Source organism: uncultured Fibrobacter sp., assembly GCF_947305105.1.
Lineage (GTDB): Bacteria > Fibrobacterota > Fibrobacteria > Fibrobacterales > Fibrobacteraceae > Fibrobacter.
Genome location: NZ_CAMZCS010000001.1, coordinates 288,240 through 339,581 on the forward strand (window position 1 = coordinate 288,240; position 51,342 = coordinate 339,581).

Consider the following 51,342-nt stretch of genomic DNA (forward strand, 5'->3'; position numbering starts at 1 on the left):
GCAGCGAGCCGGGTACCTACCGTGTCACCAAGCGTGGCAGCAAGGGCGTCAAGAACCTGAACGTCACCGACAAGATCGGTTCGGCCGTGTTCGTGGACAGCGTTGCCGACGATTACGACTTGATCATCACCACCAAGGAAGGCCAGGTCATCCGCATCAAGGCTGCCGACATCCGCCTCACGGGCCGTAATGCCCAGGGCGTGAAGGCCATCAGCTTGCGCGAAGGCGACGTGGTGCAAGATGCGACCGCCCTCCCGAGCGTGGAAGATATCGAACACGATAGCGCCGAGGCGAAGGAGACCTTCGACAAGGTGGAAGGCGTCGAAGTCGATGACGATTCCGTGGATGCTTCCGCTTCCGAAGGCGAAAATCCGACTCCGGAAGGCGTCTAGTCCGTAAAAAACGAACTCAGAAAGTAAAAAAAGAGGCAATCTTTCCGGGATGGCCTCTTTTTTTATAGTTTATTGAGAAGGTAGGTGCAGGAATATGAGAAAAGAAATCCTAAAAACGGGCTTTGTCGTTGCCTTGGTGCTTGCGGTTTCCGCCTATGCGGCCGATGCCTGCAACGACGAAATGGGCCATGTGGGCGAGGGCAAGAAAGTCATTGGGACCGGTTCCGAGAGCGTCAAGGGGGACGTCGGCAATTCGGGTTTCCAGTACGAACTCTGGCATTCCGAAGGCTCGGGCTCCCTGACTTATTATGACAACGGAACCTTTTCTGCGGAATGGAGTGGCTCGCAAGACTTCATTGCCCGAGTCGGTCTCCGGTATGCCGAAAGCAAAAATTTTGACGAATTTGGCAATTTTTCAGCGGATTTCAAGTTCACCAAGTCGGGAAGTGCCGATTTCTCGTATATTGGCATCTATGGCTGGACGGATAATCCGCGCGCCGATTACTTCATCCTGGAAGACTGGTTCAGCGAACCGAATCCCGAGTATTTGGGCGAAAAGAAGGGCGAGATTACGGTAGACGGGGATACGTACGACATCTATTCCTTTAAGCAAAACAAGCTGTATGTCCAGGGAGACATAAACTATCCGACTTTTTACAGTGTCCGTCGCATACCCCGCCAGTGCGGCCATATAGATATCACGGCCCACTTCAAGAAATGGACGGAGCTCGGCCTCAATCTGGGCAAGATGAACGAGGTCATGATGGTTGCGGAAGCGGGCAATGGTTCTGCTACGATAGATTTCACCTATTTCAACGTGACCGAATCGGAGCCTAGTTCTCCGGCTCCATCCTCCAGTTCCGCAACTCCGGAATCGAGTTTTGCCGTGCCGGCCTCTGATGCCCTCGTTGAATCTTCTAGCTCTGTAACCCAGGAATTGAAACCTGCTGCAAAATCGTCTGAATCGACCACGGCGATGATGCAAAAGGTCCACATTAGTTCGTCCGACCGCAGCCTGGTCGTTTTCGATATGCAGGGCCGTATTTTGGGTAAGCTGACGGTACCGGCGGGAATGGCACTAAATAGTGCTATTTTTGCAAAATTCGGCAGGCCGGGTATCTACATGGTGCAGTCCGACGGGGTTTTCAAGGTGCTTTCCGTGGCAAAATAGCTTGAAAAAATGTAAAAAAAAGTATAAAAAGGTTTTTTCGGCAAGAAAACCCTTTTTTTATTGTGCTATTTACTACAGAAAATTGCAAAAAAACAAAAAAAACAAGAAAAAAATCAGTATTTATCTATATTTGGTACAAACTTTGGAGGTTTTATGAAAACGAGAATTATTGGGGCTTCGGCTCTTTGTGTAGCTTTTGCCGCTTCTAGCGCTTTGGCTCAGGATTTCTGCCAAACTGCTGCTCATAGCGGTTCTAAGGTGGAAGTTTCCACGAATAAAGTGGATAAGTTCAGCAATGGTATTGGTTACGAACTTTGGAACGAAGGCGGCAACGGTGGTTCCGCTACGTTCTACGACGATGGCTCCTTCAGCTGCAAGATGACCGGTGCCAAGGACTATCTGTGCCGTGCCGGTCTTTCTTTCAATAGCGATAAGACCCACGAGGAAATTGGCCACATGAAGGCGGATTTCAAGCTGGTCAAGGGTAATCTTTCCGGAATCGACTATTCCTACATCGGCATTTACGGCTGGACCCGTGAACCTCTGGTAGAATGGTATATCGTGGACAACTCCGGTAGCCAGTACATGCCCGGTGATTGGGTTGCTCAGGGATCTTCTAAAAAGGCTCATGGCGAGTATGAAATTGACGGTGCCAAGTACAAGGTTTATGAAGGTGACCGCACCTCTTATTCCATCGATGGCGACAATACCTATTTCAAGCAGTATTTCAGCGTGCGTACTTCGATGCGCGATTGCGGTACCATCGATATTACCGCCCACTTCAAGAAGTGGGAAGAACTCGGCATGAGAATGGGTAAGTTGCACGAAGCCAAGATCCTTGGTGAAGCCGGTAGCAATTCGGGTCCGAATGCCCGTGGCGAATACGACTTCCCCTATGCCAAAGTCTATATCGAAGGTGCTGCTCCCAGTTCTTCTGAAACCCCGTCTTCTAGCTCCGAAGCTCCGAAGTCCAGCTCCGATGCTAAGTCTTCCAGCTCCGTTGGCCCGGCTTCCAGCTCCGACGCTCAGTCTTCCAGCTCTGTTGGCCCGGCTTCCAGCTCCGATGCCGTATCGTCTTCTAGTGCTCCTGCCAACGTAAGCAGCAGCTCCTCGGGTCTCGCTCTCCCTGCCGAAATGAAGGTCTTCCGTATGTCCGGTACCGCCCAGGTGTTCGACATGCAGGGTAAGTTCCTCGGCACGGTTGAACTGAAGTCCGGCGCTTCTCTGAAGGAAATCGTCGTGAACAAGTTCGGAAAGTCCGGAATGTATCTGCTGAAGCAGGGTGCTGCCGTTAAGGTTGTCTCTGCCGAAAAGCGCTAAATTTTAGAAACATTGCTGAAAATGGCCCGTTTCCTCATGAGGAAACGGGTCTTTTTTTGTCACAAAATGCCGTTTTTTTGCGGAAATCACAAGTCAAGGAATGTTGTTTTATGATACAACATCATTTATTTCTGCTGGGAGAAGCTTTGTGGAAAAGGGTATAGATTACATATGGTATGGTTGATAAATAACCATAAGAGGAGCTCAAAGATGAATAAAAAAATATTGAAATTCGGCCTTGCCCTTGCGATGGGGCTTGTCTCGTCTGCATATGCGGACATCGATGCCTGCAAGGATAATATGGGCCATGAAGGCAAAGAATCGAGGACCCAGGGCCAGAACAACTCCAGCGTGACGGGTAACGTCGGCAGTTCTCCGTACCACTATGAAATCTGGTACCAGGGCGGCAACAATTCCATGACCTATTATGATAATGGTACTTACAAGGCCAGTTGGAGCAATACAGGAGACTTCCTTGCTCGTGTCGGATTCAGATACGACGAAAAGCAGACTTACGAGCAAGTTGGCCCCATCGATGCCTATTTCAACTGGAAAAAGGATGGTAGTGCCGGTGGTTACAACTATATTGGTATCTACGGCTGGACGGTTGATCCGCTGGTAGAATACTACATCGTGGATGACTGGTTCAGCAAGCCGGGTGCAAACCTCCTCGGCCAGAGAAAGGGTGAATTCGAGGTGGATGGCGCCAAGTACGAAATTTGGCAGAATACCCGTGTCCAACAGCCTTCCATTAAAGGTACTTCGACTTTCCCCCAGTATTTCAGCGTGCGTAGTAACTCCCGTTCTTGCGGACATATCGACATCACGGCTCACTTCAAGAAATGGGAAGAACTCGGCATGAGGATGGGTAAGATGTACGAAGCCAAGGTGCTTGTCGAAGCCGGCGGCGGTACTGGTTCCTTCGATGTCTCCTACTTCAAGATGACAGACAAGAAGCATCCTCTCGAATCTGCAGTTCCGTCTTCTAGCTCCGAAGCCCCGAAATCCAGTTCTGATAAGGCTCCGAAGTCCAGTTCTGACAAGGCTCCGGCCTCCAGTTCTGACAAGGCTCCGGCTTCTAGTTCTGACAAGGCCCCGGCCTCCAGCTCTGACGCCGCTGGTCAATCCTCCAGTTCTGAGCTGGCCGTTACTGCCCCCGCCGGTTCCTCCAGCTCCGGCCCCAGTGCCCTTCCGGCCGAAATTGCGAACTTTGGCATGGCTGGTACCTATCAGGTGTTCGACATGCAGGGCAAGTTCCTCGGCAAGGTTGAACTGAAGGATGGCTCCACCCTCAAGGCTGCCGTCGGAAGCAAGTTCCCCCATTCAGCTATCTACATGGTCAAGCGCGGCTCTGTAGCCAAGATTGTCTCTGTAGAACGCTAAATCGCGTTTTAAACGATGTTTGACCCGATTCCCTCCCGGAATTGGGTCTTTTTTTTGTCAAAAAACGCTGTGAAATGACTGTTTGTAAACTGTTTCGTGTTGTTTCCTATAACAACGACTTTTGCGCTTTTTTCGCTATTTATTGTGGTTTCGCACCTATATTAAGAAGGATAACTTTATGAGGAGTAAACTATGAAAAGTGTATCTAAAATTGCCAAAATGAGTCTTGCACTCATTGTTTCTTGCGGCTTAGGCAGTGCTTTCGCTGTTGACGCCTGTAAGGACCAGATGAGCAAGTCTGCAGGTTCTGGACATGGAGTGAGCGGGAACTCGGTCGGTTCCATCAGCGGCACCCCGTGGGGTTTCGAACAGTGGTATCAGGGTGGCAGCGCTTCGATGACCTACTACGATAACGGTACGTTCAAGGCCAACTGGAACAATTCTAACGACTACCTGACCCGCGTGGGTTATCAGTATGGTGGTGGCGGTATTGACCATAAATCCAAGTATTTCACGGTCGATTACAACTACAAAAAGACGGGCTCTGCTCAGTATGGCTATATCGGTATTTATGGCTGGACTGCTAACCCGGAAACCGAATACTACATCGTGGACGACTGGTACAGCAAGCCGAGCGAAAACTACGTCGGTGAAAAATTCGGTGAAATCACTGTGGACGGCGCCAAGTACACCATCCACGCCTTCCTTCGCCAGCAGGAACCTTCCAAGTCGGGTACTTCCACCTTCGTCCAGTTCTTTAGCATCCGTCAGAGTGCGCGTCAGTGCGGCCATATCGACATTTCTGCCCACTTCAAGAAGTGGGACGAACTCTTCACGGGCCAGAACAAGCAACTCAAGGGTTCCAAGGGCGGTGGCTCTGCTTCGCTCAAGTTCGGTAAGGTGACCGAAGTGATGCTCATGACCGAAGCTGGTGGCGGCGCTACGGGTTCCGTGGAATACACCTACTTCGACATGAAGGATAACGGATCTCCTTCCGAGGTCGTTCCGCCGAAGGAAATCGAACGCAAGCCGTTCGGTGGCACGGCAGTCTCCATTCCGGGTTCTGTCGAAGCCGAAAACTTTGACGAAGGTAACGAAGGCGTTACGTACAGCGGTGCGCAGGGTGCATCGGGTGACGATGGCGACCACACCTATCGCGGTGAAGATTATGCCAGTGTCGACATCGTGAGCGGTGGCTCTGGTAAGGCAATCGGTTATACCGCTGCCGACGAATGGCTCGAATACACCATTAACGTTACTCAGGCCGGTGAATACGATATCGAAGCCAACGTTTCGAACGGTTCCGGTGCAGGTACGGTTGAACTGTCCCTGGACGGCACGGCTCTTGCCTCTCTTGCTTTCACGGGAACTGCAGATGACTGGAATGCCTATGAACTTGCCAAGGGCAAGGCCACTCTCACTGCTGGTCAACACAAGCTCCGCATCACCATTGCAAATGCAAATACGAATGTGGACTACGTGAAGTTCAGCCTGCCGGGTGCTACTACCGTTGATCCGGGTACAAATCCGGGGACGGATCCTGGCACGAATCCCGCTACGAATCCGGGAACCAATCCGCAAGAAGATCCCCTGGCTTTGGCCAAGAATGTTCGCTTGAACAAGACCAGCCATGTGGCTCAGGTGTTCGATATGCAGGGCCGTTCTCTTGGCAGCGTTACTTTTGCCAACGGAACTTCTATCAACGATGCCATCTTTGCCAAGTTCGGCAAGGCCGGTGTTTACATGGTGAGGGTTGGCAGCAAGGTCCGTTCCATTTCTGTGACCCGCTAAAAGTTTCAAATCTAAAACACTCCTTATATTGTCAAAGGTGCCTCGTTCGGCGGGGTACCTTTTCTTTTTTTGCGTAAAAAGCCTTTCATTGTCGTTTTTACAACAAAGAATTATTTGAAAAGTGATGTAGAACACAATTTGAAATTATTTTATAAGCAGGTTGGCTGATGGTGGCATTTCCAAAGAGAAAATGTCTCTATCGGCAAAAAATTGGAGTTGGATATGAACAAATTGTTCCTTGGGTTGGCCAGGGCCACGTTTTTTGTGACCCTCGCTTTTGGCTTAAACGCTTATGCAGCCGATGCTTGCAGCGAAAAGGGCGGGCATTCCGGAAACGGCACGACCACTCGTGGTCAAAATAATTCAAGTGTGACGGGGAATATCGGTAGTTCCGGTTACCATTATGAAATATGGTATCAAGGCGGAAATAACTCGATGACCTATTACAATGACGGAACATTCTCGGCGGAATGGAACGGCTCCAACGACTTCCTGGCTCGCGTGGGACTCAAGTACAACAGTACCCAAACGCACGACCAGATTGGTTATTTTACTGCTGATTACAAGTTCACCAAGTCGGGGAGTGCTGCTTATTCCTATATCGGCATTTACGGTTGGACCGAGAATCCGCTGGTGGAATACTATATCGTCGATGACTGGTTTACCAAGCCGAGTCCGCAGTATTTAGGCACAAAGAAGGGCGAAATCACGGTGGACGGCGATACCTATGATATTTACACGTTTACTCGCGTGAACCAGCCTTCGATTAAGGGGACTTCTACTTTCCCGCAGTTCTTCAGTGTACGCCGTAACGCTCGCCAGTGCGGCCATATCGACATTACCGCCCATTTCAAGAAATGGGGGGAGGTTGGCCTGAATCTCGGGAAGATGTACGAGGTGAAGGTGCTGGCCGAAGCCGGTGGCGGTGCTACCGGAAAGATTGACTTCACCTACTTCAACATAACGTCTAAAGGTTCACCGTCTGGCTCGGAAACAGCGGTAACGCCGAAATCCAGTGCATCGACCCATCATTCGTCGACATCCATTCATCCTTCTTCATCCTCTCATCGATCCTCGCATTCTGTTTCCAGTTCTTCGAGAACGAGCAGCCATCACAGGAGCAGTTCCAGTAAGGCGAAGGTTTCGTCTTCGAGCCGGGATTTTTGGGGAAGTGTCGTCGCTTCGTCTTCTAGTATAACCATTCTTTCGCCAATTTCCGGTTCCAGTGTTGCTCCCGTTATCATTCCGATTAGCAGCAGTTCTGGAAACATCATTGGATCCATTGACGCTCTCCCGGATGTGTCGCCGGTGCCGATGGGAACATCGGTATTGCAGGTGTTCGACGTGCAGGGCAAGTATCTCGGCAAGGTTGAATCTAGGGATGGAACTTCTTTGAACGATGCCGTGTTCATGAAGTTTGGCAAGACGGGTGTTTACATGGTTAAACGTGACGGCAAAGTAAAAATGTTGTCTGTGACGCGCTAAAATTTTTATATTGATAACCGATTAATACTCCTCATATTGCCATAAGGCATCTCGGTTCCGCCGAGATGCCTTTCTGCTTTTGAATATGTTGTATGTTGAATGTGCGAAAAAAAACACGCCCCGCTGGGGACGTGTTGAAAAGGTTCGTCTTGCGACGGATTACTTCTTGGAAGCCTTCTTGGGCGGGTGGGCGGCAATCTTCTTGGTGCCCTTGCCCTGCGTTGCCTTGGCGGCGGCTTCTTCGGCCTTGATCATGGACTTCATGCTTTCGAGAGCCCCGTTCGGGTCGAGCTCGATCGCTTCGGATGCTTCATCCACCATTTCGGCGAACTCGTCGTACCAGTCGGCGAAGATTTCCACTTCGAGGTGGTCGACGCCCGGAACCGTGAGGCGCACGCCACAGGCTTCGCCCACGCGGTCGAGGAACTTGGCCATCTGCGGCTTGAGGAGCGTGAGGTCGAGGCCGTCGAGGTCTTCGGGTTCAAACCAGACACCGTCGACATCGCTGTCGTCTTCTTCCTTAGCCTTCTTTTTGGACTTCTTGCCTTCGCACTTGCCGCACTTGCATTCCCCGTCGCATTCGTCGTTGCCGTACAGGGCCATGTATTCTTCGTCGTCCATGCCGCTGTCGTAGTAGAATTCGTCTTCTTCGAGGTAGAGCGTCTCGACAAAGATTCCCTTGGCGCCGAGCGTCTTTGCGGCGGCGATGAATTCCTTGAGTTCGCCACCGAAGTAGCGCGTGGTTTCTGCTTCCTCGTTCAGAGTCTGGACGGGAATGGGGGAGAGTTTCTGCTTGGTGATGTAGTCGCAGACAACATCAGTGATAGATTGGTTGTTCTTGGCCATTGGATTCTCCAGTAAAAAAGTGATTAGTGGTTGGTGATTAGTGGTTAGGATTATAATCGCGTCGAAGCCACCATACTAATCCTGTTTACTAACCACTGCCCACTGTTTACTAAACGTGGTACTTCTTCAGGCTCGGGGCCTTCTCTTCGATCAGCTTCATGATGCGGGCGACTGCGTCGGCGCCGTTGGCCGTATCCTTCACGCTCACGAGCGGCTGGAACAGCGGGCTGTTGAACAGCGTGCCGAGCGGAATCGGGTTCTTGCGGCAGAACGTGATGTCGATAAAGTCGCGGGCGTCCTTTTGCAGATTGTGAGCCTTGTCCTTGTCGCCAGCCTGGAATGCCTTGTACAGTTCGACGAACGTCTTCGTGGCCTCGGGGATGTTGCCCGAAGCGCTGATGAGGCCCGTGCCACCCATTTCGAGGAGGTCGGCAAACAAACCGTCTTCACCGCTCATCACGGCGAAGTCCTTGCCCTTGGTTTCCTTGATCACGCGCATCGTGTCTTCGTGGAACTTCTCGCCAAAGCCGAACTCCACGGCCTGCTTGAGACCGATGATGTTCTTGTCTTCGGCAAGTTCGATGAGGGTGTCGGGATGCACGTAGCTTGAGGTGCGGCCCGGGACGTTGTAAATCACGATTTTGGCACCCGTCTCGCTGCTGAGCGTGCGGTAGTGCTTCAGGAGGCCTTCCTGCGGCGGGTTGTTGTAGTAGCCTGTGACGCAGAGGACTGCCACCGGGGCAATCTTCTGCACGTTCTCGATCATTTCGATGGATTCGCGGGTGCAGTTGGAACCGGCACCGGCAATCACGGGCACGCGGCCGTCCACGTAGTCGAGCGTAAACTTGATGACATCGAGGTGCTGCTGCGGGGAAACCGTCGCACTCTGACCCGTGGTCACGGCAGGGAGCACGCCACTTGCGCCGTTAGCGATCACGTCGTCGATCATTTGGCCCATCTTCTTGTAGTCGATGGAGTTGCGGAGGTTCTTGGGATCGTCGTTCTTGAGCGGGGTGAACAACGCGGGGAAAACACCAGTAAGTTGAGAAGCGTTTGTAATCTGCATAGTGCCCTAAATATAGTATTAGACGAGAACCGGAGGGCGAAATGTACGAAATTTGATGCTTTTTAACGCCTTAGTTGAATTTTCCACTATTTCACAAACCTGCCGCAAGATTTTACGTACAAATTATAGATTGGAACGGGGTGAAAGATTGTGCTTGCTTGGGTTGGATTGCTCAATAAATGTAAAACATTGAAGCGTAATAGAATACGAACTTGATCAAGGGTTGCTTGGACCGCTTTAATGACGTTTTGGTGTGCTACAAATCGAAAAAATGTTCTGTCGCCGCACTCGCCTTTTACTAAATTTGCTGCGTTAAATCTCAAAAGGAACCCCTATGGAAAACATTACCCAGATTTGGAAAAAGATTCAGTCCCCCGAATTCAACCCGGCTACCGACATGGCGCTTGTCGAACAGGTGAAGCAGGTCGCATTGACTTCTCAGGAGCCCGCCAAGGTGAGCTTTGGTACTTCTGGCTGGCGTGGTGAAATCGGTTCCGAATTTACGCTCCGCAACCTCCAGGTGGTGGGTGCCGCCATCGTTCGCCTTTACAGGGAAGCGACTCCCGAACTTTTCGAAGCCCTCGGCGTGAAGGACTTTGCCGAACTCCAGAAGCGTGGCGTGGTCGTCGGTCATGACAACCGCCTGCTCGGTCATGAATTCTGCGAAGCCGTGGCTGACCAGTTCGCGAAGGCTGGCGTGAAGGTCTACTACGGTGGCGAGATGCCGACTCCGGAATTCAGCGCCTGCATCGAAATGCTCGGTGCTGCCTGCTCCATCAACATGACCCCGAGCCACAACCCGAGCCACTACAACGGCATCAAGTTCAACCCGGCCGACGGCGGTCCTGCCGGTCCGGAAATCACGAACGTCATCACGAAGCTTTCTAACGAAATGATGTCCACCTGGAAATTTGAACCGGTGGGCAAGGTTGACTGGGAAATTATCGACTCCCTCAAGATTTACAAGGAATTCCTCGTCAAGCAGGGCACGATCAAGTTCGACCGCATCAAGGAATTCATCAAGAAGGGCCGCCTGACTCTCGTTTGCGACCACGTGCACGGCTCTACCCGCCGCCGTCCGGCTGCTCTCCTCGACAATCCGGAATGCCTCATTACGCTCCGTAACGAAGATGACTCCCTGTTCGGCGGTATCGCACCCGAACCGTCCAGCAAGAACCTCGAAAAGGTCCGCAAGGTGCTGGACGAAAGCAAGTCCTGGTTCCGCCTGGGCGCTATCTTCGACCCGGATGGTGACCGTATCCGCTTCTACGACGGTACACGCGAAATCGACATGAACCAGTTCGGTGCTATCGCTTTCCACTACATGGCTACCTGGCGCAAGGAACAGGGCTGCGTGGCCAAGTCTGTCGCGACTTCCAACTTTGTGAACATCATTGCCGAAAAGCTCGGCGTGCCTGTGATGGAAACTCCGGTGGGCTTCAAGAACTTCCGCCCGTGGCTTTCCCGCAATGCCAAGCAGAAGGCCCTCGTCGCCTTCGAAGAATCCGATGGTATCTCCGGTCTCAACAACACGCTCGAAAAGGATGCCCAGTTCGGCCTCCTCATCGCTCTCGAAATTCTTGCAACGACTGGCAAGAACCTCGGTGAATACCTCGATGCCCTTTATGAAGAATATGGTCGCTTCTACCCGACCCGCTCGGGCTTCGAAGTCGACAAGTCCCTCGTGGGTGCTCCGCTCAAGGCCAAGGTCGACGCCATCGCGACGATCGCCCAGCCGGGTGCGAAGGTCATGGTCGGCAACAACGAAAAGACCGTGAAGCAGCTCCTCACGCTCGACGGCGTGAAGGTCATCTTCGACGACGACTCCTGGATGCTCGTGCGTCCGTCGGGTACGGAACCGAAGGTGCGCATTTATACGGAATGCCGCAACCCGGACGAGAAGGACCCGATGTTCGAAGCGGCGAAGGCTTTGTTCTTCAAAAATTAATGTTGCATACATTGGAATAGGATTGATGGAAAAATGAAAAAGATAATCGCTGTGTTGTTCCTGGCTTGTGCCCTTTTGGGCTATGCGCAGGATAGCTCCATAAAGCCCGAATTTCAGGCTTTTTCTGGTGCTTTGGTCAAATTGAAAAAGGCAAAGAACGGCTACCACAAGTTCATGTTGCAGATTGTCGCTGCTCCGTGGGCTTTTAAGGCCGAAGGCGAAGTGGCCGCCCCCGGTGGCGACCCCGACATGCTCATCAATGCCCTTTTTGACGGCGACCTCTATGCAGTGCTTGCTTATGTTCCTTCGGCGACGTCGGGTGCAGACGGTCAGGAATATCAGGTCGGGCTTTTCGACATGATGCTTTTCTTTGAGGATGAACCGACGAAAATCCGCAACTTGAAATTTACCCTCTTGCCGCCTGCAAACGACGACTGGGCGATGAGCGCGTTCAACGATGCGCAATCCTCCGGTTCGTTGCTCGGTAAAATCTGGAAGGGTAAGTACGACCGCGAAATTACGAAGGCTTCCGCGAATCCGTTGACGAAGCAGTCGGTGCGTTCGATGCAGAGGGCTGCCGAGGAAGCCGCTGCTGCCGAAGAAGCGGAACGTCAGGCCAAGATGGCTGCGAAAAAGTCCAAGAAAAAGAAGAAGAAGGCTTCTATTGTTGACGAATGCGACGATCCGGATATGACGGTGAAAGAAAAGCGTCGCTGCCAGATGAAGGCGAAAAACGCAGGATCAAATTCTGCGGAGCCGAAGAAAAAAAAGAAAAGAAAGAAAAAAAGAGAATAAGTTTCACTAAAAATCCAAAAACCTGAATATTTGAGGTAATCTATGTCCGGTCACTCCAAATGGGCCACCACCAAACGCAAGAAAGCCAAAACCGACGTCGCTCGCGCGAAGGCTTGGAACAAACTTATTAAGGAAATTTCCATTGCTGCCAAGCTCGGCGGTGGCAACCCCGACGCGAACCCGCGCCTGCGTGCTGCTATCCTCAAGTCTAAGAGCCAGAGCTTGCCGACCAAGAATATCGAAAGCGCCATCGCCAAGGGTACGGGTGCGAACTCCGGTACCGAAATGACGGAGCCGCTGTACGAAGGACGCGGCCCGGGTGGCATTGCCATCATGGTGCAGTGCTTGACCGACAACAAGGTCCGCACGGTTGCCGAAATCCGCAACATCTTCAACAAGAACAACGGTTCCATGGGTGAATCTGGTTCTGTGTCTTGGGCTTTCACCTACAAGGGCGTGATTGTCGTCGATGCCGAAAAGTATCCCGAAGACCAGGTGATGGACCTCGTGCTCGAAGCCGGTGCCGAAGACATGACGACCGAAGACGGCGTGCATGAAATCTCCACGAGCCCCGAAGCTTTCGACGCTGTGTCCAAGGCTCTCGAAGCTGCCAACATCGAAATGATGAGCGCTGAAATCACCTACGTCGCTAACGACCCGGTGAAGCTCGGTCATGACGATGCACAGAAGCTCCTCAAGCTCATCGACAAGTTCGAAGACCACGACGACGTCCAGGACGTGTACCACAACGCCGAAATCGACGAAGCGGACATGGACGCGGAATAGCGACGAGGTCGTGCCTACGGCACTCTGAGCTATGGAGTCGCTCCCCTTGCAGGGTCGCTGTGAGGTTATGTTATATTGAGTCATCCCCGCCTTGTGCGGGGATTTCTTTTTTTACGCAAAAGTATGTATATTCTTAAAAAGAGGTTGGTATGAATATTCGTAGATTTTTTCGTTTGGGTTGCTTGTCTGTTGCGAGCTTTTTCTGGGCTAGTTGCGGCAGTGATACGGATTCTTCGACGGGTGCGGATTCCGGTATTAATCCTGGGAGTTCTTCGGCGGATATTCTACCGAATTCGTCGGAATCGGTTGAATCGAGTTCTGTGGCGGCTGAAAGTTCATCCAGCCAAATTGGCAGTTCGAGTTCTGCGGGTTATATATTGGCGAGAGACCCTTCAATTAGTTGCAAGATGACACATTACGGCGTTCGTGTTTGTTATAATTCTTGTTATGATGCTATACGTGATTTAGAAAAGGATGATTTGATTTCTGAAAAGCAACTGGCATTTATAGAAGACGAACTAGAATCATGTCATGCTTTGGAGAATACTACGAGTGTAGTTTACGGTACGCCTGAGCCGTCTTGCAAAATTCCAGTTTATGAAAAATTTGAATGTGAATGTTCCAATGATAGTATTTATGTAGGGTGCCGTTTAGATTCTAATCAAATAGATGTTGATGGAGTTGGGGCGTGGGCTTATGGAATAGACGAATATCGTGCTGATCAAAGTTCAAGCTCGTCTGAAAAAATGACGAAGAATTGTCCGCATGAGGATTTTCTTCCATTTACGGGTATTCTAGAGGAAGTTCAAAAAGAACTGTACGAAAAAATTGTGCAGAAACTCGAGAATGATTCAACTTTGTCTGAATCTGGACGGCAGTATTTGGATAGTCTTTTGAATCACGAAAAGAAAACTTTGCGGGAATCTCCGAATAGAATCAGTGGTTCTTCTGTTTCTCCCTATCCATCTGATAATTTGTTTGAATCTAGTTATTATTTTAAAATAGACTCCAAAAATTGGTTTAGCGGCTATATCGCCAAAACCAAGACCTGCGAAGACGGTTCGCCTGTAATAACGGAACGATATCGGCAAAAATACGATGATATTCTTCAGGAATGCCTTGATTTAATCAATAAGAAATTGGAAGAAATCGAACTCGAAGAATGACAATTCCGGTCTATCCCGCCGTTTTATTGATGTACAAATTATTTTTACAAATGGGCCTATTCCGTGGAATGGGTTCATTTTTTATATTTGTAATCAGATAGGTGTATACATTCATGAAGGCATTTCTTGTTGTTTCGGTGCTGGCTCTTCTTATAGTCGGCTGTGCCTTTAATAAGGGCGTGCAGGGACAGGCTCGTTCCATCACCGCTCTCGATGCCGAAAATTTCAGGATTATTGAAAAACGCCAGGCATTAGGTGCCTCAATCGCTTCACAAGATAGGGTTGCGTGGGTAGCTTCCGATTCTGTCGTCTCTAACATTAACCCTTCGGCGCTCGATAAAATCGAAGGCTATGTGGCGCAGGGCGATACCCAGGACGGCTATGCCGTTTTCTATGGCTATCAGGATGACCGCTATATTCAGGTGGCGCGTGTTGATTTCAAGGATGGACGCTTGACGAAGGATTTTGTTGAAAAGGCGATAGATGACGAGCGGTTGCTTGGCCTCGTGACAGCGAACAATTCTGCAAATCGTCGTTTCAATCTTTATACAGATAAACTAAACATCATCTACAACTCGTACATCATGGAAAACGACAGCGGGTACACGGTTTACTTCATTCCCGGTTCCACGAACGACTACCTCGTGTTCGGCGGATGTTTTAGGCTTTCCTCAAGCGATTCGCAGGAATGGACTATCGAGAAATTGCACAATGGTCCTGTGGCGATAAAGTTCGAAAAAGTCAAGCAGAGCAACATGCTCATGCGCACGTCGTCGAACGACAAACTCCCTTCCGAAACAGATTACGCCCAGTTCCACATTACAAAGCAATGGGCTCCGGTTCAGTATATACAAACGAGTTCGTACGTGTTCTTGCTCAAGTACGACAAGGTAACCGGTTTTACAAATACGATGATGGTGAAATAGTTAGCGGCCGAGAGTTTCCCGGTAGCTGTGTACGGCGGCCTTGTAGTTTGTGACCGCCTTGGCAACGCGTTCGGCCAGGTCTTGTTGACCCTTGGCCGTCATCATGTAGGCTTCGTCTTCGAGGTTGCTGATGAATCCCAGTTCGATGAGCACGGCGGGCATCATCGCGCCGACGAGGACCATGAATCCTGCACCGCCCACGCCGTTCGCCTGCTTGACAATCTTTCCGCCATCAAAACTCTTCAGCAACTCTTCAGTGAACATGTAACTGTTCTGCTTGTACTTCTCTAGGCGGGCTTCGAGCTTGAACCATTCGAGGGGGGAGAGTTCTTCTTTAGCGTTCTTCTCGCCATAGAGCGTGGCCACCTTGTTTTCGCGACGGGCAATGGCTTTGTCTTCTTCGCTTTCCGGGGCGCGGAGCACGTAGAAGTGGTAGCCGTGGATGATCTTCTTGCGTTCGGCGTTTGCATCGATGGCGTTGCAGTGCAGGCTCACGAACAGGTCGCCGTCCCACTTGTTGGCGAGGTTCGCGCGTTCGCCGAGTTCAATGAACACGTCTTTTTCGCGGGTGAGCTTGACGTTGAAGCCTTCTTTTTCCAGTTCGTCGCGCAACAGTTTGGCAACGGCGAGGACGATGTCTTTTTCGTTGGCCTTCTTGCCCTGCGCGCCAGGGTCCTTGCCTCCGTGTCCGGGATCGATGACGATGGTGCGGACTTCACGTGTGCCGGCAGTCTCGTTCTTGGACTTGGCGACGTTTTGCACGTTTTTTTCGGGAGCCTTGGTTTCGGGAGCTTTGGCTTCGGCCTTGGCCTGCTGCTTTCCGAGAATCTTCGCAATGTCTGCCGCGACAATTAGGATGTGCCCGTTCTCCATGACGGGGGCCTTGGAAAGCTCAATGGACTTGCCCTTGTACGTGGCGAAGGGCATGTCTATGGCGAAGCGTACAGTGTCTTTCGCCTTTTCGAGGATGAATGTTTTTTGGACGGGGAACCAGTGGAACGAGAGGCCGTGGTCCTTTGCCGCCGTCTCGGCGTCGACACGCCCGCTAGTGTCTGCTAGCGCGAATGTCCAGCAGACCATCAGCAACAAAGCCAAAATTAGCGACGGGCTTTTGCAATGCGCGCGATTTCCATCTTGGCGTCGCGATTGATGATATCCTGTCGCTTGTCGCGTTGATCCTTGCCTCGGCATATTCCTACTTCAAGTTTTGCAATTCGATTTTTAAAATACATTTTGAGCGGAACGATGGTGCAGCCCTTCTGTTCCTTTGCCTTGCGCATTTTCTGTATTTCGTGGACGTGCGCGAGCAGTTTGCGGCGGCGGGCGGGGAAATGGTTGAACCGGTTCGCGAATAGGTATTCGTCGATATGTGCCCCGACGAGCCAGAGTTCGTTCTTGTCTTCGGTGATGTCGACCCAGGCTTCACCCAGGGTACACTTGCCATCGCGGATGGACTTGATTTCAGAGCCAATGAGCATAATACCCACTTCAAACGTCTCGTCGACGAAATAGAGGTGGTTCGCCTTGCGGTTCTGGATTACGGGAGTTTTCGATTCTTTGCTAGCCATCGGTGTGCGTGGTCGCCTCTTCGGGAATGGCGTCCGGAACGACATCGTTCAAGAGCTTGGTAAGTTCGCGGCTGGCTTCGAAGACGGGCTTGATGCCGGCGTCGACTTTCACGGATTCGCCGGTACGCGGGTTCCTGGCTAGGCGTTCCTTGCGTTCCTTGATTTTGAAGCGGCCAAAGCCCCGGATTTCAATATTGTTCCCGCTGGACATGGCCTTGATGATGGAGTCCAGGAAACATTCGACAATAGCCTTGGTATCGACCTGGGTGAGGCCGGTACGTGCCGAGATATCTTCGACGATATCCTTTTTCGTAATGTTACCCTTGACTGCTGCCATTAACGTAACTCCGTAAAAATCAAGAACTTACTTGTATATATTTATAAAAATTTTGGATAAAAGTCAAACTTTAGATGACCATCCGGAGCGTTTTTTTTGCTTATGGGGGACTGCCTTGTCCAGTTCGGTGGCCAAATCGCGGCATCCGTCGCCATTTAGGGCCGAAGTGACGATGAATTTTTCCTTGTGGGCCTTGAATTTCTTGATGGCGGCGTCTATCCCGAGGTCGCTCTTGTTCAGGGCGATGACATACGGTTTCTGAGCCAGCTTGGGGTGGAATGCCTTGAGCTCGTCCTTGAGGACGGTGAACTGCTCGTAGGCGTTCTCGGCGAAGCCGTCGATGACAAAGAGCAGGGTGTGCGTGCGTTCGATGTGCTTGAGGAACTGGTGGCCGAGGCCCTTGCCTTCGCTGGCGCCTTCGAGGAGTCCCGGAATGTCTGCCACCACGAAACTGTGGCCGTTCATCTGCACGATGCCGAGGACGGGCTCAAGCGTGGTGAAGGGATAGTCGCCGACTTTCGGGCGACCGCTAGAAATCTTGTTCACGAGGCTCGACTTGCCTGCGTTCGGGAAACCCACGAGGCCCACGTCGGCCATGAGCTTGAGTTCCAGGAAAAGCTCGCGACGTTCGCCCTTCTCGCCGGGAGTACACTTGCGAGGCGCCTGCACCTTGGGAGTGGCGAAATGCTGGTTGCCCATGCCACCCTTGCCGCCGCGTGCAGCAATCCACTTCTGGCCTGCTTCGGTGAGGTCGGCAAGGATGCGACCGTCGGCGTCCTTCACGATGGTGCCACGCGGAACATCCACGATGAGGTCGTCGGCCGATGCCCCTGTGCAGCGCTTCGCGCCGCCGGGCTGGCCGTTGCCTGCCTTGTAAAGGCGTGCGTTGCCCATATCGAGCAGCGTGGAGTATTGCTCGTTGACTCGCAGAATCACGTGACCGCCACGCCCGCCGTCGCCCCCGTCGGGGCCGCCCAGGGGCACGAACTTTTCGCGGTGGAAACTGCAGATGCCGTCACCGCCTTTGCCGGAGCGTACTTCGATGGATTTTTCGTCTAGGAACATGGCACAAATGTAGAAAAAAGATGGTTCGAAGCGGTGTTTTACTCTTTTTATGATGAATTTAAGTTGTTCTTATATCTGTAAAACGACTTGAAATTGCAGAAAAACTGCAAAATATGCAAAAATAATTCCTAATATTTTGCCATTTTACTCGTTTTTATTATATATTAGGAATGGAATCTGTTAAAATATGCAAAAATAATTCCTAGATGGAGGGCGAAATGTATAAAAGGCAGGCCTATCTAGACAAATTGGTCCATTCTATCGGGAATGGGTTTATCAAGGTGATTACCGGAATTCGTCGTTCCGGCAAGTCCTTTCTGTTGAACACCCTTTTTTACGATTACCTGAAATACAATGTGACGGATGCAGAACATATAATCCGGTTCGCATTCGATTCTGCCGAGGACCTCGAACGAATCGGGGAGAATCCGATTGAATTGCAGTTGAAGAAAAGAAAGGTGGATCCTGCAAAGTTTATGGATTACCTAAAAACTAAAGTTAAGGCGGGTGAACGATATTTTTTGTTGTTTGACGAAATTCAGGAACTGGGTGCTTTTGAGTCTGTCTTGAATTCGTATCTTCGGAAACCGGAATTTGAAATTTATGTGACGGGAAGTAATGCGAAGTTCTTGTCAAAGGATTTGATTACGGAGTTTGCAGGTAGGAGTGACCAGATTCATTTGCTGCCGCTCTCTTTCAGCGAGTTCATGGAAAATTTTTCTGGGGACAAGTATCAGGGCTTTGCGGAGTATTTGCTTTATGGTGGCCTGCCGCTTGTGGCGCAGGAGCGCGATGCCGAAAAGAAACGTAGCATCTTGTTGAATCTTTTTGACGAAGTCTATATCCGCGATGTCGTCGAACGGAATAAAATCAGGAACGAAAACGATTTAAGGGACTTGATTGATGTCCTCTCATCGTCGGTGGGTTCGTTGTCGAGTGCAGAAAAGATAACGAATACTTTCCATAGTGAAAAGAAATCCAAGATAACCCGTAATACCGTTGCAAAATTTATGGATTACTTGGAAGACTCGTTCTTGATAAGTTCTGCTTCACGTTATGACATCAAGGGAAAACGATATATCGGTGCTCCGAAGAAGTTCTATTTTACGGACTTGGGACTGCGAAATGCGAGACTCAATTTTAGACAGTTTGAAGAAACTCACTTGATGGAAAATGCCATATACAATGAGTTGCTTTATCGCGGTTTTAATGTGGATGTCGGCGTGGTGGAACTGGCACAAAAGAACGATAGCGGCTCTGTTTCCCGAAAGAGCCTTGAAATTGATTTTGTCTGTAATCTTGGGTCGGAACGTTATTATATACAGTCGGCTTTTTCATTGCCAGACAATGAAAAAAGGGCCCAAGAAATTAGGCCCTTCAAGACGGTTAGGGATTCTTTCAAGAAAATAGTCGTTACAAAGGATTTTGTGCCGGCTTTTTATGACGAAAATGGAATTATGACCATGAACGTCTTTGATTTCTTAATGAATCCGGATAGTTTGTTTTCTAAACCAGGCTGATGCTTTCGTCGAGGCCGAGCGCGATATTCATGTTCTGAATAGCGGCGCCGCTAGCACCCTTGCCGAGGTTGTCGATAATCGTCGTGACCTGCATGATGTTTTCGTTGCCGAAAACCTGGATGCGGGCGTTGTTCGTGTCGTTGCAGACCGTCGGGTCGAGCCTTCCGTTGAACAGCACGGGGGCAGCCTCGTAGGGCATCACCTTCACGAAGCGGCTACCTTCGTAGTGCTTGGCGAGGACTTCGGTGAGGCCTTCGGGGTTAAGCTTTTTGGTGAGCGTGTTCGCGAAGATGGAAACCGTCACGGCCATGCCCTTGTAGTAGGGGCCGAGCACCGGATTGAAGAACGGCGTGTTCTCGAGTTCGCAGTACTTCTTCATCTCGGGGAGATGCTTGTGGGCCAGTGCGAGAGCATACGGGGCGGGGGCCATGATGGCCTTCGATTCGCCGGCCTTGTGTTCCATTGCGGCGGCTTCTTCGTATTCGGCAATGAGTTTCTTGCCACCGCCAGAATAACCGGTGATGCTGTAGGCAGAAACGTTCGTGTTCTTCGGCAGGATGCCTGCGGCAACCAGCGGGTACACGCCGAGGATGAATCCCGAGGCGTGGCAGCCGGGGTTCGCGATGCGTTTGCTCTTCGAGATGGCTTCGCGCTGGGCGGCCGAGAGTTCGGGCATGCCGTAGGTCCAGGCCGGGTTCACGCGGTGTGCCGTCGATGCATCGATCACGCACGTGTTCGGGTTGTCGCAGAGGGCGGCACTTTCGATAGCGGCTGCGTCGGGCAGGCAGAGGAAGGTGACATCGGACTCGTTGATGAGCCTCTTGCGTTCGGCAGTATCCTTGCGCAATTCGGGAGCGATGCGCAACACTTCGACATCGGTGCGCTTCGCGAGTCTCTCATAAATCTGCAGGCCAGTCGTACCTGCTTCACCGTCTACGAATATCTTGAACATATGCTTAGGGGTTAGAGGTTGGATTTTAGGGGTTAGGATCTAGGGGCTAGGATCTAGGGATGAGGATTTAGAGGCGGAGCCTCGATTATTTACTCTAGTCTCTAGCCTCTAATCTCTAGTCTCTATTTTCCTGCTCCGCAGCACTTCTTGTACTTCTTGCCGGAACCACACGGGCACGGGTCGTTGCGGCCGACATCCGGGCCTTCCTTCTTGATGGTTTCCTGCTTCACGGCACGGCCGTCGTAGAAGAACCATGCGCCGCCCACCTTGTGGAACTCGCCGAGTTCGTGGTGGTTGCGGGTGATGTTGCCCTGCTTGAAGCGTGCGATGAATTCAACCCAGCCGATGTTCTTTTCTTCTTCGGTCTTGGTCTGCTTGATTTCGATGCCGAGCCATTCGGAGTCGTTGCTCCAGGCGGTCACGCTCGGTTCGTCGAAGTCGCTACGCTGGGTCGCTTCGAGAGAATCCTTGAGCCACTTGATTTCGTGCTTGGCATAAGCCGTGTAGCGGGAGCGCATCAGGGCTTCGGGGGAGGCGGCCAGGGCAGTTCCCTTGATAATCGGTTCGCAGCATTCGCCGTATTCTTTTCCGCTTCCGCAGGGGCATAAATCTTTAGACATATTCCATCCTTATCAGTTATGAGCAGTGAGTTTTGAGTGATGAGGACTTTTGCTCAATGCTCTTTTTAATTTTAAAAATTAGTTAATACCATACTGAACAGCTCGCAGCTCATGGCTCATAGCTCATAGCTCACTGCTCATCGCTCACCGCTAAATAACTTTCTTCATGAGCCAGAATTCTTCCTTGCCTTCGCGGCCGGGGATGCTGTTCACCGCGGGGATGCGCTCCACCACATCGAACACGCCGCCCAGACGGGCCATGAGTTCGCCTTCGCTCGTGCAGTGCGGCGGACCCTGCAAGGTCTTGCCGTTCATGAGCGGGTACATGAGGCAAATGAAAAGCCCGTCGTCCTTGAGCATCTTGTAGCAGACTTCGAAAAATTCGTCGCGACGTCCCGGGTGGATGGCAGAGAATGCACCGTAATCGTAAACGATGTCGAAAAGTTGTCCGCCGCGCTTTGCGTCCTTGGGAGAAAGCGAGAACAGGTCGAGGTCCAGCGAGTGCAGGTTCTTGTGCTTGCGGCTCAGGTGGTCAAGTTCGTCCACGGCTGTCGGGGCAAAGTCTACGGCGAGAACTTCGTGACCACGTTCCGCCCAGGCTTCGGCATCGTAGCCGAACCCTGCACCGGGAATCAATACGGAACCCGTTGCGGGGCAGGAGGGGTGCTTGAAGAATTCAAGCAGGGCAGGTGTCGCCTTCTTGAAATTCCAATAATCCTTGCCTTCAACATAGAGGTTGTCCCAAAATTCCGGGAGGTTTTGCGTTAACATTCTTTACCTTCCTTTTTGTACGCAAGCTGCCCACAGGCGGCGAGGATGTCCCTGCCGCGGGGGTTGCGGATCGTTATTTGTACTTCTGCAGCTCGCACGGTGGCGAGAAAATCTTCGACTTCTTCGGGGGTCGGGGCGTGCAGCGTCGGGTCGTCGCCGTCGTTCAAGACGATGGCGTTCACTTTGACGCGGCGCGGTGCGCAAATGCGGATAAGTTCTTTGGCTGCCTTCGGGGTGCAGGTGATGTCCTGGATGAGCACGAACTCGAAGGTCACATAGTTGTCGGTGCGGCGGATGTATTCGTCGACGGCTTCCAAAAGTTTTTCGATGGGCCACACCTTGTTTACGGGCATCACGGACGAACGGTATTCGTTGTTTGTGCTGTTGAGGCTCACGGCGAGGCAGCAAGGCGTGTTCCTGTCTACGAGTTCCTTCATCTTGGGGACAACGCCGGAGGTGCTCACGGTCATGCGCTTCGCGCCCATGTTGAAAAGGCTCTGGTTGTGTAGCGTGCAGCAGACGCGGTGGACCTGCTCCAGGTTGTTGAGCGGTTCGCCCATGCCCATGAAGATGATGTTCGTGACCTGGGCGATTTTGCCGTCTTCGTCGAGGATGCCGTTGTCCTTAAGGTACCAGTTGACGGTGAGGATTTCTTCGAGGATTTCGCCTGCTTCGAGGTTGCGGGTGAATCCCATCTTGGCGGTACGGCAGAAGGCGCAGTTCTGTGCGCAGCCAATCTGCGTGGACACGCAAACGGAAAAGCGACCGTTCGCGGGAATCATCACGGTTTCGATGTGGTGGCCGTCCCAGGTTTCCAGGAGCCATTTCACGGTGCCGTCGGTAGAGACCAGGTGCTGGTTTTCTTTGAGGGCGAGCATGCTGAACTGCTCGGCTAGCTTTTCGCGCAGTGCCGGCGGGACGTTCACCATCTCGTCAAAACTGCGAACCTGCTGGCAGAAAAGCCATTTCTGGATTTGGTCGGCGCGGTACTGTTTCTCGTTGACGTCCCTGAGCCAAGCCTTGAGCTCGTCAGTCGTCAAAGTCTTTATGTTGCGCGGCCATTCCATGGGCCTAAAAGATAGAAAAATTTAAGATTTTTGTTAAGGGCCGAAATGACGCAATCCCTTTAAAATCAAGGGAAAAGCGCTCCCTAGAACATCTTTCTTGCGCTCTTCTTCACAGGCCCGCTCTTCTTGTCCTTGGGATCGCTGACGACACCCTTGGCGGCGTTCTTGTTGCTGAAGAGAGTGGCGTCGTCGGCGGACTTCGTCTTGACTTCGAAGTGGTTGCCGTCGCACATTTCTTCGGGCGCATAGCCTGCAGTGTAGAGGCAGTACGTCTTGGAATTGCAGAACTCGCCGGCGATCTTTCCTGTGTGGTTGCAGATGCCGCGGCTCACGACTCCCTTAGGCACGGGGAACGGCTTGCGCGGGAGGTCCTTGTGCAACTGCTTCATCGTGGCAATCCAGATGGGGAGCGCGTCTTCGGTACCGGTGTGGCCTGCGCCCATGGTGCCCGGACTGTCGGAACCAATCCAAACGCCCATGGTGTACTGCTTGGTAAAGCCGATGTACCAGGCGTCGGTGTAGTCGTTCGTCGTACCGGTCTTGCCGCCGCTCGGGTGCGTGAATCCGCTGGCCCATACACGTGCGGCCGTACCGCGGACGTTCACGTCCTTGAGCATGTCGACCATCAGGTATGCCGATGCCGGGCGGAGCACTTCGTGTTCGACCTTGGAATTCTTCTCGATGACTTCGCCGTTGCGGTCCACGATGGATTCGATCATGTAGGGCTCGATGCGGTTACCGCCGTTGGGGAACACCGTGTAGGCGGACGTCATTTCCATGAGGGTCGCACCGACGGAACCCAGGGCAAGGCTCGGGACCGCCATGAGCGGTGCGCGCTTGATGCCGAATTTACGGGCGTAGTTCACCACGTTGCTGAGGCCGTACTTCATGCCGGTGAGGATGGCGGGCAGGTTTTTGGACTTGTAGAGGGCGGCGCGGAGCGTCATCATGCCCTGGAAATCGTGGTCGAAGTTGGCCGGGCGCCAGACCTTGTTCGGGTTCTTGTCGTCCGGGTCGGGAATGGTGACGGGGGAGTCGTTGACGGAGTCGCACGGGCTTGCTCCGTTGTCCATGGCTGTCGCGTAGACGAAAGGCTTGAACGAGGAACCCGGCTGGCGGAGGGACTGGACAGCGCGGTTCCAGCGGGACTGGTTGTAGTCGCTGCCGCCGACCATGGCGCGGATGGCGCCGGTCTCGTTTTCGATAAGAATTGCCGCGACTTCGGCGTGGTGGTAAAGGATACTGTCGGGGAACCGGCGCTTGAGGGCCGGACGCTTGAGGTCTTCTTGCAGGTAGTCCTTCTTGAACAATGCGTAGATGCTGTCGAAGTGGGCGATAACGCTATCTTCGGGCATGCCGTATTTCTTGGGCAGGAACAGCCTCTTGCAGGCCCTGCGCTTGATGCGCTTGCGCACCCTTTCCACCTGTACCTGGGAAACGCTGTCCGCGAAGGCCTGGATGTCGGGGTCGATGGTCGAGTTGATGGAAACGCCGTCTGCGTACAGCGAGTTTTCGCCGTACTTCTTTTCCATGTACTTGCGGATTTCTTCGTAGAAGTACAGCCCCGCACCCTGGTCTTCTTCCTTTTCGGCGAGGGTGATGGGGGTCTTGATGAATTCGCGGTACTGGTCCTTGGTGATGAAACCGGCGTCGTACATGGCGTAGAGGACCGTGTTGCGGCGTTCGAGGGAGGCCTCGGGCTTGCGGTCGGGGCGGTAGGCCTCCGGGCGCTGGAGCATACCGGCGAGCACGGCAATTTCGGGGATGGTGAGGCTGTCCAACGGGCGGCCGAAGTAGAACCTTCCTGCCGCCTGGAAACCGTAGTTACCGCCAGACAGGTAGACCTCGTTCATGTAGAATTCGAGGATTTCTTCCTTGGTGTAGGTCTGCTCGATGCGGATGGCCGTCATCGCTTCCTTGATCTTACGCGAAATGGAACGTTCCGGCGTGAGGAACAAGAGCTTTGTCAACTGCTGGGTAAGGGTGGACGCACCGCGCATCTTCTTGCCGGAGGTCACGCTCTCGAGGATGGCGCTCGGGATGGCCCAGACGTTCATGCCCCAGTGGTTGAAGAATTCGCGGTCTTCGATGGCCATCACGGCGTGGTAGACGTCGGCGGGGATGGAGTCGAAACTGACCCACTCGCGGCGTTCCACATAATATTCATGGGCGATTTTCCCGTTCATGTCGTAGATGTTCGTGACGAGGCGCGGGTTGATCTGCTCTAGCTGGGAAAGCGAGGGCAGTTCGGGCGAGAAGTGCACGTAGGTCACGATGACGGCGATGAAGCCCAGCAAGACAGGGATAAACAGGATGAGCAGCCACTTGACGACTTTCCTGTCGGAAAAGAGCTTTTTCAGGAACTGGAGAACCACGTCCAGGACGGGCTTGATTTTTTCGAGGTAAGGAAGGAGCTTGTTCATCGATGCTTCTTTGAAATTTTTTGGCTAAATCTAGAAATCTTTTTAAAATTATTTTTTTGTTTTTGTCAAAAACCCCTTGACAACAGCATGTTTTTAGCTATATTTGGGGCACATCTAGCGGATGTAGCCCAACTGGATAGAGCGTTTGGCTACGAACCAAAAGGTTCCAGGTTCGAGTCCTGGCACCCGCAGAAATAAAATAATCCCTCTCGTCAAGAGAGGGATTATTTTTTGTTGAGATATCGAAATTCATTCGCAATCAAGAAAGATAACAGAAGTCCCAGGAACCGAGCCGGAACCTTCGTGAGCCGGAGCGGCCCGGCGCAAGCGGGCCGAGAAGGCGAGAGGACGGGCGTAAGCCCGTCCGGTCTTAAAACAGTTCCAGGTTCGAGTCCTGGCACCCGCAGAAACAAAATAATCCCTCTCGTCAAGAGAGGGATTATTTTTTGTTGAGATATCGAAATTCATTCGCAACCAAGAAAGATAACAGAAACTCCAGGAACCGAGCCGGAACCTTCGTGAGCCGGAACGGCCCTGCGCAAGCCTCTAATTTATATAAATGTTCGCTTTCAGGCGATTTTGTATATATTAATGGCATGATGGGCAATCTTTCTACAAGGACGGGGACTGCGGACGAAGTGTATTTTGCCTACGACTACCGCGCCTTCGGCGAGCAGGTAAGCCTCGTGGAACCCGCCGACAAGGTGACGGAGAATTTCACCGGGAAGGAAAAGGATGACGAAATCGAGTTGAACTATTTCGGAGCCCGTTACCTCGATCCCATGCTCGGATTGTGGACTTCCGTTGACCCCGCAAGGCAATTCTCCTTTGACGCCTGAATTTTCAACACCGCATGAGACTGGACATGCTGTTGGTATGAGAAATCGATATAAGGGAACAGGAGCGCTGATGCCAGGATACAATCATAATTTGATGTCTCTTCCGAATCCTAAGCGTAAAAATGAGCCTTTGAATTTAACGAGTAACCAAATACAAGAAATTTTTACAAGTCCTAATAATGTATATTCTGAATATGAATAAAATTATTTGGTACATAGTTGTTTCCTTGCTGTTTGCTGCGTGCTCGGAAAGAGAGAGCAACTCTAATTGGAAAGAAGTTTCATGCCGTTTCTTTTCACTGGATATTCCTTTTGGATATTCTTTTGAGGAAATCCCAAATGAAATGGCTGATTGGACGCATTTTCTTATCAAAGATGAACGAGGTAGTTCTATTCTTGATGTGTTTGAATCTTCTTTTCCCAATGGGTCAAGAAATGGCGACGTTTATGGGAACTTCAATTCTAGTTTTCAATTGATAGATGCCCATGTTGATGTTGACGGCTTGTTTGACGAGAAGGGTTCTGTAGTGTATTCTGTTTTGTATGGTCGATATACTGAAACAGGGGTGTCTTCATTTGTTCATTTCTTGTATTTGGCAAATAGTCCTCAAAAGGCGCTTGTAAAAAAAATAATTCAGTCTATAAAGAATCCGCAAAAAAGAGAAATGGAAAAACTTGATGTTTCTTTGCCAATTTGCAGTCGTATCGAAAAAGTTCTTCCTTTCGATTATTCAGTAATCCTTGATGATTCAAATTTTGTATGTCGAATAAGAAATAGCCGAACTGAGGAAGTAGCTTGGGTTTTAGAATCAAATTTTGTATATCCTCCAAAATTCAAGAAAATGCCGGATTCATTGCTTTCTTCTGCATTTGAGTTAATTGACTATTATAGAATCCCAGCGAAGACGCAAACTTCTTCCACAGAAATGAAATATTCTGAAATATATGGAAAACGCAACAAAAATAACAAGGCCGAGTTCGTTCAGTTTATATATACAGATTTTATGAAAAAAAGTGAACTTGCAAATTTGACAAGATCGGCTATTATTTTGAAGTAATTTTCATTGGTCTACACATGAGTTTAATAAGCGAGTCGTATAAGCTGCTAAATTCATTGCGCATTTTTCCAAACAGACCGCTTTGGCGGCTTGTTTTTTTATATGATTCCTACTCCGAAATCGCATTTCACCTAACGAGGAAAAAGGTAGTGCCAAGAGTCTTTTGCAAAAATAGTTTGTACCAACATCAGATTTTGATTTTTAAATGACGTTTCAAACGGAATTTTTGTCCACCTATTTTTGGAAAATTAAGTTTGCTTGACTTGTGCTTCTCGCCGGTTTATATTGTCGGTGTTTGAAATATTCATCGACAATATCGACAGGGGAATGTACAATGGCCAAGCGCAAGCCGCTCAAGGACTGTATTGTGAAGCCGGGTGAAAAGAGCCCGTTTGCGAATTTGCTGGTGGATTTGGCCTTCAAGAAGGCCTTCGACCCGGATAAACCTTCAAGCCGTGAAAACCTTGTGAACCTGCTGAACGATCTGTTGGAACCGCAGCTCAAGCGGCCCATCAAGAACGTGTGGACTCGCAACGTGGCGAAAAACCTGAGCGGGAGCAGGGAATCCCGCACGGCGATTTTTGACCTGCACTGCGAAGACGATATGGGCAACCTCATCGAAATAGAGGTGCAAATCCGCCGGATGACCAACTTTTTGAAACGCCTCGCCTTTTATGCCAGCGAAATGGTCGCGAACCAGGCAGAAACCGGGAAATCGTGGAATTTTGACTTAAAACCTTCCTATGTAATCGCGTTTACACAGTATGGGGTTTTCAATGATGACCATGCCATTCATCGTGCGACGACTGTCGACATCGAATCCGGGAAACAGTTCGTGGATTCGTTCAATTACACCGTCATAGAACTCTCGAAGGTCCCCTTGTTTATCGAGGAAGGCTCTTCCAGCGTGAGCAAGTGGCTGTTCTTCTTCCGCTATTTGAACCGCTTGCGGGAGCTCCCCGCCGAATTTCCCGAACGCAAGTTCGAGCACTTGACAGAGAGCTCGAAAGTGTCTAAATTCAGCAAAGAAGAATTTGAGGCATACCGGAATATGTATCACAAAGAATGGGACGATACCGCCATGGTGGAAGCCTTTATCGAAGACCACGCGGACTTGTTCAACGCGAAGGTTGCCGAGAGCGTTTCTGAAAAAACTCGCGAAATGGCGAAGGCTATGCGTGATTACGGTGATCCTGTTGAAAAAATTGCCGCGATATCCGGTCTCTCCATAGAAGAAATCGCCAGGCTATAGCCTCTAATACATATAAATGTTCGCTTTCAGGCGATTTTGTATATATTAATGGCATGATGGGCAATCTTTCTACAAGGACGGGGACTGCGGACGAAGTGTATTTCGCCTACGACTACCGCGCCTTCGGCGAGCAGGTCAGCCTCGTGGAACCCGCCGACAAGGTGACGGAGAATTTCACGGGGAAGAGATGACGAAAAAAAACTCAAGGTACATATGCCTATCCATCGTATACGGATGATTATGCAGAATAGAAAATGTTTCCAATCGATTTTACTGATATGGCTTGTTTGTGTTACGAGTTCTTTTGCAGTAGATGATTACTCTGATTGTGCGTTAAAGTGCCTACGGGTCGGCAATCTGTCCGACCCTTATTTCCCAGAGATTGAGCTAAATGACTGTAATACATCCATATGCCGTTTACGTAATGAATCAGAAAAGATATTTCTTGGAAAAATCATAAAAATTCACAAAGCAGAAAAAAATGTTAATCCAAATAATGGCTTGATTGCGTTTGCTCCTTTAGAGGGTGATGCTTCTTATGACGAAAAATTAAAATGGGAGGAGATGTCTGATGCAAAAAAATACCACTTTGATATTGAATTACAGGTAAATGGTTTGTATGATGAGAAAAAACAGATGTGGAAAATCTATAATGATGTTGTAAAGGTTTCTGCAGATATTATGGAAGGCCGTGTTTGGGAGGGGAATCCCATGATATTGCCCTATTATCGTCCCGTTACCTGGGATGACTCCTTGAGAATGTTTTTTTTGAAAGAAGACAAATCAAGTTTGATTGTTGTTGGATTCTCAAAACCAATTCTTTTTACTGACTTGAAAGACATGAGTTTGTGTGGTGTAGGCGTCGCTTTACGAGAAAGGACAAATTACTGTATTTCCTACAATCCGTATCGTTATTCGGAAAGTGTCCTGTATGAGGGAAATCCAAGTGTTGATGTGAAAAAAGCAAAAAAGGAGGGGCCTCCAAATGTGATTGTTTATGGGAGTGTAGACTCTGTTCTTTTTTCTTCGCTTGAGATAACGGAAGAAGATGATGATAAATTGAGAAATCCAAAGACTATAGAATCCATAAATCCAAAATTAAAAAAAAAGTATTTAGATTACCTAAGTAAATTGATGAAATATAAGGTGACCTATGTAATCTCTAAGAAGGGAAGATTTGACTTGCTTTCAAAAAAATGGCTCCCTGATACAGGAAAAATGAGGATGTCATCTATTCAATACAGTGGTTGGACAATTGATGAGAATTCCGTATTGATGGTCCGCAATACTATTGATTCTCTAAGAGGTGGCGACTATATTTTTTCAGGATATAAGAGCAAGAATGGTGATATTCGATTGGACTATGTGTCAAAAAGAATTTCTAAGATGCCCACCGAAAATACACATTTTCAAATGTGGTCAAGGAAAATAGAAAATAAGTGCTATGTCAAGCCTTTAGATATAAAATGAAAAACAAGTGATGTGTGAATTGCGCAAGAGTTTAGCAAGAGAATTGCATGATCTTCCATATTGTATTGTGCAATTCGGCAGAGGTAAAGCCCATTTCAAAGTCAATTCAGAATCCAAATTCTATGAGCAATGCGACCCATTATGATTACGATTTCAATCAAAATTTCATTGAGGACAAGTTTAAACGCTTGAAAATTCTGTAAAAAAAGCATTTTTTTTTAAATCTCCCTTGAAAAAGTGCATTTAAATGCAAAAAAGTGGGTTGAAAAAGTGTATTTTTGTGTTGATTTATCCATTGGAAAAGTGTATATTTAGGGTATGTTCAAGCGGAAAATCCTTAAAGAATTCGAAAAATGGATGAATGGCGGGGGCAAGAAAAAGGCTCTTGTCGTCAAGGGAATGCGCCAAATCGGCAAGACATTCAGTGTTCTTGAATTCGCTAGGAGTCACTATAAGCATGTGGTCTATGTGAACTTCAAGGAGAACGACAGCGCCCGTAGAATTTTCGACGGCGATTTCAATGTCAACCGCATGACGATCGACCTGTCGGCCCTACTTCCCGATGCTCGCTTCGAACCGAAAAAAACCGTCATTATATTTGACGAGATTCAGGAATGCGCAAATGCACGCGCAAGCATCAAACCGTTCATGGAAGATGGTCGATATGACGTCATTTGCACGGGTTCGCTCCTGGGAATAAAGGGGTATAACAGAAAAAAGGGTAAGGGCGTCCCGACAGGTTTCGAGAGAATTGTTTACATGAAGCCTATGGATTTCGAGGAATTTCTGTGGGCAAAGGGCATTGACGAAAAAGTCATCGATTATCTGAAGGAATGCTTCAGAAACAAGATCCCTGTTAGCGGAACCACTCACAACGCCATGTTGCGCTATTTTAGGGAATATCTCTGCGTGGGTGGTCTCCCGTACATCGTTTCCCGTTTCGTCGAAACAAACGACATGAACGTTGTTTGGCAAGAACAGCAGGATATTCTCGAAGAATACAAGGACGATTTTGGCAAGCACCTCGACGAAGATGAAAACGAGGAAGTTGACAGAACGCTTCTAGGCAGAATCAACCGCGTATTCGATTCCATTCCGGCTCAACTCGCCAAAGAGAATAAAAAATTCACATATTCCTCATTAGAAAAGAAAGGTCGTTCCGAAGCATACCAGAACGCAATCCAGTGGCTTTATGACTGCGGCATCATCAACCTATGTCACAATCTCACAAACATATCCACTCCTCTGGACGGTTACAAGATTGAAAACGCGTTCAAGATCTATGTTCAGGATTCCGGGCTGTTCGTCGCGATGCTCGAAAAAGGATGTGCTGCCAAAATCCTTAGCGGAGACTTAGGGTTTTACAAGGGTGCTATTTACGAGAACATTGTTGCTGACTGTTTCTCGAAACAGGGGCGAAACCTATACTACTTCCGCAAAGATTCCGGTCTTGAAATTGACTTTGTGGAAACCATTGCAGGTGAAACTGCTTTAATTGAAGTCAAGGCAACTTCGGGGCAAACCAAGTCAGCAAAAACTGTTCTCCAAAACGAGAATTACGAAGTAGAAATCTGCTACAAGCTTTCCGAAAACAATGTAGGCGTTGTCGGGAAAATCGTGACGTTACCTTACTACATGACCATATTCCTGGAATGACAATGAAAATTTTATTTCTGATTTTTCTATGTATGTCAACCCTTTGGGCTCATAGAATAGCTGGAGTTTCGTTAGATTCCGTTGATGTTGTGTATGAGGAAAAACTGGAATCTGGTTCATTACACATTAACCTTAAATTTATTTCTCCCGGGAAATTGGAAAAAATTAGTGTTCGTGGAAGTGATCTTTTCATTGACATCAAGAAAGATGAATTGTCTGTTTTAGACGGTATTTTAATATGTGGTATGTGGGTGAAAAAAAATAATTGCTCATACGAGGTTTATTTTGATACCCCTCAGTCATATACCAAGGGGGTTCTGTCTTTTAATGGCAATGAAGGCTACAAGGTTGAAAAGAAGGAACTTCGCTCTCGTAAAGAACCTGGTCAATTGTCTCAAATACATTCAAAAGAAAATATATTGAATTATACTCCATCGGACAGCGACCTTCATATAAAGACTTTGTTTGCAAGATATGATGTGAGTCCAGTTGTCGGTAAATTTATGGTAAAAAAAGAGGATGAAAAATTCATCCAGCTTCAAACGCGTGATAAATCTTTCCAATTCTCAAGTAGCACACCCACATCGTATTTTTCATTGAAAGAGATAAAACGCAATACATCTTATTACCTGATTCTGAACGATTATTCGATATCGTTTAATCCGTTCTAAAGTCCAAGTGCCAAAAAATTTTGTATGATTGGAGAGGAATGTCTTTAAATAAGGTTAAAGATGCTGAAATGTGTAAATAAGAAAATTTTTATAGCAATATTTTTAGTTTTTCTTTTTTTATTTGCTTATATAAAGTTCGATAGATCTCCAATAAAAAGTGAATGGAGGTCAGGTTATTTCTATATTTCCACTACAGCGAACTGTTATTCTTGTATTTCATCTGAAGATTCTCTTTTTCTTGAAAATCAATCAAAAAAAACATATAAAGACACTGTTCAATTAGATATAAATTATTATGGCATTGACGGTGTACTTGGAGTCGTCAAGTATGAAGGAGGACGATATGTAGATTTTTTGGAGGGTTTCAACTCTACATCATATTATCTTAATGTCGGCAACATCTATTTTGGTCCTTTTGGTGAAACGATGGTTACGTATTGAATTACTAGATATAATGCCACATTCAACACATACAATAGACGATGCAATCTTATTAGAAAAGAGATTTGTCTATCTTTAAGGTGAGAAAACAACAGAGGTTACCATGAGGAATTGTTTCTTGATATATATCGCTATTGGGATTCAATTCGTATTTGCCGATAACGGGCATTTAATCAAATGGACTATTGATTGTAGTACAAAAGATTCGATTAAAGTAACGGTTTCTAATTATAGTAGCGAAACAATCTGTTTCCATGCCCCTGAAAATGTTCATTCTTATTACAAAAATAAACATGTTTATTTTGTCCCAGAATACTCCAAATATATCGAGCATATGGAAGGAAGACCGTTCTCTATAGATTGCTTGCGACCTTTTAAAGACAGCTCTGTAGAACAAGAGTATAAAAAGAATTACGTTGTGCCAAATATATATGACAAAAACGTTAAGAACATGCAAGGCTTTTATTTTTCTGTAGGCACATGGAATGAATTTAAGTTTTTAAAAAATTTTGGTGTAAAAAATTATCGAGAGCAAGTTGATTTTTTGAATAAACACATAAGTAATATTGGTCATCAGTGCGATGATCAGTAAAAAAAGGAAAAAGTAGTTTATTCCAACATTCTAGAGAATGACAATGAAAATTTTTAATGCCGTATCCTAAATATGGCTAAAGCCCATTTCAAAGTCAATTGAAAACGCCCGATGCAAAAACTGCATCGGGTGTTTTCATAAGGAGACAGAGTTTTTTAGCGGGGCGCTAGATTACATCATGCCGCCCATGCCACCCATGCCCGGGTCCATGGCCGGAGTAGCCGGCTTGGGTTCCTTCTTCTCGGTGATCACGCAGTCAGTCGTGAGGATCATCGAGGCGATGGAGGAGGCATTCTTGAGGGCCGTGCGGGTCACCTTGGCCGGGTCGATGACGCCAGCCTTGATGAGGTCTTCGTAGGTGTCGGTCTTGGCGTTGTAACCGAAGGCGTCCTTTCCTTCCTTGACCTTGTTCACCACGACGGAGCCTTCGAGGCCCGCGTTCTGCACGATCTGGCGGAGCGGTTCTTCGATGGCGCGGCGGATGATGGCAGCGCCGGTCTTCTGGTCGGCGTTGTCGAAGTTGAGCGCGTCAATGGCCTTCTCGGCACGGATGAGGGCAACGCCACCACCCGGAACGATACCTTCTTCGACGGCAGCGCGGGTTGCGTGCATGGCGTCATCGACGCGGTCCTTCTTTTCCTTCATTTCGACTTCGGTAGCAGCACCGACCTTGATCACGGCAACGCCGCCGGCAAGCTTGGCCAGGCGTTCCTGGAGCTTTTCGCGGTCGTAGTCGCTCGTGGTGGCTTCGATCTGCTTCTTGATCTGGCCGATACGGCCCTTGATGGAGGCTGCATCACCGGCACCTTCGACAATCGTGGTGTTGTCCTTCGTGATGGTGATGGACTTGGCCTGGCCAAGGACGGTGACCGGAGCATCTTCGAGCTTAGCGCCCGTGTCTTCGGAAACCAGCATACCGCCAGTGAGGATAGCGATGTCTTCGAGCATGGCCTTGCGACGGTCACCGAAGCCCGGGGCCTTGACGGCGGCGACCTTCAGGGTGCCACGCATCTTGTTCACAACAAGCGTTGCGAGAGCTTCGCCATCGACGTCTTCGGCGATGATGAGGAGAGACTTGCCCTGCTTTGCCACGTGTTCGAGCATCGGGAGCAAATCCTTCATGGTAGAAATCTTCTTGTCGTACAACAGGATGTACGGATTCTCGAGGCTGACTTCCATGCTGTCAGTGTTGGTGACAAAGTAAGGAGACAGGTAACCGCGGTCGAACTGCATACCTTCCACGACGTCGAGCACTGTGTCGGCGGTCTTGGATTCTTCGATGGTGATGACACCGTCGTTGCCGACCTTTTCCATGGCGTTGGCCAGGAGATCACCGATTTCGGGGTCGTTGTTCGCGGAGATGGTGGCGACCTGGGCAATGTGTTCCTTACCGTTGATCTTCACGGCCATCTTGCCGATTTCCTTGATGACGGCGTCAACCGCAGCGTCCATGCCGCGCTTGATGTCCATCGGGTTTGCACCGGCAGCGACGTTCTTGAGGCCTTCGCGGGTGATGGCCTGGGCGAGAACGGTTGCAGTCGTGGTGCCGTCACCGGCAGCGTCAGAAGTCTTGTTCGCGACTTCCTTGGCCATCTGGGCGCCGAGATTTTCGTAGGCGTCTTCGAGTTCCACTTCCTTGGCGACAGTCACGCCGTCCTTCGTCACGTTCGGGGCACCGAAGGAGCGGGCGATCATCACGTTACGGCCCTTGGGGCCGAGAGTTACCTTGACAGCGTTGGCGAGCTTGTCCACGCCCTTCATGAGGGATTCGCGAGCCGCCACATCAAACTTGAGTTGTTTAGCCATTTTTGTTTTTCCTTTTTTTATTTAAAACTTTTTTAGGGGTTAGGATCTAGGATCTAGGGGTTAGGGAAAAGTATCATGGCTTCGCCATCTATTATACACGCACGAAGTGCGTGATTATTTACTCTAGCCCCTAGCCTCTAATCTCTAGTCCCTATATTACAGCGTTGCGATAACGTCCGATTCCTTCACGATGAGGTAGGTTTCGCCGTCGACGGTGACTTCAGTACCGCTGTACTTGCCGTACAACACTTCGTCCCCGACCTTGACTTCCATAGCGACGAGTTCGCCCTTGTCGTTCTTGCGGCCCGGGCCCACGGCCACGACTTTGCCCTGCATGGGCTTTTCCTTGGCGTTATCCGGAATGAAGAGACCCGAGGAGGTCTTCTGTTCGGCTTCGGCCGGCTTGACAACGATTCGATCTGCTAAAGGCTTGATCATTTTATTTTACCTCATTTTTGCGGGCGTTCTTTGTTTCGCCCATTGTTTAAAAAATATCGCCCATTTAGGGCTCTTTATGTTTCGACCCCCTTGAAGCAAATTCCGTGCCAAGTTGGCTTTTTGTTTGGTTTTTTCCCTGTTTTCGGGGTTTGGCAGGGTTTTTGCTTTAATTGTCATGGCAAATTGCACTTTTTTCGGAAATTTTGGGTTTGAAAGGATAATGAATTGTTTCAAAATGAAACTATCGTTTTGGGTGTATTTCATAATGAAACGGTAGTTTTTCTGCTGTTCCGGGTCCATTTGCCGTAATCGAAGCATCTTTTGGCCATTTTGCGGTTCCTTGTCGGGGCTTTTCCCCTGCATCTGGCCTATTTTTCTAAATTGATGAGCATGGTTAAGAGTTTTTTCGCATCAGCTTCCATACTTACTTTTGCTGTACTGATTGGTTTTTCTTCGTCTTTTGCTGCCGATCCGCGTGTAGAACAGGGTGCCCGCTTCGAGGCGAAGGGCGAATATGAAAAGGCCCTCGGGGAATACCGCTCCATCCTGGCCGACGATCCTAGAAATTCCGAAGCGTATTACTTGGCTGCGCAAGTCCGCATGAAGATGAAGGACTACAGTGGCGCTCTTGCCAATTTCCGTTTGGCTTACCGCTACAATCCCTCGATGAGCGAGGCTTACGAAGGTGCTGCTAGGGTTTACGAAGCGCTGGGCCAGAAGCCCAAGGCCGAAGCCGAACGCGCGAAGGATCCGAAAAATAATCCTGTGACGGAAGCTCCCGCTGCGGCTCCGGAAGAACCTGTGGTTGAACAGCCGAAGGTGGCCGAGAAAAAGGTGGAGGCTCCTGTCGAGGAACCTGCTCCGCAGCCAGCAAAGGTTAAGCAGGAACCAGTAAAGGAAGTCAAGGCCGAACTGGAAAAGGAACCTGTGAAAGACGCCAAGTCCGAAGTTGAGGAACTGTTTGAAAAAGGAAAGGCTTTGTTCGATGAGGGCAAGTACAAGGAAGTCGTCCCGGTCTGGAGAGAAATTTTGGCCAAGCGTCCTGGTGACCCGGGTGCGTATTTCTATGCCGGTCTGACTCGCTTTGAACTGGGCGAATACGACAAGGCCGAGTACAACCTGAAAAAGGGACTTACCTTTAAGGAACGCGGGAACGACGCCAACTATTTCCTTGCCCTTGTTTACGAAAAAGGGAAACGCAAGGAACTGGAAAAGAAATACTTGGACGCTTATCTGAAAAAAGCTGCGCCGAGTGCGGTGTTCCGCGCTACTGCCGAAAGCCGCCTTGCCGAATTGCGAGGCGATGCTGTCGAAGCCAAGCCCGAGGCCGAAAAGCCTGCGGCTCCCGTGCAAGAAAAGGTGGAAGCCAAGGTGGAAAAGGAACCCAAGGAAAAGGCTCCGAAGAAGAAGGCTGCTCCGGTATCGGATGATGGCCCTACAATCGAAGTGGCGAACATGCTTTTCAAGTCAGGCAACTTGGAACCTGCTCTGCAAATGTACAAGCAACTTTTGGATACGGAACTCGAACCCGAGGAACGCTATTTCGCGATGTTGCAGATGGGCAATATCTACCGTGAACTTCGCGACTTCCATTCAGCGGTGAACCGTTACCGCATCATCGTGCAGGAATTCCCGGATTCTGATTGGGCCACCGAGGCCGAACGTGCTCAGCTCGAAGCCATTTGGCAAGAAAAGCACGCTTCTGAACTCCCTCGCGCCACTCGCCGTTGATTCGTTGCGCTGTAATCACTTCACACCCGTGAATGTGCCTTAAATTATGGGATGTTGACGGTTTTGCCGTTACCTTGTCTATTGCATTTTTCGTTGGAAAAACATAGATTGGTAAAGAAATGTGGAGTCGGTTATGACGTTAAAGAAAATACATTCTCTTGCTGTTTCGGCGCTGCTTGTTGCCGTGTTTTCGGCTTGCAGCAGTGATGATAGTAGTCCTGCTGGTTCGGGCAACGAACTAGGCGCATTGGATGGTGCGGATGCCGTGGCTTCGCAGCCTTCTCGCTTGCAGGCTCCGGATGAAAAAACTCCAGACTTGAATGGAACTCTTGAATCGCAGGGCGTGTTGTCTTCTTCTAGCGAAGAAATTTTTAGTGAAGGAGTTTCCTCGAGTGAACCTGAGGCTCCGAGCACAGAGGCCCTTTCTAGCGAAGCGGCGCCTGTCGGTGAAGCGGAATCTTCTTCAGGCGTCGATTCTTCCGCTGTCTTTGATTCCGTTTTCAACATACTTTTCCCCGACGGCATTAACGGTATCGATACGGCCCGCCATGATCCCGATAGCGTGGGCGTGTGGCATTTCTACGACCCCAGGGGAACGCACGATAATCCCGACTTCGCCTATGGAGAGATGACGGACCCGCGTGACGGGATGGTTTATAAGACCACGACCATCGGTGGCAAGACCTGGATGGCCGAAAACCTGAACTACTTCGACATCGAAGGGGCTGCGAGCTCTGTCAAGAATGACTGGTGCTATTGGGATAAACCCGAGAACTGCGAATCGGCTGGCCGCCTCTACACGTGGAAGGTGGCGCAGAGAATTTGCCCCGAAGGTTGGCGTTTGCCCACGAATGAAGACTGGGCCGCGCTGTTGGCTGCAGTCGGTGCGGATTCTGTGAACGAGATTCTTTGGACTGGCTCTAGCAAACTCAAGTCTATAAGCGGTTGGGAAAACGATGGTAGCGGTACCGATGACTTCGGCTTTACGGCGTTGCCTGCCGGCAAGAGATTCTTCACCAATGTCCAGGACGGGTTCTCGTTCCACGGGTGTTCTGCGCTCATGTGGTCTTCGACGCAAGCGGAGGACGGTGCTGCGGATACATTGGCTTTCCAGATGAGCTTGGATTGCAGCAACGACAACATCGTCATTAACACGGTGAAAAAGATCGATGGATTGTCGGTTCGCTGCGTGAAGGAATAATAGGTGTGAGCGGTGAACCTTGAGCTATGAGGGCTGCCGCTTTGTGGAGTTGGATGAGGAATATTTGATATGAAATTTTTAAATGCAACGTTGTTGACAATCTTGGCCGCAGGAGTTTCCTTTGCGGAACCGCCGTCGAATTTTAGCGGCTGGGAACTTGTTTTTGAAGACAACTTTGACGGGACGAGTCTCGACAAGACAAAGTGGAACCCGACGTACAACTGGGGCCCCACGCATAACCACCGCGCCTACTGCGCCGAGGAGAACGTGATCGTTTCCGACGGTACGCTCAAGCTGAAGGGCGAAAAGAAAAAGCATCCCAAGGCTACGGGAGACAGGGCCAAGGCGAAGTTCAACAACAAGGAAATTCCGGTCGACTACACTTCGGGCGCAATCGATACCAAGAACCACTTTGAGGTGAAGTACGGCTATATCGAAGGCCGCTTCAAGGCCCCGTGGCAAAAGGGGACGTGGCCCGCGTTCTGGACATTGCAAGACGGCTGGCCCCCGGAAATTGACATCCTTGAAATTCCGGCTTCGCGTAAGCAGCATCATTACTACCTGCATTACACGGACCCGAGCTGGTACAGCAGCCATGGTTCGGCGTGGGACCACGAGGCTTCCTTTGGCGGGCACAAAGACGACAATACGGACCGTTCTGCCGGCTTCCACAACTACGCTGTAGAGTGGGATGAATCGATGCTTAGTTTTTACTTTGACGACAAGAAGTTTGCCAGTTACAACCGCCCGACCGAAATCAAGCAACTTTCGGCGCAGTATATCATCGTGAACCTCGCCATTGGTGGCTGGGCGGGCGATGACATTGAAATTACCGCGGACAAACCTGCGTATTTCGAAGCGGACTGGGTGCGCGTATGGCAGGCTAAGCCCGCGAAGCCCGATACCGTGCGCATCATGTCGATGAACTTTGGTACGTGTATGGTCCGGACCAGTGAAGACAAGCTTGCACTGGGCGACTGCAAGGGCGACAATGCGATTGCGACGATTACGCCGCTCTCGGGTTCGGCCTACCGCATCAATTTTGGCGACCTCTCCCTTGATACTCCGGATGAATCGAAGGATGCGGGCCACACGATGAGCCTTTACAAGTGGAACGGCGGTGCCCATCAGAAAGTCTCGATGCAAAAGCAGTCCGGCTACGAGGGCTCCGTGGTGCGAATGAAAATGCAGCACAGCGATATGTACCTGCGCGCGACGACTGATGCCGAACGCGTGGTGCAGAGCTGGGAAGATGACTGGCGCTGGTACCAGATGTGGCGCTTGCTCAAGCCTGACGAAGAAATCCCTGCAAAGGATACGACGGGGATGGTGCCGACGGATACGACGAAAAAAGATACAACGTCGAAAAAGGACACGACTGGGAAGAACCCGACGCCAAAGGATACGACCGAGAAAGTCCCGACTCCGAAGGATACAACAAAAAAAGATACGTCAACATCCGATACCAATAAGACGGCAATTCCTGTGTTGAACTCGATAGCGAATGTGTACGGGACTACGGCCCATTATGTCAGTGGTCATTTGTTTGTGGAAATAGGAAGTGCTTTCAAGAATGGCGCTTCTGTCCGTATCCTCGACTTGCAGGGCCGCGAGGTGATGCGGCAGTTTGTTGCGCACGGCGCGGCAATGGATGTGCGCTCCTTGGCTCCGGGAATGTACCATGTAATTGTGCGTGACAAAAACCGCACGGATGCCGTGCGGTTCAAGAAATAATAGAATTGCAAAAAAAAAGCGCCACCCAGCAGGGTGGCGTTTTTGAATAGTTCTACACAACCTGTACGAGCAATCCCTTGAGGTACTGCCCTTCGGGGAAGGCTGTATTCACGGGGTGGTCGGCGGGCTGGCCGAAGCGTTCAATGATTTGAACGCGCCGATGGGCATCGGCGGCGGCATCCGCGATAATCTTTTGGAACAGGTCCATCTCCATGAGCCCGGAGCAGCTGAAGGTCGCGAGCATGCCGCCTTCGGCCAGCAGCTTCATCGCGAGCAGGTTGATATCCTTGTAGCCGCGGGCTCCCTTCTGCAGGTTGTCCTTGCTTTCGACGAATTTGGGCGGGTCCAAAACGATGAGGTCGAAGGTTTCTGCCTTGTCGCGGCACTTGCGCAGGTACTGGAACACGTCGGCTTCTACGTGCGTGGCATGCGCAGTGCAGAGCTTGTTGCGCATGATGCCTTCTTTTGCGAGCTTGAGCGCATCTTTGGAAACATCCACCTGGTAAACCTTCTCGCAACCGCCACGGAGGGCGTACAGGCCGAATCCGCCGGTATAGCAGAAGCAGTTCAGCACCTTCTTGCCCTTGGAAAGTTCGCCGATGCGGCGTCGGGCGTCGCGCTGGTCGAGGTAGTAGCCGGTCTTGTGGCCGTTCTTCACGTCGATGGGGAAGAGGATGCCGTTCTCGTTGATGATGACGGGCTCGTCAGGAACTTCGCCGTAGACGACGCCCGTACGGAGGGGGAGACCTTCCTTGCGGCGCACTTCGGAGTCACAGCGCTCGTAGATGCCGCGACAGTGCGTCTTCTTGGCGAGGAGTTCATAGATGTCCTTGCGGTGGACTTCGGCGCCGGCGGCGAGAATCTCGACGGAGTAAATGTCGGCGTACTTGTCGATGATGCATCCGGGAATGCCGTCGTTCTCGGCGTTGATCAGGCGGAACGCGCTTTCCTTGTCTTCGATGTCGAAGCCGCGGCTTTTGCGGGCGGCGATGGCACGGTCCAGAATGTCGCTGAAAAATTCACGGTCGATGTTCGCCTTCTCGCCGAACGTCCAGAAGCGCCCGCGAATCTGGGACTTGGGCGAGTACGCCGCAAGACCCAGAAAATCGCTCCGGTAACTGTACACTTCGACTGTGTCGCCGAGTTCCGGGTCGCCGACGACTTCGTCGACAGCTCCGCTAAAGATCCACGGGTGGTAACGCAATGCGGACTTCTCGCGTCCGGCTTTCAAGGTAATCGCTTTCATGGGCGTAAATGTAGAAAAAAGGCGGGCTATACCCGCTTTAATAAAAATGCTTCAAAGGCCTTCTCCCGTTAATTATTCTACATTTGCCGCCAAGATGTTTGAGTCGCTTTTTAGCAAGTATCCTTTTTTCCGCGCCGTTCCCTGTATTCTTTGCATGGCGGTCATTTTCAAACTCTCGTCGATGACGATGGAACAGCTGGAAGAATTCCCGCATATTTGGGACAAGCTGGCGCACTTTTGCGAATATGCAACGCTTGCCGGCTGTTATGCCATGCTGTGGACTCGCGCTGAATGGTCCAAACGCCAGTGGCTGCGCGTGCTCGTTGTGGCGGCGCTTGCTCTTGCTTACGGATGCACTGACGAATTCCACCAGAGATTTACCGAAGGCCGCGACAGCAGCGTGCTGGATCTTGTCGCCGATTTAGTCGGTGGTTTGATTGGCGGTGCGGTGTATGCGGTAATTACGCGGATATTGAATCGATTTGATCCGGTGCCTAAAAAAGTAGACGACGAACAATAAAAAAATGTCATTCGCAAGCGTTTTGGCGTGGCATTCGCCTTGGTTGTCATTGCGAAGGGCGAATAGCCCTGAAGCAATCTCCGCAAGGTATGAGGTCTACCCATAGGGCATAACAACGACTAAGCCAATAAATTGGCAAGTCTTGTATAGCTCGCATGCTCGCTTTGAGCCATGAGGTTTTTATCGCTCATAACTCACAACTGATAACTGACTACTGACAACTCCTTACTCAAAATTCCCTAGCAATATTATTTCGCGTTTGAGTTGAATCCCGAATTTGTCGGCGACTTTCTGCTGTACGTATTCGCTTAATGTTTTGATGTTTGCGGCGGTTGCTCCACCCGCGTTCACGATGAAGTTTGCGTGGAGCGTGCTGACTTCGGCGCCACCGATGCGGAAACCCTTGAGTCCGGCCTGCTCGATATAGTAGCCAGGTGCAATCTGTGCCGGAGTGTCGGTGGCCCCTTTGTCGAGGCGTTTGAACGTGGAACCGGCATTGGGCATGTTGAGCGGCTGGCTTGCCTTGCGCTTGGCCATACATTCGGCAAGTTCTGCTTCGAGGTTAGCGACAGTCTTGCCTTCGGCGCTTGCTGCTGGCAACTGGAATGTCGCTGAGAGAATAATTGCCTTGTTCTTTTGAAAAATACTTTGTCTATATCCGAAGCTGCAATCGTTGGCCGGAATTTCGTGAACGGTTCTGCTTTCGTCAAGAGCTTTCACCTGTGTGCAACAACTACCGATTTCCTGCCCGTAAGCTCCCGCGTTCATGTAAATTGCTCCACCTAGTGTTCCCGGAATGCCGGCGAGCTTGTGAATCCCTGCAAAACCCTGTTTGAGCGTTGTACGTGCGAACCTTCCGAGCGGAACAGCTGCGCCGACCTTGAACGCTCCGTTCCCTAAATCTTCGATTGCCGAAAATTCCCCGGCGAACGTGATGACGACCCCGTCATAACCTTTGTCCGAGACGAGCAGGTTCGTGCCGTTCCCCAAAATAAAGTAGGGGAGCCCCTTTTCGCGGGCGAGAGTCATGGCTGCCTTCAGGTCTTCGACCGTTTCGGCTTTTGCAAAGTAGCGTACCGGACCTCCGACTTTAAAGGAGGTGTGCTTGCACATCGGTTCGTTTTCACAAATGAACATGAAGCAAATATAAATATTGCTTTTTGTTCGAATGGGGGCACTTTAGCTTTAGATACTTGCATCCTTACTGTATTTACAGATTATGTAAGTTGACTAGATGGATTTACAAAAAATGAAATCGCTTTTATTTGGTTTTCTTGAAATAGGTCAATTCTTTTACATTTTTGACCATATTTTCAATAATTGACGGGTGTTTTACATGTTTGGCACGGATTTTGCAAATGATGAGCGCAAAAAGCTAGAAAAGGACATTTATGAACGCTCAAGCACTTTACGACCCAATGAACGAACACGACGCCTGTGGTGTCGGCCTGGTCGCTAATATTAATAATGTTGCCTCGCACCAGATTGTGTTGCAGGGTATTACTGTTTTGAAGAGGCTCATGCACCGCGGTGCAGCAGGTGGAGACCCGGAAACCGGCGACGGTGCGGGTCTTTTACTTTCTATGCCGCACAAGTTTTTCCGCAAGGTGAACCCGGAACTCCCGGAGCGCTATGGCGTGGCGATGTTCTTTGTGGACAATACGCTTGAGGCTACCGCTTTTGATGCAAAAATCAAGGAAATTGCCGCTGCTGAGGGCGTGAAGTTGCTGAACTTCCGCGAGGTGCCGGTGAATCCCGAGAAGATTGGCCATACGGCCCGCGAAACGTTGCCGCATATCCGCCAGGCATTCTTTGACGGTTCCGCTTTTGATTCCGACAGTGCTTTTGATATTAAACTCTATGTTGTTCGCCGTCTGATGGAGAAGGCTTGCAAGGGCCTCTATGTTTGCAGCTGTAGCCGCCGTAGCATTGTGTACAAGGGCCTGCTTTTGGCAAGTCAGATTGAAGGCTTTTATAAGGATTTGAACGATCTCGATTTCGAAAGCCCGATTGCACTTGTTCACCAGCGTTACTCCACGAACACATTCCCGACTTGGCCGCTCGCGCACCCGTTCCGCTACCTCGCTCACAACGGCGAAATCAATACGCTGCGCGGTAACCTCAACAGCCTGCGTGCCCGTGAACCGCACATGAAGAGCGATATCATCGGCGATGATTTGCAGAAGCTTTTCCCGCTCGTTCCGGCGGGGCAGAGTGACTCGGCCAGCCTTGATAACATGTTTGAGCTCCTCGTCGCAGCGGGTCGTAGCCTCCCGCATGCGATGATGATGCTCATGCCTCAGGCTTGGGGCAAGAAGCACTACCTGGGCCGCGACGTGCGCGGGTTCTTTGAGTACGAATCGATGCTCATGGAACCGTGGGATGGCCCGGCTGCCGTGGCGTTCAGCGATGGCGTGAATGCGGGTGCGATTCTCGACCGCAACGGCCTCCGTCCGGCACGTTACACTTTATGTAAAGACGGTCTTTTCGTGATGGCCTCCGAAACGGGCGTGCTTGATCTCCGCGACGACGAAGTGGAAGAAAAGGGCCGCCTGAAACCCGGTGAGATTATCTACCTCGACCTCGAAAACCACCGTATTCTGAAGAATGCGGAGATGAAGGCTCAGGTGGCGCGTAGCAAGCCTTACCGCCGCTGGGTTGCTGAGAACAAGATGAGCGTGCGCGGGCTCTTCAGCGAAATCAACCCGTCTGACGTTCCCGAAGATATTCTGGTGCAGCAGAAGCGCTTTGGTTATTCTGCCGAAGACCTCTCCATCATCTTGCAGCCGATGGCCAAGAACGGTGCCGAGCCGATTGGCTCCATGGGTAACGATGCCGCGCTTGCAGTGCTTTCGGACAAGCCGCAACCGCTGTTCAACTACTTCAAGCAGCTGTTCGCCCAGGTGACGAACCCGCCGATTGACCCAATCCGTGAAGAGCTCGTGATGAGCTTGACGACCTACATCGGTAACCACGGCAACATCCTCGAAGAAACTCCGGAGCAGGCGCACCTTATCAAGATTCCGCGCCCGATTGTGACCGAAGATGAAATTCGCCGCTTTGAAAACATTGGTGACAAGGCTTTCAAGGCGAAAGTGCTCAAGATGCAGTTCCCGTTGGGCGGTGACGGCTCCGTGCTGGAAGCTGCCTTGCAGAACTTGGCTGGCGATGCTGTGCGTGCCGTGAATGATGAATACGATATCATCGTGCTTTCGGATAAGAATATTGACTGGGGCTATGTGCCTATACCTTCGCTCCTCGCGACGGCTTGCGTGAACCGCGCCCTAGTGGAAGCGGGCGTGCGCCCCGAAATCGGTTTGATTGTGCAGTCTGGTGAAGTGCGCGAAGTGATGCACTTTGCGCTGTTGCTCGGTTATGGTGCGACGGTCATCAACCCGTATCTCGCATTCGAGAGCATTACCAACATGTGCCATAACGGCGACTTGGATGTGGACCCGGTGACGGCTGCTGCAAATTACGTGAAGGCTGTGGACAAGGGCCTCCTCAAGATCATGAGCAAGATGGGTATCTCCACGCTCCGCAGCTACCGCAGTGCACAGATTTTCGAAGCTGTGGGCTTGAACCACGAACTCATCGAGAAGTTCCTGCCGGGTACGGCAAGCCGTATCGAAGGTATCGGCCTCGAAGAGATTGCCCGCGAAGTGGGCGAGCGCCAGAAGATTGCATTTGCCGATGCAAGCAAGGTGTTGCAGTCGGGTGGCCAGTATGCGTTCCGCAAGGAAGGCGAAAAGCACCTGTGGACTCCGCAGTCGCTTGCCGCATTCCGCCAGGCAGTGCAGGGTGGTGACTACGAAAAGTTCAAGGTCTACAGCAAGCTCATCAACGACCAGTCTGAACGTCAGGCGACTTTGCGCGGCCTCTTCAAGTTCAAGAAGACGACTCCGATCGATATTAGCGAAGTTGAATCCCGCGAATCCATTATCCATCACTTTGTGGCGGGCGCTATGAGCCTTGGCTCTTTGAGCCCGGAAGCTCACGAGACGATTGCCATTGCAATGAACCGCATCGGTGCCATGAGCAACTGCGGTGAAGGTGGTGAAGACCCCGACCGCGATACTCCGGCACCGAACGGCGATATTCGTAGCTCTGCGATTCGTCAGGTGGCATCGGGCCGCTTTGGCGTGACGATTGACTACCTGCGCCATGCGAAGGATTTGCAGATCAAGATGGCCCAGGGCGCAAAGCCCGGTGAAGGTGGCCAGCTGCCAGCCCATAAGGTGAACGAGTTCGTGGCACGTATCCGTCACTCTATCCCGAACGTGTCGCTGATTTCTCCGCCTCCGCACCATGATATTTACTCCATCGAAGATTTGGCGCAGTTGATTTACGACTTGCGCAACGCCAACCCGAAGGCCCGTGTTTCTGTGAAGCTTGTGTCCGAAGTGGGCGTGGGTACGATTGCCGCGGGTGTCGCCAAAGCCCATGCCGACGTGGTGCTGATTTCCGGCCACGATGGCGGTACAGGTGCATCTCCGCTTACCTCCATCAAGCATGCCGGTCTCCCGTGGGAACTCGGTATTGCCGAAGCGGAACAGACCCTTGTGCTCAACGACTTGCGCGGGCGCATCAAGCTCCAGGTCGATGGCCAGCTCAAGACAGGCCGTGACGTGGTGGTGGCTGCCCTCCTCGGTGCCGAAGAATTCGGCTTTGCCACGAACCTTCTCGTAAGCCTTGGCTGCGTGATGGACCGCAAGTGCCATACGAACCAGTGCCCGATGGGTATCGCCACGCAGGATCCGGACTACCGCAAGCGTTTTGCGGGCAAGCCCGAATATGTGGAAAACTTCCTCTTCTTTATCGCCGACGAAGTCCGCGAAATTCTCGCAAGCCTTGGCCTCAAGAGCCTCTCTGAAGCTTGCGGCCGTAGCGACCTCCTGGAACGCGACGAGGCGATTGCCTTCTACAAGGCTCACAACCTCGACTTCTCCAAGATTTTCGAAACCGTCAATGGTGGCATCAAGTCCTTCGATAAGAACTTTGTGAAGGAACCGCTTGAAAACTTCGACCGTCGTGAACTCCTGCCGTTCGTGGCCGACACGCTCAAGAGCGGCAAGGCTGTGGAACTTTGCACGGTGGTACACAACGTCGACCGTACGGTGGGTACGGAACTTTCGGGCGAGGTGGACGAACACTTTGGCGTGAAGGGCCTCCCCGAAGACACCATCAAGATTCATTTGCAGGGTGTCGCTGGCCAGAGTTTCGGTGCCTTCCTTGCTCCGGGTATTACGCTCGACCTTGAAGGCGAAGCGAACGACTTTATGGGCAAGGGCCTCTCGGGCGGAAAGATTGTTGTGCGTCCGCCGAGCAATGCAAGTTTCAAGGCCGAAGACAACGTGATTGCAGGTAACGTCATCGGTTATGGCGGAACTTCGGGTAAGATTTTCATCAACGGTCTCGCTGGTGAACGCTTCGGTATCCGTAATTCGGGTATGCTCCTAGTTAGCGAAGGCGTGGGTGACCACGGTTGCGAATACATGACTGGCGGTAGGGTAGTGGTGCTCGGCCGCGTGGGCGTGAACTTCGCTGCAGGTATGACGGGTGGCTTTGCCTACGTTTACGACGAAACGGGTCACTTTGACCTGAGCTGCAACGTGGATTCTGCCGACCTTGAAAGCGTGCTTCCGGGTACGGAAAGTGAACGTGAACTGCTTGATATTATCAACCAGCATATTCAGGCAACCGGTAGTGAAAAGGGCAAGCGTATTCTAGATAACTGGAACAGCGAACGCCCGAAGTTCGTGAAGATATTCCCTGTTGATTACCGTAACGCTTTGGCAAAGAAGGGTTAAATGAAAGTAGACAGTAAACAGTAGGCAGTAGACAGTGATAGTAAGGCGGCTTTGCCGCGATTATGAAACTTCCTACTTCCTACTTCTAACTTCCTACGAAACATTAAAATTTTAACTATAAAAGTTGAAGTCTATTATGCAGCAAACTAACCGAATCGCAGACATCTATCGCCCTGTTGAAGAGCGTGTCAAGGACAACAACGAAGTCGAGCGCAAGCTCACCTCGATCGAGGTCATCAATCAGGCGGGCCGCTGCCATACATGCGGAATTCCGTTCTGCCATGGTGCGGGTTGCCCACTTGGAAATCTTATCCCCGAATTCAATGCGGCGATTTCTGTGGGGAATGCGGAACGCGCTTACGATATCATCAGTAAGACGGCGTTCTTCCCGGAATTTACGGGCCGTGTTTGCCCCGCGCTTTGCGAATCGGCCTGTACTGGCAACGTGCATAACGACCCGGTAATGGTGCGCCAAATCGAAAAATTTATCATTGAGACGGCGTTCGAGGAAGGTCGCGTAAAGCTCCCTGCTGCCGAACCGAACGGGAAGACTGCGGCTGTCATTGGCTCTGGTCCTTCGGGCCTGTTTGCTGCCGAGGCTTTGCGTCGCAAAGGTTATGCGGTTACGGTTTACGAAAAGCACGAGAAGGCTGGTGGCTTGCTGCGTTACGGCATCCCGAACTGGAAACTCGACAAGTCCATTATCGATCGTCGTATCGCGTTACTTGAAGCAGCTGGAATCAAATTTGTCTACAATACCGAAATCGGGAAAGACATCGCTGCGGAATACATCCACAAGAATTTTGACGAAGTATTTCTCGCCATTGGTACGCCGAACGCCCGTGACCTGAAAATCCCAGGCCGAGAAGCCGAAGGAATTTTCTTGGCGCTTGACTTCTTGCATGGTGCCGAAATGCCGGGTGAAACTAACCCTGAAAAGTTCAGCGCGAAGGGCCGCAAGGTCTTGGTGATTGGCGGTGGCGATACGGGTAACGATTGCGTGGGCAAGGCTATCCGTGAAGGTTGCGAAAGCGTGCTCCAGGTGGAATTCATGCCCAAGCCTCCCGAGGAACGTTCTCCGTCTACGCCGTGGCCCGATTGGCCGTACATGCTGCGCACCAGCTATGCCCAGCACGAGGGCGGCGAACGTCGCTGGAATGTTTCTTCCAAGCAGTTCATTGTGAAGGATGGTCGCGTAGCTGGCGTGGAAGCGGTTCGCGTGGAATGGGAAATGTCCCCGCAGGGTCGCCCGCTCAAACCGAACGAAGTCCCGAATTCTACCGAAGTCATCGATACCGACTTGGTGGTGCTCGCCATGGGATTCACTGGTGTGCCTGCCGAAGGCATCGTGAACGACTTGGGCTTGCAACTCACTCCGCGTACGGCGATTATCCCGGATCCGGCTCGACACATCTATGCGGTGGGCGACTGTGCGAATGGCGCCTCCCTCGTGGTGCGTGCCATGGCCGACGCAAAACGCGTGGTCGGAAGCATATAACATATATATAGGTAGGGGGTCATGAATGGGGAAAACGCAAAAAAAATGAACTTTTTTTACGCAACCCCTTGACAACCGGATTTTTGATAGATATTTTTGGGCCATGATGATTTACGCAACAAGTGCAACCCTTAACCGTCGTTGGTGGCGCGGACTCTGACATAGAGCCCGGTATTTGTAACAAATCACCCAAGATTTTAAGCAAAGGCTTCCGGACTCACGGAGGCCTTCCTTTTTTGCTTAAAACGAAATCCTCCGGGACGAAAAAGCCTTTGCGGAACCCGAAACGAAAAAGGCAAACGAATTTTTAAACCAGAGGATAACATGACAACCGCAACAAAGCACATTACGGAAAGTCCTAACTACGAACCCCGTACCGACAGCATCTACGTGGCGCTGCCCGGTGAACGTTACACCCCGTTTTCGCTCGGCAAGAAGCTCGGCGCGAAGGCCATCTTCGAATCGGCGAGCTTCTCGCACGGCCGTAGCCGCTACTCTACCCTGATGGTGGACGAAGGCTTCCGTCTGCGCCAGAACGAGAAGGACGTGAGCATCATCATCGACGGCAAGGAAAGCACGTTCCTCAAGGAAGGCGAAGGTGATATTCTCGACGCCCTCACGCTGATTTCTGCCGAAAACACGGTGCCGCCCAACCAGATTCCTATTCCTTCTTCGGGTGTGGGCTACCTCGGTTACGAATTCTGTGCCCGTTGCGATACCATTCGCCTCGCCCCGCAGGTCGACGAACTCAACATTCCCGAAGCTGAATTCCTGGTAGGTCACATCTACATCGTGTTCGACCACTTTACCGAAAAGCTTCACCTGTTCGCCCTGAACTACGAAGAACACCAGATTGACTTGAAGGCCGCCATCGAGCGTGTGAAGGCTCGCCTCGCCGACCTCGACTTCAGCTACCTCGCCCCGGAACAGCAGTACGGCAAGGGCATCACGATGACCGACCTGGAACAGTCCCGCAAGGAATACACCGAAAAGGTTGAAGCATTGCAGAAGCACATCATCGCCGGCAACATCGTGCAGGCAGTGCCTTCCCGCCGCATCCAGTTTGCAAGCGACATCGAAGCGCTCGACATTTACCGCCGCCTCCGCACGGTGAACCCGTCTCCGTACATGTTCTTCCTCGATTACGGCACGCACCAGTTTATCGGTGCATCGCCGGAAAGCTTGGTGCGCGTGCGTGACGGCATCGCCACCATCCACCCGATTGCAGGCACCCGCCGCCGCGGCAAGGACGACGTGGAAGACGAAGCCCTGATGAAGAACCTGAAGGGCGACCCGAAGGAACGCGCCGAACACCTGATGCTCGTGGACTTGGCCCGTAACGACCTCGGCCGCGTCTGCGAAGCCGGTACGGTGGAAACCACCAAGTACATGGAATGCGAAAAGTTCAGCCACGTGATTCACCTGGTCTCTGACGTGCAGGGCCGTGTGGCGAAGAACAAGAAGGCCATCGAAGTGCTGCGCTCCAGCTTCCCGGCCGGTACGGTGAGTGGCGCCCCGAAAATCAGCGCGATTGAAATCCTTTCTGGCCTCGAAAAAGTCAAGCGCCGTTTTTACGCCGGTGCGGTGGGCTACATGGAATCCGACGGTGACTTGGATTTCTGTATTGCAATCCGTTGCTGCCTCAAACAGGGTAAGACCATCAGCCTGCAGGCCGGTGGTGGCATTGTCGCGGCCAGCAACGCCGACCGCGAATTTGAAGAAACGAACGAAAAGCTCGGAGCAATCAGAGCCGTACTGGAGGGGGAAAATTAGTAGACAGTAGGCAGTAGGAAGTAGACAGTAGGCGGTAGATATTAAACAATAACTTCCTACTTCCTACTTCTAACTTCCTACTGAGAACCGACACCTAACAACAACCCTGAATTAAAAATTTAAAAAAAGCGGATAAAAACATGATTATCATCATCGACAACTACGACTCTTTTACTTACAACGTTTACCAGGCGTTGGCCAAGATTAC

General features: G+C 50.8%; 42 protein-coding genes, 1 tRNA gene and 2 pseudogenes (1 of these 45 cut by a window edge). 28 read left to right on the forward strand and 17 right to left on the reverse strand.

The window, feature by feature from the left end; genetic code table 11:
- The 6 genes and pseudogenes from gyrA to Q0Y46_RS01210 form a co-directional block, all read left to right on the forward strand.
- Positions 1-392: the 3' portion of a DNA gyrase subunit A gene (gene gyrA, locus Q0Y46_RS01185; RefSeq protein ID WP_297943917.1), read on the forward strand. 2,299 nt of this gene lie to the left of the window's left edge; only the last 392 of its 2,691 coding nucleotides appear in the window; its start codon lies beyond the left edge, outside the window; its stop codon occupies positions 390-392.
- Positions 393-486: 94 nt separating this feature from the next.
- Positions 487-1,563: a glycoside hydrolase family 11 protein gene (locus Q0Y46_RS01190; protein WP_297943920.1), complete on the forward strand. Its 1,077-nt coding sequence runs from the start codon at positions 487-489 to the stop codon at positions 1,561-1,563.
- A 153-nt stretch (positions 1,564-1,716) separates the two neighbouring features.
- Positions 1,717-2,883 (forward strand): glycoside hydrolase family 11 protein, encoded by a 1,167-nt coding sequence (locus Q0Y46_RS01195; RefSeq protein ID WP_297943923.1) that lies wholly within the window; start codon positions 1,717-1,719, stop codon positions 2,881-2,883.
- A 279-nt stretch (positions 2,884-3,162) separates the two neighbouring features.
- Positions 3,163-4,266, forward strand: a pseudogene (locus Q0Y46_RS01200) (glycoside hydrolase family 11 protein); the annotation flags it as partial.
- A 192-nt stretch (positions 4,267-4,458) separates the two neighbouring features.
- Complete coding sequence (locus Q0Y46_RS01205) at positions 4,459-6,057, forward strand: glycoside hydrolase family 11 protein (protein ID WP_297943926.1); 1,599 nt, start codon at positions 4,459-4,461, stop codon at positions 6,055-6,057.
- A 345-nt stretch (positions 6,058-6,402) separates the two neighbouring features.
- Positions 6,403-7,029 (forward strand): annotated as a pseudogene (locus Q0Y46_RS01210) (glycoside hydrolase family 11 protein); the annotation flags it as partial.
- Positions 7,030-7,701: 672 nt separating this feature from the next.
- Here Q0Y46_RS01210 and Q0Y46_RS01215 read toward each other — a convergent pair.
- Together Q0Y46_RS01215 and dapA are read right to left on the reverse strand one after the other, a co-directional pair.
- Positions 7,702-8,388: a hypothetical protein gene (locus Q0Y46_RS01215; RefSeq protein ID WP_295682048.1), complete on the reverse strand. Its 687-nt coding sequence runs from the start codon at positions 8,386-8,388 to the stop codon at positions 7,702-7,704.
- Between the two features lie 109 nt (positions 8,389-8,497).
- A complete protein-coding gene (gene dapA / locus Q0Y46_RS01220; RefSeq protein ID WP_173342785.1) occupies positions 8,498-9,454 on the reverse strand; it encodes a 4-hydroxy-tetrahydrodipicolinate synthase in 957 nt (318 codons plus the stop codon).
- A 334-nt stretch (positions 9,455-9,788) separates the two neighbouring features.
- Here dapA and Q0Y46_RS01225 point away from each other — a divergent pair, with 334 nt between their 5' ends.
- The 5 genes from Q0Y46_RS01225 to Q0Y46_RS01245 all read left to right on the forward strand — a co-directional run bounded on the left by Q0Y46_RS01225 (position 9,789) and on the right by Q0Y46_RS01245 (position 15,075).
- Entirely contained in the window at positions 9,789-11,402 is a 1,614-nt protein-coding gene (locus Q0Y46_RS01225; protein ID WP_297943929.1) for a phosphomannomutase, read from the forward strand.
- 33 nt (positions 11,403-11,435) lie between these two features.
- Positions 11,436-12,197, forward strand: coding sequence for a hypothetical protein (locus Q0Y46_RS01230; RefSeq protein ID WP_297943932.1), 762 nt, complete (start codon positions 11,436-11,438; stop codon positions 12,195-12,197).
- A gap of 42 nt (positions 12,198-12,239) precedes the next feature.
- On the forward strand, positions 12,240-12,983 hold the full coding sequence (locus Q0Y46_RS01235) for a YebC/PmpR family DNA-binding transcriptional regulator (RefSeq protein ID WP_295682055.1): 744 nt from the start codon (positions 12,240-12,242) through the stop codon (positions 12,981-12,983).
- A 149-nt stretch (positions 12,984-13,132) separates the two neighbouring features.
- Positions 13,133-14,149, forward strand: coding sequence for a hypothetical protein (locus tag Q0Y46_RS01240; RefSeq protein ID WP_297943935.1), 1,017 nt, complete (start codon positions 13,133-13,135; stop codon positions 14,147-14,149).
- A 113-nt stretch (positions 14,150-14,262) separates the two neighbouring features.
- Positions 14,263-15,075: a hypothetical protein gene (locus Q0Y46_RS01245; RefSeq protein WP_295682059.1), complete on the forward strand. Its 813-nt coding sequence runs from the start codon at positions 14,263-14,265 to the stop codon at positions 15,073-15,075.
- On the opposite strand, the gene Q0Y46_RS01250 is transcribed toward Q0Y46_RS01245, so the two are convergent.
- From Q0Y46_RS01250 to obgE, 4 genes are all read right to left on the reverse strand, one after another.
- Positions 15,076-16,155, reverse strand: coding sequence for an N-acetylmuramoyl-L-alanine amidase (locus Q0Y46_RS01250; RefSeq protein ID WP_297944012.1), 1,080 nt, complete (start codon positions 16,153-16,155; stop codon positions 15,076-15,078).
- Positions 16,156-16,172: 17 nt separating this feature from the next.
- Positions 16,173-16,643: an SsrA-binding protein SmpB gene (smpB, locus tag Q0Y46_RS01255; RefSeq protein ID WP_290959793.1), complete on the reverse strand. Its 471-nt coding sequence runs from the start codon at positions 16,641-16,643 to the stop codon at positions 16,173-16,175.
- Positions 16,636-16,980: an HU family DNA-binding protein gene (locus Q0Y46_RS01260; protein ID WP_295682063.1), complete on the reverse strand. Its 345-nt coding sequence runs from the start codon at positions 16,978-16,980 to the stop codon at positions 16,636-16,638. Before Q0Y46_RS01260 ends, smpB begins: the two co-directional genes overlap by 8 nt.
- 63 nt (positions 16,981-17,043) lie before the next feature.
- Positions 17,044-18,045 carry a GTPase ObgE gene (gene obgE / locus Q0Y46_RS01265; RefSeq protein WP_295682065.1) on the reverse strand — a complete coding sequence of 334 codons (1,002 nt, stop codon included), beginning with the start codon at positions 18,043-18,045 and terminating at the stop codon, positions 17,044-17,046.
- Positions 18,046-18,251: 206 nt separating this feature from the next.
- Between obgE and Q0Y46_RS01270 the strand changes: the two genes are divergently transcribed.
- On the forward strand, positions 18,252-19,565 hold the full coding sequence (locus Q0Y46_RS01270; protein ID WP_366522464.1) for an ATP-binding protein: 1,314 nt from the start codon (positions 18,252-18,254) through the stop codon (positions 19,563-19,565).
- Here the strand turns inward: Q0Y46_RS01270 and argC are convergent.
- The 5 genes from argC to Q0Y46_RS01295 form a co-directional block, all read right to left on the reverse strand.
- A complete protein-coding gene (gene argC / locus Q0Y46_RS01275) occupies positions 19,552-20,517 on the reverse strand; it encodes an N-acetyl-gamma-glutamyl-phosphate reductase (protein ID WP_297943944.1) in 966 nt (321 codons plus the stop codon). The genes Q0Y46_RS01270 and argC overlap by 14 nt on opposite strands.
- 122 nt (positions 20,518-20,639) lie before the next feature.
- Positions 20,640-21,137 (reverse strand): YchJ family protein, encoded by a 498-nt coding sequence (locus tag Q0Y46_RS01280; protein WP_295682071.1) that lies wholly within the window; start codon positions 21,135-21,137, stop codon positions 20,640-20,642.
- 150 nt (positions 21,138-21,287) lie between these two features.
- Positions 21,288-21,908 carry a methyltransferase gene (locus tag Q0Y46_RS01285; protein ID WP_295858010.1) on the reverse strand — a complete coding sequence of 207 codons (621 nt, stop codon included), beginning with the start codon at positions 21,906-21,908 and terminating at the stop codon, positions 21,288-21,290.
- The gene (gene rlmN / locus Q0Y46_RS01290) at positions 21,902-22,975 is read right to left on the reverse strand and encodes a 23S rRNA (adenine(2503)-C(2))-methyltransferase RlmN (protein WP_297943948.1); all 1,074 of its coding nucleotides are present in this window, start codon (positions 22,973-22,975) and stop codon (positions 21,902-21,904) included. The genes Q0Y46_RS01285 and rlmN overlap by 7 nt, the downstream gene beginning before the upstream one ends.
- Before the next feature lie 83 nt (positions 22,976-23,058).
- Positions 23,059-25,398 (reverse strand): PBP1A family penicillin-binding protein, encoded by a 2,340-nt coding sequence (locus Q0Y46_RS01295; RefSeq protein ID WP_173843575.1) that lies wholly within the window; start codon positions 25,396-25,398, stop codon positions 23,059-23,061.
- Between the two features lie 117 nt (positions 25,399-25,515).
- On the opposite strand from Q0Y46_RS01295, the gene Q0Y46_RS01300 reads away from it, so the two are divergent.
- A tRNA-Arg gene (locus Q0Y46_RS01300) sits at positions 25,516-25,589 on the forward strand.
- A gap of 58 nt (positions 25,590-25,647) precedes the next feature.
- Here Q0Y46_RS01300 and Q0Y46_RS01305 read toward each other — a convergent pair.
- Complete coding sequence (locus tag Q0Y46_RS01305; RefSeq protein ID WP_297943951.1) at positions 25,648-25,866, reverse strand: hypothetical protein; 219 nt, start codon at positions 25,864-25,866, stop codon at positions 25,648-25,650.
- A gap of 128 nt (positions 25,867-25,994) precedes the next feature.
- Between Q0Y46_RS01305 and Q0Y46_RS01310 the strand changes: the two genes are divergently transcribed.
- The 8 genes from Q0Y46_RS01310 (at position 25,995) to Q0Y46_RS01345 (ending at position 33,377) form a co-directional block, all read left to right on the forward strand.
- Positions 25,995-26,237: an RHS repeat-associated core domain-containing protein gene (locus tag Q0Y46_RS01310; protein WP_297943954.1), complete on the forward strand. Its 243-nt coding sequence runs from the start codon at positions 25,995-25,997 to the stop codon at positions 26,235-26,237.
- A 194-nt stretch (positions 26,238-26,431) separates the two neighbouring features.
- Positions 26,432-27,295, forward strand: coding sequence for a hypothetical protein (locus Q0Y46_RS01315; RefSeq protein WP_297943957.1), 864 nt, complete (start codon positions 26,432-26,434; stop codon positions 27,293-27,295).
- A gap of 334 nt (positions 27,296-27,629) precedes the next feature.
- A complete protein-coding gene (locus Q0Y46_RS01320) occupies positions 27,630-28,547 on the forward strand; it encodes an Rpn family recombination-promoting nuclease/putative transposase (protein ID WP_297943961.1) in 918 nt (305 codons plus the stop codon).
- A 53-nt stretch (positions 28,548-28,600) separates the two neighbouring features.
- On the forward strand, positions 28,601-28,738 hold the full coding sequence (locus Q0Y46_RS01325) for a hypothetical protein (RefSeq protein ID WP_295685602.1): 138 nt from the start codon (positions 28,601-28,603) through the stop codon (positions 28,736-28,738).
- 43 nt (positions 28,739-28,781) lie between these two features.
- The gene (locus Q0Y46_RS01330) at positions 28,782-30,017 is read left to right on the forward strand and encodes a hypothetical protein (protein WP_297943965.1); all 1,236 of its coding nucleotides are present in this window, start codon (positions 28,782-28,784) and stop codon (positions 30,015-30,017) included.
- A gap of 318 nt (positions 30,018-30,335) precedes the next feature.
- Entirely contained in the window at positions 30,336-31,673 is a 1,338-nt protein-coding gene (locus Q0Y46_RS01335; RefSeq protein ID WP_295685607.1) for an ATP-binding protein, read from the forward strand.
- Positions 31,674-31,705: 32 nt separating this feature from the next.
- The gene (locus tag Q0Y46_RS01340; RefSeq protein ID WP_297943968.1) at positions 31,706-32,344 is read left to right on the forward strand and encodes a hypothetical protein; all 639 of its coding nucleotides are present in this window, start codon (positions 31,706-31,708) and stop codon (positions 32,342-32,344) included.
- A gap of 559 nt (positions 32,345-32,903) precedes the next feature.
- The gene (locus Q0Y46_RS01345) at positions 32,904-33,377 is read left to right on the forward strand and encodes a hypothetical protein (RefSeq protein ID WP_297943971.1); all 474 of its coding nucleotides are present in this window, start codon (positions 32,904-32,906) and stop codon (positions 33,375-33,377) included.
- A 171-nt stretch (positions 33,378-33,548) separates the two neighbouring features.
- Here Q0Y46_RS01345 and groL read toward each other — a convergent pair whose 3' ends face one another.
- The 3 genes from groL to Q0Y46_RS01360 form a co-directional block, all read right to left on the reverse strand.
- Positions 33,549-35,183, reverse strand: coding sequence for a chaperonin GroEL (gene groL, locus Q0Y46_RS01350; protein WP_297943974.1), 1,635 nt, complete (start codon positions 35,181-35,183; stop codon positions 33,549-33,551).
- 156 nt (positions 35,184-35,339) lie between these two features.
- Positions 35,340-35,621 carry a co-chaperone GroES gene (gene groES, locus Q0Y46_RS01355; protein ID WP_290959775.1) on the reverse strand — a complete coding sequence of 94 codons (282 nt, stop codon included), beginning with the start codon at positions 35,619-35,621 and terminating at the stop codon, positions 35,340-35,342.
- A 6-nt stretch (positions 35,622-35,627) separates the two neighbouring features.
- Entirely contained in the window at positions 35,628-35,984 is a 357-nt protein-coding gene (locus Q0Y46_RS01360; RefSeq protein ID WP_297943977.1) for a hypothetical protein, read from the reverse strand.
- A gap of 27 nt (positions 35,985-36,011) precedes the next feature.
- Between Q0Y46_RS01360 and Q0Y46_RS01365 the strand changes: the two genes are divergently transcribed.
- From Q0Y46_RS01365 to Q0Y46_RS01375, 3 genes are all read left to right on the forward strand, one after another.
- Positions 36,012-37,352, forward strand: a complete 1,341-nt coding sequence (locus Q0Y46_RS01365) for a tetratricopeptide repeat protein (RefSeq protein ID WP_297943980.1) — start codon at positions 36,012-36,014, stop codon at positions 37,350-37,352.
- A 133-nt stretch (positions 37,353-37,485) separates the two neighbouring features.
- On the forward strand, positions 37,486-38,553 hold the full coding sequence (locus Q0Y46_RS01370) for a fibrobacter succinogenes major paralogous domain-containing protein (RefSeq protein ID WP_297943983.1): 1,068 nt from the start codon (positions 37,486-37,488) through the stop codon (positions 38,551-38,553).
- A 69-nt stretch (positions 38,554-38,622) separates the two neighbouring features.
- Positions 38,623-40,287 (forward strand): family 16 glycosylhydrolase, encoded by a 1,665-nt coding sequence (locus tag Q0Y46_RS01375; RefSeq protein ID WP_297943986.1) that lies wholly within the window; start codon positions 38,623-38,625, stop codon positions 40,285-40,287.
- Positions 40,288-40,339: 52 nt separating this feature from the next.
- Here the strand turns inward: Q0Y46_RS01375 and Q0Y46_RS01380 are convergent, their stop codons facing one another.
- The gene (locus Q0Y46_RS01380; protein WP_297943989.1) at positions 40,340-41,533 is read right to left on the reverse strand and encodes a class I SAM-dependent rRNA methyltransferase; all 1,194 of its coding nucleotides are present in this window, start codon (positions 41,531-41,533) and stop codon (positions 40,340-40,342) included.
- A gap of 94 nt (positions 41,534-41,627) precedes the next feature.
- Between Q0Y46_RS01380 and Q0Y46_RS01385 the strand changes: the two genes are divergently transcribed.
- The gene (locus Q0Y46_RS01385; protein WP_297943992.1) at positions 41,628-42,053 is read left to right on the forward strand and encodes a VanZ family protein; all 426 of its coding nucleotides are present in this window, start codon (positions 41,628-41,630) and stop codon (positions 42,051-42,053) included.
- 225 nt (positions 42,054-42,278) lie between these two features.
- Here Q0Y46_RS01385 and murB read toward each other — a convergent pair whose 3' ends face one another.
- Complete coding sequence (gene murB, locus Q0Y46_RS01390; protein ID WP_297943995.1) at positions 42,279-43,190, reverse strand: UDP-N-acetylmuramate dehydrogenase; 912 nt, start codon at positions 43,188-43,190, stop codon at positions 42,279-42,281.
- Between the two features lie 254 nt (positions 43,191-43,444).
- On the opposite strand from murB, the gene gltB reads away from it, so the two are divergent.
- From gltB to Q0Y46_RS01405, 3 genes are all read left to right on the forward strand, one after another.
- On the forward strand, positions 43,445-47,863 hold the full coding sequence (gene gltB, locus Q0Y46_RS01395; protein ID WP_297944000.1) for a glutamate synthase large subunit: 4,419 nt from the start codon (positions 43,445-43,447) through the stop codon (positions 47,861-47,863).
- Positions 47,864-47,999: 136 nt separating this feature from the next.
- Positions 48,000-49,361 (forward strand): glutamate synthase subunit beta, encoded by a 1,362-nt coding sequence (locus tag Q0Y46_RS01400; RefSeq protein ID WP_295685071.1) that lies wholly within the window; start codon positions 48,000-48,002, stop codon positions 49,359-49,361.
- Positions 49,362-49,685: 324 nt separating this feature from the next.
- Positions 49,686-51,134 (forward strand): chorismate-binding protein, encoded by a 1,449-nt coding sequence (locus tag Q0Y46_RS01405; RefSeq protein ID WP_297944003.1) that lies wholly within the window; start codon positions 49,686-49,688, stop codon positions 51,132-51,134.
- Positions 51,135-51,342: the final 208 nt, after the last annotated feature.

Excerpts from the sequence above, each read along its gene's own strand:
- Q0Y46_RS01235 (WP_295682055.1), top strand. The coding sequence starts at position 12,240 with ATGTCCGGTCACTCCAAATGGGCCACCACCAAACGCAAGAAAGCCAAA.
- smpB (WP_290959793.1), bottom strand. The coding sequence starts at position 16,643 with ATGGCTAGCAAAGAATCGAAAACTCCCGTAATCCAGAACCGCAAGGCG.
- Q0Y46_RS01215 (WP_295682048.1), bottom strand. The coding sequence starts at position 8,388 with ATGGCCAAGAACAACCAATCTATCACTGATGTTGTCTGCGACTACATC.
- murB (WP_297943995.1), bottom strand. The coding sequence starts at position 43,190 with ATGTTCATTTGTGAAAACGAACCGATGTGCAAGCACACCTCCTTTAAA.
- Q0Y46_RS01195 (WP_297943923.1), top strand. The coding sequence starts at position 1,717 with ATGAAAACGAGAATTATTGGGGCTTCGGCTCTTTGTGTAGCTTTTGCC.
- groES (WP_290959775.1), bottom strand. The coding sequence starts at position 35,621 with ATGATCAAGCCTTTAGCAGATCGAATCGTTGTCAAGCCGGCCGAAGCC.
- Q0Y46_RS01240 (WP_297943935.1), top strand. The coding sequence starts at position 13,133 with ATGAATATTCGTAGATTTTTTCGTTTGGGTTGCTTGTCTGTTGCGAGC.
- Q0Y46_RS01315 (WP_297943957.1), top strand. The coding sequence starts at position 26,432 with ATGAATAAAATTATTTGGTACATAGTTGTTTCCTTGCTGTTTGCTGCG.
- Q0Y46_RS01230 (WP_297943932.1), top strand. The coding sequence starts at position 11,436 with ATGAAAAAGATAATCGCTGTGTTGTTCCTGGCTTGTGCCCTTTTGGGC.
- Q0Y46_RS01330 (WP_297943965.1), top strand. The coding sequence starts at position 28,782 with ATGATTATGCAGAATAGAAAATGTTTCCAATCGATTTTACTGATATGG.
- rlmN (WP_297943948.1), bottom strand. The coding sequence starts at position 22,975 with ATGGAATGGCCGCGCAACATAAAGACTTTGACGACTGACGAGCTCAAG.
- Q0Y46_RS01370 (WP_297943983.1), top strand. The coding sequence starts at position 37,486 with ATGACGTTAAAGAAAATACATTCTCTTGCTGTTTCGGCGCTGCTTGTT.
- Q0Y46_RS01380 (WP_297943989.1), bottom strand. The coding sequence starts at position 41,533 with ATGAAAGCGATTACCTTGAAAGCCGGACGCGAGAAGTCCGCATTGCGT.
- Q0Y46_RS01365 (WP_297943980.1), top strand. The coding sequence starts at position 36,012 with ATGGTTAAGAGTTTTTTCGCATCAGCTTCCATACTTACTTTTGCTGTA.
- Q0Y46_RS01375 (WP_297943986.1), top strand. The coding sequence starts at position 38,623 with ATGAAATTTTTAAATGCAACGTTGTTGACAATCTTGGCCGCAGGAGTT.
- Q0Y46_RS01335 (WP_295685607.1), top strand. The coding sequence starts at position 30,336 with ATGTTCAAGCGGAAAATCCTTAAAGAATTCGAAAAATGGATGAATGGC.
- Q0Y46_RS01360 (WP_297943977.1), bottom strand. The coding sequence starts at position 35,984 with ATGCAGGGGAAAAGCCCCGACAAGGAACCGCAAAATGGCCAAAAGATG.
- Q0Y46_RS01270 (WP_366522464.1), top strand. The coding sequence starts at position 18,252 with ATGGAGGGCGAAATGTATAAAAGGCAGGCCTATCTAGACAAATTGGTC.
- Q0Y46_RS01310 (WP_297943954.1), top strand. The coding sequence starts at position 25,995 with ATGATGGGCAATCTTTCTACAAGGACGGGGACTGCGGACGAAGTGTAT.
- Q0Y46_RS01325 (WP_295685602.1), top strand. The coding sequence starts at position 28,601 with ATGATGGGCAATCTTTCTACAAGGACGGGGACTGCGGACGAAGTGTAT.
- Q0Y46_RS01385 (WP_297943992.1), top strand. The coding sequence starts at position 41,628 with ATGTTTGAGTCGCTTTTTAGCAAGTATCCTTTTTTCCGCGCCGTTCCC.
- Q0Y46_RS01225 (WP_297943929.1), top strand. The coding sequence starts at position 9,789 with ATGGAAAACATTACCCAGATTTGGAAAAAGATTCAGTCCCCCGAATTC.
- Q0Y46_RS01285 (WP_295858010.1), bottom strand. The coding sequence starts at position 21,908 with ATGTTAACGCAAAACCTCCCGGAATTTTGGGACAACCTCTATGTTGAA.
- Q0Y46_RS01405 (WP_297944003.1), top strand. The coding sequence starts at position 49,686 with ATGACAACCGCAACAAAGCACATTACGGAAAGTCCTAACTACGAACCC.
- Q0Y46_RS01400 (WP_295685071.1), top strand. The coding sequence starts at position 48,000 with ATGCAGCAAACTAACCGAATCGCAGACATCTATCGCCCTGTTGAAGAG.
- Q0Y46_RS01245 (WP_295682059.1), top strand. The coding sequence starts at position 14,263 with ATGAAGGCATTTCTTGTTGTTTCGGTGCTGGCTCTTCTTATAGTCGGC.
- groL (WP_297943974.1), bottom strand. The coding sequence starts at position 35,183 with ATGGCTAAACAACTCAAGTTTGATGTGGCGGCTCGCGAATCCCTCATG.
- Q0Y46_RS01260 (WP_295682063.1), bottom strand. The coding sequence starts at position 16,980 with ATGGCAGCAGTCAAGGGTAACATTACGAAAAAGGATATCGTCGAAGAT.
- obgE (WP_295682065.1), bottom strand. The coding sequence starts at position 18,045 with ATGTTCCTAGACGAAAAATCCATCGAAGTACGCTCCGGCAAAGGCGGT.
- Q0Y46_RS01305 (WP_297943951.1), bottom strand. The coding sequence starts at position 25,866 with ATGAATTTCGATATCTCAACAAAAAATAATCCCTCTCTTGACGAGAGG.
- gltB (WP_297944000.1), top strand. The coding sequence starts at position 43,445 with ATGAACGCTCAAGCACTTTACGACCCAATGAACGAACACGACGCCTGT.
- Q0Y46_RS01205 (WP_297943926.1), top strand. The coding sequence starts at position 4,459 with ATGAAAAGTGTATCTAAAATTGCCAAAATGAGTCTTGCACTCATTGTT.
- Q0Y46_RS01320 (WP_297943961.1), top strand. The coding sequence starts at position 27,630 with ATGGCCAAGCGCAAGCCGCTCAAGGACTGTATTGTGAAGCCGGGTGAA.
- dapA (WP_173342785.1), bottom strand. The coding sequence starts at position 9,454 with ATGCAGATTACAAACGCTTCTCAACTTACTGGTGTTTTCCCCGCGTTG.
- Q0Y46_RS01295 (WP_173843575.1), bottom strand. The coding sequence starts at position 25,398 with ATGAACAAGCTCCTTCCTTACCTCGAAAAAATCAAGCCCGTCCTGGAC.
- Q0Y46_RS01250 (WP_297944012.1), bottom strand. The coding sequence starts at position 16,155 with ATGGTCTGCTGGACATTCGCGCTAGCAGACACTAGCGGGCGTGTCGAC.
- Q0Y46_RS01190 (WP_297943920.1), top strand. The coding sequence starts at position 487 with ATGAGAAAAGAAATCCTAAAAACGGGCTTTGTCGTTGCCTTGGTGCTT.
- Q0Y46_RS01340 (WP_297943968.1), top strand. The coding sequence starts at position 31,706 with ATGTCAACCCTTTGGGCTCATAGAATAGCTGGAGTTTCGTTAGATTCC.
- Q0Y46_RS01280 (WP_295682071.1), bottom strand. The coding sequence starts at position 21,137 with ATGTCTAAAGATTTATGCCCCTGCGGAAGCGGAAAAGAATACGGCGAA.
- argC (WP_297943944.1), bottom strand. The coding sequence starts at position 20,517 with ATGTTCAAGATATTCGTAGACGGTGAAGCAGGTACGACTGGCCTGCAG.